The sequence below is a fragment of the Streptomyces sp. NPDC002018 genome (genome assembly GCF_042890865.1).
Lineage (GTDB): Bacteria > Actinomycetota > Actinomycetes > Streptomycetales > Streptomycetaceae > Streptomyces.
Genome location: NZ_JBIASO010000017.1, coordinates 1 through 48,156, shown reverse-complemented (window position 1 = coordinate 48,156; position 48,156 = coordinate 1). Strand labels below are relative to the sequence as shown.

Annotated in this window: 33 protein-coding genes, 1 other RNA gene, 6 pseudogenes and 1 riboswitch; of the genes and pseudogenes, 18 read left to right on the top strand and 22 right to left on the bottom strand. The window is 71.8% G+C overall.

The features are described from left to right. Window positions 1–240 precede the first annotated feature (240 nt). The gene (locus tag ACFYYH_RS25295) at window positions 241–2,343 is read left to right on the top strand and encodes a bifunctional glycosyltransferase 87/phosphatase PAP2 family protein (RefSeq protein ID WP_388555210.1); all 2,103 of its coding nucleotides are present in this window, start codon (window positions 241–243) and stop codon (window positions 2,341–2,343) included. A 180-nt stretch (window positions 2,344–2,523) separates the two neighbouring features. Here the strand turns inward: ACFYYH_RS25295 and ACFYYH_RS25290 are convergent, their stop codons facing one another. From ACFYYH_RS25290 to ACFYYH_RS25270, 5 genes and pseudogenes are all read right to left on the bottom strand, one after another. Then, on the bottom strand, window positions 2,524–3,444 hold the full coding sequence (locus ACFYYH_RS25290; RefSeq protein ID WP_388555208.1) for an ECF transporter S component: 921 nt from the start codon (window positions 3,442–3,444) through the stop codon (window positions 2,524–2,526). 170 nt (window positions 3,445–3,614) lie between these two features. Next, window positions 3,615–5,462: pseudogene (locus tag ACFYYH_RS25285) on the bottom strand (ABC transporter ATP-binding protein); the annotation flags it as partial. Continuing rightward, complete coding sequence (locus tag ACFYYH_RS25280; RefSeq protein ID WP_388555206.1) at window positions 5,459–6,820, bottom strand: energy-coupling factor transporter transmembrane component T; 1,362 nt, start codon at window positions 6,818–6,820, stop codon at window positions 5,459–5,461. The gene ACFYYH_RS25280 and the pseudogene ACFYYH_RS25285, both read right to left, overlap by 4 nt. A 10-nt stretch (window positions 6,821–6,830) precedes the next feature. Further along, window positions 6,831–7,634, bottom strand: coding sequence for an SCO2322 family protein (locus ACFYYH_RS25275; RefSeq protein WP_388555449.1), 804 nt, complete (start codon window positions 7,632–7,634; stop codon window positions 6,831–6,833). A 269-nt stretch (window positions 7,635–7,903) separates the two neighbouring features. Further along, entirely contained in the window at window positions 7,904–9,346 is a 1,443-nt protein-coding gene (locus ACFYYH_RS25270) for a prenyltransferase/squalene oxidase repeat-containing protein (RefSeq protein WP_388555204.1), read from the bottom strand. 188 nt (window positions 9,347–9,534) lie between these two features. Beyond that, a riboswitch (cobalamin riboswitch) is annotated at window positions 9,535–9,608 on the bottom strand. 437 nt (window positions 9,609–10,045) lie between these two features. Between ACFYYH_RS25270 and ACFYYH_RS25265 the strand changes: the two genes are divergently transcribed. Together ACFYYH_RS25265 and ACFYYH_RS25260 are read left to right on the top strand one after the other, a co-directional pair. Continuing rightward, window positions 10,046–12,511: a lamin tail domain-containing protein gene (locus tag ACFYYH_RS25265; RefSeq protein WP_388555201.1), complete on the top strand. Its 2,466-nt coding sequence runs from the start codon at window positions 10,046–10,048 to the stop codon at window positions 12,509–12,511. Window positions 12,512–12,792: 281 nt separating this feature from the next. Next, window positions 12,793–13,770, top strand: coding sequence for a transcriptional regulator (locus ACFYYH_RS25260; RefSeq protein ID WP_388555199.1), 978 nt, complete (start codon window positions 12,793–12,795; stop codon window positions 13,768–13,770). A gap of 99 nt (window positions 13,771–13,869) precedes the next feature. Here the strand turns inward: ACFYYH_RS25260 and ACFYYH_RS25255 are convergent, their stop codons facing one another. Continuing rightward, entirely contained in the window at window positions 13,870–14,568 is a 699-nt protein-coding gene (locus tag ACFYYH_RS25255) for a 1,4-alpha-glucan branching protein (RefSeq protein WP_388555196.1), read from the bottom strand. Between the two features lie 78 nt (window positions 14,569–14,646). Beyond that, entirely contained in the window at window positions 14,647–15,267 is a 621-nt protein-coding gene (locus ACFYYH_RS25250) for a TetR family transcriptional regulator (protein WP_388555194.1), read from the bottom strand. 222 nt (window positions 15,268–15,489) lie between these two features. On the opposite strand from ACFYYH_RS25250, the gene ACFYYH_RS25245 reads away from it, so the two are divergent. From ACFYYH_RS25245 to ACFYYH_RS25235, 3 genes are all read left to right on the top strand, one after another. Next, window positions 15,490–17,082, top strand: coding sequence for a glycosyltransferase family 4 protein (locus ACFYYH_RS25245; protein WP_388555191.1), 1,593 nt, complete (start codon window positions 15,490–15,492; stop codon window positions 17,080–17,082). Between the two features lie 170 nt (window positions 17,083–17,252). Further along, on the top strand, window positions 17,253–18,113 hold the full coding sequence (locus ACFYYH_RS25240; RefSeq protein ID WP_388555188.1) for a class I SAM-dependent methyltransferase: 861 nt from the start codon (window positions 17,253–17,255) through the stop codon (window positions 18,111–18,113). Window positions 18,114–18,115: 2 nt separating this feature from the next. After that, window positions 18,116–19,231 carry a prenyltransferase gene (locus ACFYYH_RS25235; RefSeq protein WP_388555446.1) on the top strand — a complete coding sequence of 372 codons (1,116 nt, stop codon included), beginning with the start codon at window positions 18,116–18,118 and terminating at the stop codon, window positions 19,229–19,231. A gap of 94 nt (window positions 19,232–19,325) precedes the next feature. On the opposite strand, the gene ACFYYH_RS25230 is transcribed toward ACFYYH_RS25235, so the two are convergent. Further along, window positions 19,326–19,619 carry a hypothetical protein gene (locus tag ACFYYH_RS25230; RefSeq protein WP_388555185.1) on the bottom strand — a complete coding sequence of 98 codons (294 nt, stop codon included), beginning with the start codon at window positions 19,617–19,619 and terminating at the stop codon, window positions 19,326–19,328. 196 nt (window positions 19,620–19,815) lie between these two features. Between ACFYYH_RS25230 and ACFYYH_RS25225 the strand changes: the two genes are divergently transcribed. Then, complete coding sequence (locus tag ACFYYH_RS25225; RefSeq protein WP_388555444.1) at window positions 19,816–20,406, top strand: hypothetical protein; 591 nt, start codon at window positions 19,816–19,818, stop codon at window positions 20,404–20,406. A 106-nt stretch (window positions 20,407–20,512) separates the two neighbouring features. Next, complete coding sequence (locus ACFYYH_RS25220) at window positions 20,513–21,310, top strand: maleylpyruvate isomerase family mycothiol-dependent enzyme (RefSeq protein ID WP_388555183.1); 798 nt, start codon at window positions 20,513–20,515, stop codon at window positions 21,308–21,310. A gap of 256 nt (window positions 21,311–21,566) precedes the next feature. Here the strand turns inward: ACFYYH_RS25220 and ACFYYH_RS25215 are convergent, their stop codons facing one another. The 4 genes from ACFYYH_RS25215 to ACFYYH_RS25200 form a co-directional block, all read right to left on the bottom strand. Continuing rightward, window positions 21,567–22,409: a DUF5336 domain-containing protein gene (locus tag ACFYYH_RS25215; RefSeq protein ID WP_388555180.1), complete on the bottom strand. Its 843-nt coding sequence runs from the start codon at window positions 22,407–22,409 to the stop codon at window positions 21,567–21,569. Between the two features lie 273 nt (window positions 22,410–22,682). Beyond that, window positions 22,683–23,732 carry an N-acetylmuramoyl-L-alanine amidase gene (locus ACFYYH_RS25210; RefSeq protein WP_388555177.1) on the bottom strand — a complete coding sequence of 350 codons (1,050 nt, stop codon included), beginning with the start codon at window positions 23,730–23,732 and terminating at the stop codon, window positions 22,683–22,685. A gap of 22 nt (window positions 23,733–23,754) precedes the next feature. Further along, window positions 23,755–24,405 (bottom strand): class I SAM-dependent methyltransferase, encoded by a 651-nt coding sequence (locus ACFYYH_RS25205; RefSeq protein WP_388555174.1) that lies wholly within the window; start codon window positions 24,403–24,405, stop codon window positions 23,755–23,757. Window positions 24,406–24,724: 319 nt separating this feature from the next. Then, the gene (locus ACFYYH_RS25200; protein ID WP_388555172.1) at window positions 24,725–26,638 is read right to left on the bottom strand and encodes an MFS transporter; all 1,914 of its coding nucleotides are present in this window, start codon (window positions 26,636–26,638) and stop codon (window positions 24,725–24,727) included. 423 nt (window positions 26,639–27,061) lie between these two features. Between ACFYYH_RS25200 and ACFYYH_RS25195 the strand changes: the two genes are divergently transcribed. Continuing rightward, on the top strand, window positions 27,062–28,513 hold the full coding sequence (locus tag ACFYYH_RS25195; protein WP_388555170.1) for an MFS transporter: 1,452 nt from the start codon (window positions 27,062–27,064) through the stop codon (window positions 28,511–28,513). Window positions 28,514–28,685: 172 nt separating this feature from the next. Here the strand turns inward: ACFYYH_RS25195 and ACFYYH_RS25190 are convergent, their stop codons facing one another. Then, window positions 28,686–28,865: a hypothetical protein gene (locus tag ACFYYH_RS25190; RefSeq protein WP_388555167.1), complete on the bottom strand. Its 180-nt coding sequence runs from the start codon at window positions 28,863–28,865 to the stop codon at window positions 28,686–28,688. Window positions 28,866–29,015: 150 nt separating this feature from the next. Further along, complete coding sequence (locus ACFYYH_RS25185; RefSeq protein ID WP_388555164.1) at window positions 29,016–30,566, bottom strand: hypothetical protein; 1,551 nt, start codon at window positions 30,564–30,566, stop codon at window positions 29,016–29,018. Window positions 30,567–30,775: 209 nt separating this feature from the next. Between ACFYYH_RS25185 and ACFYYH_RS25180 the strand changes: the two genes are divergently transcribed. From ACFYYH_RS25180 to ACFYYH_RS25165, 4 genes are all read left to right on the top strand, one after another. Beyond that, window positions 30,776–31,813, top strand: coding sequence for an ABC transporter substrate-binding protein (locus tag ACFYYH_RS25180; RefSeq protein WP_388555161.1), 1,038 nt, complete (start codon window positions 30,776–30,778; stop codon window positions 31,811–31,813). A gap of 447 nt (window positions 31,814–32,260) precedes the next feature. Further along, on the top strand, window positions 32,261–33,100 hold the full coding sequence (locus ACFYYH_RS25175) for a Nif3-like dinuclear metal center hexameric protein (protein WP_388555441.1): 840 nt from the start codon (window positions 32,261–32,263) through the stop codon (window positions 33,098–33,100). Continuing rightward, window positions 33,097–33,840 (top strand): zinc ribbon domain-containing protein, encoded by a 744-nt coding sequence (locus ACFYYH_RS25170; protein ID WP_388555437.1) that lies wholly within the window; start codon window positions 33,097–33,099, stop codon window positions 33,838–33,840. Before ACFYYH_RS25175 ends, ACFYYH_RS25170 begins: the two co-directional genes overlap by 4 nt. Further along, complete coding sequence (locus tag ACFYYH_RS25165; RefSeq protein ID WP_388555158.1) at window positions 33,840–35,300, top strand: bifunctional RNase H/acid phosphatase; 1,461 nt, start codon at window positions 33,840–33,842, stop codon at window positions 35,298–35,300. Before ACFYYH_RS25170 ends, ACFYYH_RS25165 begins: the two co-directional genes overlap by 1 nt. A 150-nt stretch (window positions 35,301–35,450) precedes the next feature. Here the strand turns inward: ACFYYH_RS25165 and eda are convergent, their stop codons facing one another. The 4 genes and pseudogenes from eda to ACFYYH_RS25145 all read right to left on the bottom strand — a co-directional run. Further along, on the bottom strand, window positions 35,451–36,074 hold the full coding sequence (gene eda / locus ACFYYH_RS25160; protein WP_388555156.1) for a bifunctional 4-hydroxy-2-oxoglutarate aldolase/2-dehydro-3-deoxy-phosphogluconate aldolase: 624 nt from the start codon (window positions 36,072–36,074) through the stop codon (window positions 35,451–35,453). Between the two features lie 128 nt (window positions 36,075–36,202). Next, on the bottom strand, window positions 36,203–37,009 hold the full coding sequence (gene yaaA, locus ACFYYH_RS25155; protein ID WP_388555152.1) for a peroxide stress protein YaaA: 807 nt from the start codon (window positions 37,007–37,009) through the stop codon (window positions 36,203–36,205). 263 nt (window positions 37,010–37,272) lie between these two features. Further along, window positions 37,273–38,148, bottom strand: a complete 876-nt coding sequence (locus tag ACFYYH_RS25150; protein WP_388555149.1) for a hypothetical protein — start codon at window positions 38,146–38,148, stop codon at window positions 37,273–37,275. A 173-nt stretch (window positions 38,149–38,321) separates the two neighbouring features. Then, window positions 38,322–39,053: pseudogene (locus ACFYYH_RS25145) on the bottom strand (MerR family transcriptional regulator); the annotation flags it as partial. 107 nt (window positions 39,054–39,160) lie between these two features. Between ACFYYH_RS25145 and rnpB the strand changes: the two are divergent. After that, window positions 39,161–39,561: RNase P RNA component class A (gene rnpB, locus ACFYYH_RS25140), an RNA gene on the top strand. Window positions 39,562–39,637: 76 nt separating this feature from the next. On the opposite strand, the pseudogene ACFYYH_RS25135 reads toward rnpB, so the two are convergent. Then, a pseudogene (locus tag ACFYYH_RS25135) lies at window positions 39,638–41,287 on the bottom strand (hypothetical protein); the annotation flags it as partial. A 296-nt stretch (window positions 41,288–41,583) separates the two neighbouring features. On the opposite strand from ACFYYH_RS25135, the gene ACFYYH_RS25130 reads away from it, so the two are divergent. The 4 genes from ACFYYH_RS25130 (at window position 41,584) to ACFYYH_RS25115 (ending at window position 45,880) form a co-directional block, all read left to right on the top strand. Further along, a complete protein-coding gene (locus ACFYYH_RS25130) occupies window positions 41,584–43,572 on the top strand; it encodes a polymorphic toxin-type HINT domain-containing protein (protein ID WP_388555146.1) in 1,989 nt (662 codons plus the stop codon). A gap of 27 nt (window positions 43,573–43,599) precedes the next feature. Continuing rightward, window positions 43,600–44,055 carry a hypothetical protein gene (locus ACFYYH_RS25125; protein ID WP_388555144.1) on the top strand — a complete coding sequence of 152 codons (456 nt, stop codon included), beginning with the start codon at window positions 43,600–43,602 and terminating at the stop codon, window positions 44,053–44,055. A gap of 988 nt (window positions 44,056–45,043) precedes the next feature. Then, a complete protein-coding gene (locus ACFYYH_RS25120) occupies window positions 45,044–45,397 on the top strand; it encodes a hypothetical protein (RefSeq protein ID WP_388555434.1) in 354 nt (117 codons plus the stop codon). Between the two features lie 75 nt (window positions 45,398–45,472). Beyond that, window positions 45,473–45,880: an Imm10 family immunity protein gene (locus ACFYYH_RS25115; RefSeq protein ID WP_388555142.1), complete on the top strand. Its 408-nt coding sequence runs from the start codon at window positions 45,473–45,475 to the stop codon at window positions 45,878–45,880. Window positions 45,881–46,028: 148 nt separating this feature from the next. Here ACFYYH_RS25115 and xerC read toward each other — a convergent pair. From xerC to ACFYYH_RS25100, 3 pseudogenes are all read right to left on the bottom strand, one after another. Further along, window positions 46,029–47,192: pseudogene (gene xerC, locus ACFYYH_RS25110) on the bottom strand (tyrosine recombinase XerC). Between the two features lie 2 nt (window positions 47,193–47,194). Then, a pseudogene (locus ACFYYH_RS25105) lies at window positions 47,195–47,344 on the bottom strand (helix-turn-helix domain-containing protein); the annotation flags it as partial. Between the two features lie 156 nt (window positions 47,345–47,500). Further along, window positions 47,501–47,659 (bottom strand): annotated as a pseudogene (locus tag ACFYYH_RS25100) (replication initiator); the annotation flags it as partial. Window positions 47,660–48,156: the final 497 nt, after the last annotated feature.

Genomic DNA, 48,156 nt, shown 5'->3' with positions numbered 1-48,156 from the left:
GGGTCCTGCCCGGCTCGCCGCCCGCATCCCGCCCGTCCTCCGGCTCGTTTGCCGTCCCGTACGCCGGACACGCCTCGGCCGTGCATCGACGCGTGTCCGGCGGAAACCCGGAAGACAGGGGCATTGAGCCAAAACAGGGATGACAGACAGGCGAAGAGGGGGTTGCCTGAGTCTTCCCGGCGGGGCAGTGCGAGGCTCTTGCCCCAGAGACGGCGGTTTCGGACGGAGGGTCGGCGCGGCGTGGTGAATGCGGAGCACAGCGTGCACGGCGGTGCGGCGGCAGCGGGGGCGGCGGGGGCGGCGAGACCGGGGTTCGGGGCGGCGCGCGCCGTGCTGTGGCTGGTCGCCGCCGTGCTGGCGGTCAGACAGGCGACGGCGGTGCTGAGACAGCCGCCCGGTGAACGGCTCACCGATCTGGAGACCTGGATCGGTGACAACGGCGTCCTGCATGTGTCGGGCTCGCTGTACGACACCGGCAGATTCACCGGAACACCGTTCGCCGGGCTGGTGCTCAAACCGCTGGCGCGCTCGGCCGAACAGAGCCTCGGCATCGCCTGGACCCTCGGCACACTGCTGCTGGTCGTGGCGCTCGGTCTCGTGGCCGCCCGCGCCCTCCCCGGCCGTGTCTCACGCCGTACCGGACTGCTCGCCGCACCGGTCACGATCAGTCTGCTCATGCTGTCCCTGCCGGTACGCAACAGCTTCCATCTCGGCCAGACCAGCATCATTCCCGTTCTGCTGGTGCTGCTCGGCTGCTTCGCCGTACGCGGGGAACGCGGCTCCGGTCTGCTGGTGGGCATCGGCGCGGCCCTTCAGCCCGCCGTCCTGCTCTTCGCGCCCCTGCTGTGGCTGACGGGCCGTAAGAAGGCGGCCGTGACCTCGGCGGGGACCTTCGCCGCCTGCACCGCGCTGGCCTGGGCGGCGATGCCCGGGGACTCCTGGGCGTACTGGATCCACCATGTGGCGGGCGCGGGCCTCGGTGAACGTCCCGACAGCCTCGCCAACCAGTCCCTGCACGGCGCGCTGCTGCGGCTGGGGCTGGCGGGGCCCCTGGAGATCGTGCTCTTCCTCGTCCTGGCGGCGGCCGTCGTCACGGCCGGGCTGCGCCGCGCCGTCCGCTACGCGCGGGACGGGCAGTTGCTGCTCGCCGTGGCGCTGACCGGCTGCGCCGCGATCGCGGTCTCGCCGACCGCCTGGCAGCACCAGCTCCTGTGGGTGCTGCTGGCGCTCGTCGGCCGCGTCGGTACGCGCGCCAGGGACCGGCTGGTGTGGCCGGCCGTGGTGGTGCTGGTGATGACGCTGCCGGGGAAGATGCTGCTGCCGAACATCGCGCCGCTCCACCCGGTGCGGGACAACATCCTGCTGATCGCAGCGCTGGCGGCGGCCTGCGCGGTGCCGTTCCTGGCACGCGCCTCGCCCTACTTCGAACGGCCCGTCCCGACCGAGTACGCACGGCCCGTCCCCGCGCGCTGGAGCCGGGTGCCGCTGCTGCCGTTCTGGCGCCGGCTGCTCGGCCGCCCCAATCTGCTGCTGGAACTGCTCGCCATCCGCGTCGGCTACTCCGTCTACTCCCATATCCGGCTCGCCGCCACGGGGGGCCGGGAGGCCGCCGAGGAACACGGCCGCCAGGTCATCTCCGTCGAGCGGGCACTCGGGATCGACATCGAGCACTGGATCAACCACGCGGTCGTGAAAGCGCGGTGGGCCGAGAGCTTCTTCAACTTCTACTACACGTCGTTCCACTTCCTGGTGCCGCTCACGATTCTCGGCGTCCTGTACGTCCGCAGGCCCGCCGACTACCGCTGGGCCCGCTCCTCGCTCGGCTTCGCCACGGTCCTCGCGCTGATCGGGTTCTGGTTCTATCCGCTGGCACCGCCGCGGCTGATGCCGGGCATGGGCTTCATCGACACGGTGCACGGACCGCAGGACCTGACGAACCCGGACTACGGGGCGCTGACCGCGCTCACCAACCAGTACGCGGCGATGCCCTCGCTGCACTTCGGGTGGTCGCTGTGGTGCGGTCTGGTGATCGTCGTCCTGGCACCGAGGCTCTGGATGAAACTGCTCGGTCTGCTCCATCCGCTGTTCACGGTCTGCGCGATCGTGGCCACGGCCAACCACTGGGTCCTGGACGCGGCGGGCGGCGCGGCGGTGGTGGGCGCGGGCTTCGGGCTGACGTATCTGCTGGCGGGGCCGAGGAGGCTGCTGCCACGGGCGGTGACGAGGGCGGACCCGTTCCCGAGGGGGCGGAGCGCGCCGCCCGAGGACCGGGCCGTGGAAACGGCCCGGCAGGTACCGGCGGGGCCGTCGGGGCCGACGGGGCCGCCGGGGCCGTCGGGCTGAATCCGCCCGGATCGGTTGGCTGATCCGCCGGGACCGGCAGGTGGTGATCCGCCGGGGGCCGCCGGGGGCCGGCGGGGGCCGACGGGGGGCGGCGGGGGGCGGCGGGTGCTGATTCGCCGGGACCGGTTGAGGGGTCCGGCTGGTCGGGGTGGCTGGTCGGGGGGCCGGTTGGGGTGGCTCTCAGCGCTGTTCGGTCGGCTTCACGGTGGGCGGGGCGGGCGCCTCGGAGGCCGCCTCCCCGACGACTGCCTCCCCGACGACTGCCTCCCCGACGGCCGTCTCCCCGAAGACCGCCTCCGCGTCGAACGCCGCCCTGCGGGTCGCCCGGCGCAGCGCCTTGAGCACCGTCGCGCCGATGGTCAGCGTCAGGACGACCGTCAGGACGGCCCGGCCCAGGTCCCAGCCGAGCGAGGTCGCCGCGCAGTAGGCGAGGAACCGGACCAGATTCTCCTGGAGCGGATCGCCGGGGTGGAAGGAGACACCGGAGGAGAGTCCGCCGAGCCCGCCGATGGTGGTCCACCCCTGAAGGTTCATGACCGTGCCGTACGCGAACGCCGCGCACGCCCCGTACAGCGCGAGCATCAGCAGCTCACCGCGCCCCCGCAGCCGGTCGGGGCCCGGCAGCAGTCCCGCGCCCATCGTGAACCAGCCCATCGCCAGCATCTGGAACGGCATCCACGGCCCCACCCCGCCCGTCAGCAGCGCGGACGCGAACATGGTGACCGACCCGAGGACGAAGCCGAACCCCGGCCCCAGGACCCGTCCGCTCAGCACCATCAGGAAGAACATGGGCTCCAGCCCCGCCGTGCCCGCGCCCAGCGGACGCAGGGCCGCGCCCACCGCCGCCAGCACTCCCAGCATCGCCACGGCCTTGGCGTCCAGACCGGCGTCCGCGATCGTCGCGACCACGACGGCCACGAGGAGCGGGAGCAGCGCGGCGAAGAGCCAGGGCGCGTCCTGGGAGTGCGCGAGCCCGGACGACGAGTCGGCGAGCAGCGGCCAGCCGAAGGCGGCCACCCCGATCGCGCTGATGAGGGCGAGAGCGCAGACGGCGCGCGGGCCGAGCCGTACGGCGCGCGCCTGCGGGGCCGGTGGTGTCACTCCGCCCCCTCGGCCGTCGGCGACGCCTGGGGACCGCGCGGCTTCTCCGCCCTGAGCGACTTCTCCGTCCTGTGCGGCCTCTCCGTCCTGTGCGGCCTCTCCGGCTCGTCCGGCGATTCCGGTTCCTTCGGCGTCTTCTGCTCGTTCAGCGCCTCCAGCGCCTCCAGCGCCTCCAGCGCCGTACGGACCTGCGTCACCGTCAGCCACTCCTGGGGTGCCATCACCTTCGCGACCTGCGGTGCGAACGCCGGGGACGAGACCACCACCCGGGCCGTCGGGCCGTCCGCCACGATCTCGCCGTCGGCCAGGATCACCACCCGGTGGGCCAGTTCCGCCGCCAGTTCGACATCGTGGGTCGCCAGGACGATCGCGTGCCCCTCGGCCGCGAGCGCCCGCAGCACCCGGACCAGCCGGGCCTTCGCCGCGTAGTCCAGACCGCGTGTCGGCTCGTCCAGCAGCACCAGCGGCGGGCGCCCGGTCAGGACGACGGCGAGGGCGAGCGCCAGCCGCTGCCCCTCGGACAGATCGCGCGGATGCGTACCGTCCGCCACATCCGGCAGCAGTGCGCGCACCAGCGCACGGCAACTGCCGGGAGCCGCCCCCGCGTCACCGTCCGCCGCCGCGCACTCGGCGGCGACCGTGTCGGCGTAGAGCAGATCGCGTGGCTCCTGCGGCACCAGACCGACCTCACGGATCAGCTCGCGCGGCGGGGTCCGGTGCGGGGTGCGGCCGCCGACGAGCACCGTGCCGGAAGCAGGCGCGACCATGCCGACCAGGGTGGCCAGCAGCGTCGACTTGCCCGCGCCGTTCCGGCCCATCAGCGCGACCGTCTCGCCGGGCGCGACGGTCAGCGACACCTGGCGCAGCGCCTCGGTCCGCCCGTGCCGTACCGCGAGGTCCGTGACGACGGCGAAGGGTCCGCCGTCACCGGGCGCCGCACCGGGCGCCGCACCGGACGCGGCGGCGTGGCGCGTGGCCGTGTGCTTCGTGGCCGCGTTCTTCGTGGCCGCGCGGCGGCGCGGCAGCAGCCTGGCGAGCGCGCTACGGGCGGCGGGCCGCGCCCCCGCGAGCGCCCCGGCCCTCGCCGTGTCCGCCGGTTCCCCGCCCGGTGCCCCGGCGGTGGTCTCCCCGCCCGGTGCCGCGGCGGCCGTCTCCCCGGCCGCCGCCGTCACCACCGCCCCGTTCGACGGCCCCGGTTCGCGTCCCGCCAGCCGGTCCCGCAGCCCGGCCGCCCTGCGCCTGGCGTCCCGTACGGAGAGCGGCAGCGGGTCCCAGCCGTTCAGCCGACCCAGCGCCACCACCGGCGGATACACCGGTGAGACGGCCATGATCCGCTCGGGTTCCCCGACGACCGGGGCCAGCCCGGGGCCCGGCAGCAGGACGACCCGGTCCGCGTACTGCACCACACGCTCCAGCCGGTGTTCGGCCAGCAGCACCGTCGTACCGAGGTCGTGCACCAGCCGTTGCAGCACCGCGAGCACCTCCTCGGCCGCCGCGGGGTCCAGCGCCGATGTCGGCTCGTCGAGCACCAGCACCCTGGGGTGCGGAGTCAGTACGGAGCCGATCGCGACCCGCTGCCGCTGACCCCCGGAGAGCGTGGCGATCGGCCGGTCGCGCAGCTCCGCCAAACCCAGCAGATCGAGCGTCTCCTCGACCCTGCGCCGCATCACATCGGGCGCCAGACCCAGCGACTCCATGCCGTAGGCGAGTTCGTCCTCCACCGTGTCGGTCACGAAGTGGGCGAGCGGGTCCTGCCCCACCGTCCCGACGAGATCGGCGAGTTCACGCGGCCGGTGGGTACGGGTGTCACGGCCGCCGACGGTCACCCGGCCGCGCAGGATGCCGCCGGTGAAGTGCGGGACGAGACCGGAGACCGTACCGAGCAGCGTCGACTTGCCGACCCCGGAGGGGCCGACGAGCAGGGCCAGTTCGCCCTCGGGCACGGCGAAGTCGACGCCGCTGATCGCGGGCGCGGAGGCATCCCCGTAGGTCACCGACACCCGCTCGAATCGGATCACGGGGCGGTCTCCTTCGGTGCGGGCGGTGCGGGCGGTGCGGGCGGTGCGGGCGGTGCGGGCGGTGCGGGCGGTGCGGTTGTCGCCGGTAGGACGGACGGTGGAGGTGGCGGCGGTGGTACGGGGGGTGTTGACGGTGGTACGGGGGCGATGAACGCCGGCAGCAGTCCGAGCAGCACCCCCGCCGCAGGCCACAGCGGCAGCGTCGGTGCCACCAGCGGCACCACCCCGGGGTGCAGCGCCTCCGGATCGACCGCGCCCGCGCGGATCATCAGCGCGGCGACGGCCGCGCCCGACCCGGCGACCAGCCAGGCGCGTACCCCCCAGCGGTCGGGGCGGTAGCGGGTACGGACGGAGCGCCGGCCGCCGAGCCGGAGCCCGGCCACCGCCGCGACGAGCCCCGCGACCAGCAGCGGCAGCCCGTACTCCGCGCCCGCCGCGGCGAGCAGTCCGTACGAGCCCGCGCAGACCCCCAGCAGCCCGCCGAGGGTGAGGGCGGTGGTGGTGTGCCGTACGGCGGGCGGTACATGGGCCGTACGTCCGTATCCCCGGGCGTCCATCGAGGCCGCGACGGCGACCGACCGTTCCAGCGCCCCTTCCAGCACGGGCAGTCCGATCTGGAGGAGCGCCCCGATCCCGCCGGTCGGCCGCCCGCGCAGTCTGCGTGCGGTGCGCAGTCGTACGACATCGGCGACCATGGTGGGTGCGAAGGTCATGGCCACGACCACGGCGACCCCGGCCTCGTACAGCGCGCCCGGCAGCGACTTGAGCAGCCTCGCCGGGTTGGCCAGCGCGTTCGCGGCGCCGACACAGATCAGCAGGGTGGCCAGCTTGGCACCGTCGTACAGCGCGAAGACAAGCTGCTCGGCCGTCACCCGGCCGCCGATCCGTACCCCCACCGCCCAGTCGGGCAGGGGCAGTTCGGGCAGCGTGAACAGAGTGAGCGAGCCGGGGACCGGGGAGCCGAGGACGACCGAGAACAGCAGCCGGATCACGATCACGGCCAGGCCGAGCTTGAGGAACGCGCCGTACGAACGGGCCCAGGGCGCGTCCGTGCGGCGGGCCGCCACCACATAGCCCGCGACGCCGGTGAGCAGCGCGAGGAGCAGGGGGTTGGCCGTACGGGACGCGGCGGTGGCCAGCCCGAGGGCCCACAGCCACCAGGCCCCGGCGGGCAGGGCGTTGGAACGGTTCGCCTCGGGCGCGCGCAGCGCGGCGGAACGCTTTCCGGGCCCCTCCCCGAACCCCTTCCCGAACCCCTTCCCGAACCCCTTCCCGGAAGGGCTCTGGGCGCGCCTCCCGGAACCGTGTGCGGTGCGGTATGCGGTGCGAGGTGCGGTGCGGTGTGCCGCGCGGGTCATCGGGTGCGGCTCATCCGCGTCGGCGGCGGGCCTGCCGGAGACCGGCGGCGGCCAGCACGAGCACGGCGGCGGCTCCGCCGAGAAGACCGACGGCCGGGCCTCCGCCGTCGTCCGAGCCGTCTTCTGCGGTGTCGCGAGCCGCCGTTCCGGCGTCGGCCCCGGCATTGGTCCCGGCCCCGGTCCCGGCCTTCGGGTCGCCGGAGCCTTCGCCGGGAGCCGGGGCGGTCGTGTCGTTCGTGTCGTTCGTGGGCGCCGGAGTGGTCGTGGGCGCCGAGGTGGCGTCCGTGTCACGCTCCGCCACCTGTTCGCCGCATCCCGACGCCGGATAGCCGGATATCGCGCAGAGCAGGGCCTCACCGCTGTAGCGCAGCGGCTTGGCCACCGCCGCGAGCGCCTCGGCGGCGGTCGCGTCCTCGCCGAGCCGGGCGCACCCGGCCCGGAGCGCGGGCGGCCGTTCACCGGCCGGGGCATCGGCCGCCGTACCGGGGTCGACGACCACGGCGATCCGCTTGTGGCCGTCGCGCTCGGGGGTGGCACCGCAGATCGCGGTGAAGTCCGCTGCGCGGCGCGGCCGGGAGGCGTCCGCGCTGTCCGCGCTCACCGAGAAACGGAAGCCCGTGACGGTGCCGTCGGCGGGCCGGGCCGTGGCCGGGCCCTCGGTGGCATAGGTCCAGGTGCCGCCGTCGCTCTCCCAGAACGACCAGTAACGGTAGCCCGCCGCCTGGGCGTTCTCCGCGGCCTGGGCGTTCCCCGTCCCCTGGGTGTTCCCCGTCCCCTGGGCGTTCCCTGCCGCCTGGGAGTTCTCCGTACCCAGGGCGTTCCCCGTACCGAGGACACCGGCGGCGAGGCAGACGGTCAGAACGGCGAGCGCCGAGAGCCGCGAACGGATACCGGGGCGCGCGGCCGAGGTGTCCGCGCGCGCCGTACGGCACGGCCCGGCCGGGCGTCCGGACCAGGGGCCCGTGTTCCCGGTGGCGGGGCGTCCGGACCGGGTGTCCGTATTCCCCGTGGACGGGCGTCCGGGCGGCCGGGGGTCCGTGCGCCGCCCGGCAGGGCGTCCGGGCCGTCGGGCGCGGATCACGATCACGGCTGCCGGGTCTTCCTGCGGCCGTTGAGCAGGAACCCCATACCGGCGCAGGCGATCGCTCCGGCCCCGAGGATCCACAGGAGTCCCTGGTCACGGCCGCTGTTCCCGCTGCTGACGGTGGCGGCGGCCGGAGCGGTGGTGGAGGGCATGGGCTTCGGCGTGGGCCCCGTCGCGTTCAGCTGCCCCACCAGGTCGATCCCGCCGAAGTCGCGCGGGTCCGTGCCCGTCGCATGGGCGGCGAAGATGAGCTGTGCGTAGGCCGCGGGCCCGTTCTCCCGTGCCCAGGCAGCGGCGTTCCGCTTCAGCCACTCCAGGGCGCCCGACGCCTGGTCCCCGTATCCGGCGGCCGTCAGCGCGACGACGGCGTCCGCCGTGTTGCCGGTGTCCGGCAGCGGGTCGGTGTCGTCGGCGCCGGGCAGCGGGGGCTGGTCGAGATGCCCGGTCGCGGCGAGCGCGGAGGCCAGATAGGCGGCGCCGTTGCGTGCGGCCCGCTCGGGGCCGGGGTCCTTCGCCGGCACGCACGACGGCGCGGGGCCGGCCTCCACCGGCCAGGCCATCATCCGCTTGCCGAGCCCGCCGAGCACGGCCGCCGCGGTGGCGTCGTCATTGGCGGTCAGCTTCCCCGCCTTGTCCGGCTGGTACGCGAACGCCCCGGCGTCCGCGCCCGATCCGGCGTCGCACGGGATCGCGAGGGCGACCAGCGCGTCATAGGCGTTCCTGCCCTCGGACGACCGCATCGAGCTGGGCCGTACCCCGAAGGTGGTCAGCGCGCCGATCACCAGGGAGGTGGAGTTCGCGTCCGTCGGGGTGCCGGGGAGATATCCCCAGCCGCCGTCCTTGTTCTGTACGGACCTGAGCCACTCCATGCTCTTCTGTATGGCGGGCCGTTGGCCGCCGAGCGTGGCGAGCGCCTGCATCGCGGCGGCGGTGGAGTTGGAGTCGACCGCCGTCTTCGCGTCGCAGGGCGCGGCGGGGTCGGGACGGTACGCGGGGAAGGCGCCGTCGGCGCACTGCTGGCCCTTCAGCCAGGTGACGGCCTGGTCCGCCGGGCGGACACCCGCCGCGAACTGCCCCAGCATCGCCAGGGACTGGCGCCACACCCCGTCGTAGGTGGGGTCCTTCTCGCCGTACAGCCCCGGCGGGAGGGTGACGGGCGCGGGGGACGGCACGGGCGCGGCGGGGGAGGGATCCGTGGACGGCGAGGCGCCGGGGGAGGCGCCGGAGGGGGAGTTGGAGGGGGAGTTGGAAGGGGAGCCGGAGGCGGAGCCGCCGTCGGGGTCCGGGGAAGCCGGGGAGCCGGGGGAGACCGGGGAGCCGGGGGAAGCCGGGGAGCCGGGGGCGGCCGGTACATCGCCTCCCGCCACGGCGGCGGGAGCGGTGGCCACACAGAGCACGGCGGTTGCGGCGAGCGCCGCTGCGCAGCGGCGGACGGTGGTCATGGCGGGCTGGGCCTCTCCTGCGGGAGCCGGCGTGGGCACACCACCACCCCTCCCGGCGAGCCCCGCCCCCTCGCGGCGGGCCGGCCCTGCCGGTCACGGCACTGGGCACCTGACTCCGGCCCCGTAATCCTCGACGTTGCCGGCCACCGGCGGTTTCCGGTGGCACGAGCCGGTCACGAGCGCGTACGGGGCGTTCCGGCTGCGCCGTCGGGAACGGCGGCTCACGGTTGCGGGTCAGCGCCGGTTTCGCACCGGCTTTCCCCCGTACGGGCATGATGACGACCCGCCTACTCTATCGGCCGCGTACCCCACTCCACCGTCGGGCGTATCTCTCCTCCCGTTCCCCGGTCCGTACCCCCGCCGCTCCGAGGGCCGCGCCCCCGCGAATCCGACATCTCCCCAAGCGGCACGCCATGTCGTCCGACAGTCGGGTCAAGTACGGCGAACAGTAGGGAAACACTTGTCCGTTGCGGTGCGCGCCCTCTTGTTGGCACCCTGTCTACGCGCGTATCTTGAGCCGACTTTCAGGCTTCTCGTACCACTCCCGCATGCCCTGTCCGCACCGTCACGCGCGTATCCGTACCCGTCCCCGTACCTGTACCTGTACCTGTACCCGTACCGAGAGCACGCAGGCGAGCACGCGGCCACGTGAGCACGCGAGAAAGCACCCGAGAGAACACGTAGAAGAAAGAGCCCATCGTGCCCCCTTCCATACCTCCGGCCCTGCGCGGTCGGCGTGCCAGGCGTATCGCCCTGGCGCTCCCCGTCGGCCTGGTCGGAACGCTCATCGCGCTTCCGTTCACCGCGCAGGCGGCCCCGTCGTCCGACGCCGTGATCGCCGAGGTCTACGGCGGCGGCGGGAACTCCGGCGCCACTCTCACCAACGACTTCATCGAACTGGGCAACGCCGGCAGCGGTTCCTTCGACCTCACCGGCTGGTCCGTGCAGTATCTGCCCGGTGCTCCGACCGCCAGCAGCAAGTGGCAGGTCACCGAGCTGACCGGCGCGATCCCGGCGGGCGGCAGCTACCTCGTCGCCGAGAGCAAGGGCACCGGCGGCACCACCGCGCTGCCCACCCCGGACGCCTCCGGCGCCATCGCCCTGTCGGGGACCAGCGGCACGGTGGCTCTCGTCCACTCCACCACCGCGCTGGCGTGCGTCACCGCCGCCGACTGCGCGGCCGACGGCACCATCAAGGACCTGGTGGGCTTCGGTACCGCCACGGTCCGTGAGACCTCGCCGGTCCCGGGCGCGAGCAACACCGCCTCGGTCTCCCGGGGCGCCGCCCTCACCGACACCGACAACAACGCGGCCGACCTGGCCGCGTCCACGCCGAGCCCCCGTAACACCACGGGTGGCGGCGGGGAGCCGGGCCCGGACCCGACACCCACGCCCACGCCTACGGGCCCCACGGACCCCACGGACCCGCCCACGCCCGACCCCACCCCGGGTCCGCTGCGGATCCACGACATCCAGGGCAACACCCGGCTCTCCCCGCACGCGGACAAGGCCGTCACCAACGTTCCCGGTGTGGTCACCGGCGTTCGCTCCACGGGCTCCTCGCGCGGTTTCTGGATCCAGGACCCGCGGCCCGACAACGACCCGGTCACCAGCGAGGGCGTCTTCGTCTTCACCGGTTCGACCACCCCGCAGGTCAAGGCCGGTGACTCGGTCCTGGTCTCCGCCAGGGTCGTCGAGTACTACCCGGGCGGCACCTCGTCCGGCGCGCAGTCCCTCACCGAGCTGAGCGGCCCGACCACCGTCGTGCTGTCCTCCGGCCACGCGGTGCCCTCGGTCGAACTGGTCGACGCCAAGACCCTGCCCAAGGACTACGCCCCGAGCGCGGCGGGCGCGAGCATTGAGCCGCTGACGCTCCAGCCCACCGTGTACGCGCTGGACTGGCTGGAGTCCCGCGAGGGCATGGTCGTCCAGGTCGGCGACAGCCGGGTGGTCGGTGCCTCCAACTCGTACGGCGAGACCTGGATCACCACCAAGCCCACCAAGAACCCGACCCCGCGCGGTGGTGTGATCTACACCGACTACGACGACCCGAACCCGGGCCGGCTGCTGGTCACCGCGCTGACCGCCGACCGGCCGACGGCCGATGTGGGCGACACCCTCAAGGGCGCGACCGGTCCGGTCGACTACGGCACCTACGGCGGCTACAGCATCCAGGCGACCGCCCTCGGCGCGGTCACCAAGGGCGGCATCGAGCCGGAGGTGGCGGAGAAGGGCAGCGCCGACGAGCTGTCCGTCGCCACGTACAACGTCGAGAACCTCGACCCCACGGACCCGCGGGACAAGTTCGACCGGCTGGCCCAGGGCATCGTCAAGCACCTCGCGTCGCCGGACATCGTGAGCCTGGAGGAGATCCAGGACAACAACGGCGCGAAGGACGACGGCACGGTCGCGGCCGACCAGACCCTCGCCACGTTCATCGAGGCCATCAAGGCGGCGGGCGGCCCGGCGTACGAGTGGCGCTCGGTCGACCCGCAGGACAAGACCGACGGCGGTGAGCCGGGCGGCAACATCCGTACGTCCTTCCTCTACAACCCGCTGCGGGTCACCTTCGTGGACCGTCCGGGCGGCGACGCCACCACCGGTGTGGAGGTCGTCACCTCCGGCGAGAAGGACGCGGACATCTCCCTGTCCGTCTCCCCGGGCCGGATCAACCCCACCTCGGGCGCCTGGGCGAGCAGCCGCAAGCCGCTCGTCGGCGAGTTCTGGTTCCGTGGCTCGCAGGTCTTCGTCGTGGGCAACCACTTCAACTCCAAGGGCGGTGACCACCCCGTCCACGGGCGGTTCCAGCCGCCGACACTGAGCTCGGAGACACAGCGCCTGGCCCAGGCCAAGGAGGTCAACACCTTCGTCGCCGATCTGCTCGACAAGGACAAGAACGCCAAGGTCGTCGTCCTCGGTGACATCAACGACTACCAGTTCTCCGCGCCGCTCGACGTGCTGACGAAGAAGGTCCTCAAGGACCTGATCAACACGCTGCCGAAGAACGAGCGCTACAGCTACGTGTACGACGGCAACTCCCAGACGCTGGACCACATCCTGGTCAGCAAGGGCATCAAGAACCCCGTGTACGACGTGGTCCACATCAACGCGGAGTTCGCCGACCAGGCGAGCGACCACGACCCCCAGGTCGTCCGCTTCAAGTAACCCGGCCCGCCCGGCACCCGCCGGCCCCGCCGACCCGTGGCGTGTACGGAGGCCTCTCCCCAGGCCCCGTACACGCCACACCCACGCCCGGCCGCCACACGGCCCGGTCGCACGGGCGCGCCCGGAACCGTCAGGAGGCGACCGGTGGAGCGAGTCGATCACCAAATCCGGGCAGAATGGGACCAGATGGGGTCGGTTTCTGCGAGCTGTCCGGGAGTCGGCCGGCCGCACTCGCGAGGACCAGGCGCTGGGTTCGCGAGGGGGGAGAGGAGGGTGCGGGCGTGGACCGACGGCGGTTTATCGGCGTGGCGGCACTGGCGACGGGGGTGAGGGGGCTGCCCGGTATCACGGAGACGCGGCAGGGCATCGACGCGGCGCTGTCCGGCTCCGATGCCGGTGATCTCGCCTACCTCGACGGGGCGTTCGAGCGGCACCGGGGCGGCTACCGCGGCCGTCCCCCGGCTGTCGTCCTGGCGCGGATGAGGGGCGACCTCGAACTGCTGCGGGAGGTTCTGAGCCGCCCTCATGCCTCCGCGACGCGGGCGGATCTGGCCCGAACGGCGGCCGGGATCACCGGTCTGGTGGCGATCATCCAGCACGACCGCAGTGACCAGCGTGACTCCCATGGCTGGTTCGCCACTGCCGAGCGGGCGGCGCGGGAGTCCGGTGACCGGCGGATGCTCGCCTGGGCCCTGGCACGGCATGCGATGGTCCCGCTCAACTACGGCGCTCCGAAGGCCGCGGCAGAGCTTGCTGTCCGGGCCCGTGCGGAGGCCGGACAGGCACCGTCCGCCGCCGCCGCGTTGGCCGCCGCCGTCACGGCTCGGGCTCTTGCCTCGGTCGGCGACCGGCGGAGCGCTCTGCGTTCGGTCGCGGATGCCCGCCGCATCGCCGAGCGGCTGGACGGCGGCCAGGCCGCCGACACGTGGTTCGGATATCCCCTCCAGAAGCACCACGTTCATCTCTCGCAGGCATTCACCCTCATGGGCCGTACCCGCGAGGCGTACGCCGAACAGGAAGCGGCCCTCGCCCTCACCCGCTCCCCGTCCGTGATGACACGGGCCCTGCTGGAGATGGACGCCGCGACCTGCCTGCACGCGGACGGAGATCCGGCAGCGGCGGCCGACAGGGCGGTCTCCGTCTGGGAACGTCTGCCGGACGCGTACCGCGACGGCCTGGTCCGGTCCCGGGCCGAGGCTCTGCGTCTGGTACTTCCGGGTACGGCCCGCACGCGATTGGGCGAGGCCCTCGCGAGTTGACGGCTCGGTGTGCGGGGCGCCTTCGTGCGGGCGAAGGCGCCCGTGTGCCGGTCGCGTCGCTCGGCCCGCTGCGGGACTGCGGGTCTGGGGGCCCGGGGGTCAGGGGGTTGGGGGGTGGAGGGTGGCGAAGAGGGCTCGGGTTTCGGTGCCGTCGGGGAGGCGCCAGGGGGCGGTGAGGTGGCCGTGGGGCTCGGCCGGGGCCTGGGCGGGGGGCCGGTGGTCCGCGGCGAGGACGCGGGTCAGGCGGAGGGTCGGCAGGACCGGTGGCGTGGTGTCCGGGTCGGCGCCGGGTTCGGGGGCCAGGACGAGGTGGGTGCCGTCGGGTCCGTTGACGACGGCCGTCGGCCCGGCCTCCGTCGGGAAGGCGGTGCCGGTGAAGTGCGCGGTCACGGAGGCGTCGCGGGTGTCGGTGGCGTTCTGGGCCTGCGGCTCGGCGCGGCCCTGGAACAGGGCGAGCAGTTGGGCGACGACCACCGGGTCGTGGGTCCCGTCGTACACCCATCGCCGTCCCAGGACCTCGTGCTCCGACGTGCCGATGAGGCCCTCGTCGGCCCCGTCGAGCGGTGCCCCGCGGTAGCTGAGCGGCACATGGTAGGAGACAGGCCGGTCGCCGGACCGGTCCGTGACCACCATGAACTCGATGCCCACCTCGCCCTGCGGGTCGTCGAGCCGGAAGCCGCCGGCCCTGGACAGGTCCGGCTCGCGCCCTGTGCCGACGTACCACGGCTGGGAGGGGAGCCAGGACGCGAGAAGCTCCAGCTTGCCGGGTGTCATGGTGGTGTTGTGGACGACAGCCATACCGTGTGAACGCCTTCCGTCGGTGTGCGTTTCCCCTGTTCCCGTTCCCGTTCCCGTTCCCGTTGCCGCGACGGCCCCTCAAGGCCGGGGCGGTGGCGGGAGGTCGATGAGGCGGCAGGCCGTTTCGATGTCGGCCTCGACCTGGGCGATGGAGGCCCGGCCGGAGAGCCAGGTGATCAGGGTCGCGTGCCAGGTGTGTTCGATGACGCGGACCGCGGCGAGCTGGGCCGGGGTGGGGGATGTCCCGGCCGGGGCCGGGGCCATGGCGTCGAGGATGATCGCGGTCGTACGGCGGGAGACCTCGTCCACCTCACGGCTCACGCTGCGGTCCGCGAAGGTCAGGGCGCGGATCATGGCGTCCGCGAGGTGGGGGTCGCGCTGGAGGGCGCGGAAGGCGCGCATCAGGGTCTCGGCGACCCGGGCGGCGGGGTCGGCGGTGCTGGGCGGGCGTTCGCGGAGGGTGGCGTGGAGATGGTCCAGCCGGTCCTGCATCGTGGCGACCAACAGATGGATCTTGGACGGGAAGTAGCGGTAGAGCGTGCCGAGCGCGACGCCTGCCTCCTCGGCGACCTCACGCATCTGTACGGCGTCGAAGCCGCCCCCGCAGGCCAGTTGGTGGGTGGCGGCCAGGATGCGGCGGCGGCGGGCCGCCTGACGCTGTGTCAGCGAGGCCGGTGCCGGTCCGGCTTCCACTGTCATCTGTCGCCCGTCCCACTCCATCGCGCCTCCCCGCCTCCCGGACCGCACAGCATGGCAGGGCGCGCGTGGTGGCGCGAATCACCCGATCCGGCCGGTACTAGCGACGCTACTTGCCGGTAAATTCGGAACCTGTGAGCGAACAAGTCTGAAACTTGTTCTAGATTGGCGCCAGCGGTTACGCTCCGGCGAAACGCGGCGAGCGCAGTGAGAAGGGGGCCGAGAGTGACCGCTGAGGCCATGGAGGCGGGCACCGGAGCACGGTCCCGACGGCCCCCGAGGTCCCTCGGCGTCCGGCCCGCCCCGACGGACAGCTCGGTCGTGGCGGACAGCGCGGCCTCGGTGGACGGCGCGGCCGGCGCGGCCCTCGCGGACACCGTAGCCCCGGCGAACAGTGCGCCCCCGACGAACCCGGCAGACCCGACGGACCCGACGGACCCCGCAGCGTCGGTGCGGCGGGCGGTCCCGGCGGGCCCGGCGGGCGGCGGCGCGGACGATGACCGGCCCCTGCGCATCGCACTCCTCAGCTACAAGGGCAACCCGTTCTCCGGTGGACAGGGCGTCTACGTCCGCCATCTCTCCCGTGAACTCGCCCGCCTCGGACACCGCGTCGAGGTGATCGGCGCCCAGCCCTACCCCGTACTCGACGAGGGCATACCGCTCACCGAGCTGCCCAGCCTCGATCTCTACCGGCAGCCCGACCCCTTCCGCACCCCGAAGCGCGACGAGTTCCGCGACTGGATCGACACCCTTGAGGTCGCCACCATGTGGACCGGCGGTTTTCCCGAGCCGCTGACCTTCTCGCTGCGCGCCCGGCGCCATCTCGCCGCCCGCGCCGGGCAGTTCGACATCGTCCACGACAACCAGACGCTCGGTTACGGACTCCTCGGCGACCTGGGCGCACCACTGGTCACCACCATCCACCACCCCATCACCGTCGACCGGCGGCTGGACCTCGACGCCGCCGAGGACTGGCGCAGACGGGCCTCCGTACGCCGCTGGTACGGCTTCACCCGGATGCAGGGGCGCGTCGCGCGGCGGCTGCCCTCCGTCCTCACCGTCTCCGGCTCCTCGAAGCAGGAGATCACCGACCAGCTCGGGGTACGGGCGGACCGTATCGCCGTCGTCCACATCGGCGCCGACACCGAGCTGTTCTCGCCCGACCCGGCCGTGCCCGTGATACCCGGCCGCATCGTCACGACCTCCAGCGCCGACGCCCCGCTCAAGGGCCTCGTCCATCTGGTCGAGGCCCTCGCCAAGCTCCGCACCGAGCGCCCCGACGCGCATCTCGTCGTCGTCGGCAAGCGCCCGGAGTCGGGACCGGTCGCGCAGGCCGTCGAACGCTACGGACTCGACGGCGCCGTCGAGTTCGTCAAGGGCGTCTCCGACACCGAGCTGGTGGCGCTGGTGCGCGGCGCGCAGATCGCCTGTGTGCCGTCCCTGTACGAAGGGTTCTCGCTGCCCGCCGCCGAGGCGATGGCCACCGGCACGCCCCTCGTCGCCACCACCGGCGGGGCCATCCCCGAGGTCGCGGGCGCGGACGGGGAGACCTGTCTGGCCGTACCGCCGGGCGACGCGGGCGCGTTGGCCGCCGCGCTGGGACGGCTGCTCGGCGACGCGGAGTTGCGTGCCCGGCTGGGCGCGGCGGGGCGGGAGCGGGTGCTGTCCCGGTTCACCTGGGCCCAGGCCGCCCGGGGCACCGCCGAGCTGTACCGCGCCGAGATCGCCCGGCAGGCCAGCGCCGGACCGGACCGGCGGCCCCGGTCCCGGCCCCGCCCCCGGCGCCGGGGCGCCCGCGCCGCGGCCCCGACGCCGTAGGCCCGAATGCCGTGAGCCCGATGCCGTAACCGAATGCCGTAAGCCCGAATGCCGTGAGCCCGAATGCCGTAAGCCGACGCCGTAGCCCTGTGCCGTGCCCACGACGCCGTGACCCCCGCCGTACCCGTACGCCGTACGCCGTACCCCGACCGCGAAAGCAGGACGACCCAGTGCTGACCGTGGACTTCACCCGCTTCCCGCTCGCCGCGGGCGACCGTGTGCTCGATCTGGGGTGCGGCGCGGGCCGGCACGCCTTCGAGTGTTACCGGCGGGGCGCCCAGGTCGTGGCGCTCGACCGGAACGGCGAGGAGATCCGCGAGGTGGCCAGGTGGTTCGCCGCCATGAAGGAGGCAGGGGAGGCCCCGCGGGGCGCCACCGCCACCGCGATGGAGGGCGACGCGCACCATCTCCCCTTCCCCGACGGGTCGTTCGACGTCGTCATCGTCTCCGAGGTGATGGAGCACATCCCGGACGACAAGGGAGTGCTCGCCGAGGTGGTCCGGGTGCTGCGGCCCGGCGGGCGCATCGCGGTCACCGTGCCGAGATACGGCCCGGAGAAGGTGTGCTGGGCGCTGTCCGACGCGTACCACGAGGTCGAGGGCGGCCATATCCGCATCTACAAGGCGGACGAACTGCTCGGCAGGATCCGGGAGGCCGGGCTCAAGCCGTACGGCACCCACCACGCGCACGCGCTGCACGCGCCGTACTGGTGGCTCAAGTGCGCGTTCGGGGTGGACAACGACAAGGCGCTGCCCGTCCGCGCGTACCACAAGCTGCTGGTCTGGGACATCATGAAGAAGCCCGCCGCCACCCGCGTCACCGAGCGGCTGCTCAACCCGGTGGTCGGCAAGAGCTTCGTGGTCTACGCGACCAAGCCGCGTCTTCCCGCGGCGGCCCCGCCCCTTCCGGCGGCGGACACCCGCCTTCCCGTGGGGGACGAACCTCTTCCGGTGGCGGACGCCCGTCTTCCCGTGGGGGACGAACCTCTTCCGGTGGCGGACACCCGTCTTCCCCTGGCGGACGCCCAGTGACCTTGCCCAGCCGTGGGCCCGACGCCACGGAACATCTCGTCCTGCCCGGTGTGCTCACCGCGGCCCAGGCCGCCGAGACCGTCGCCGGCATTCTCGCCGTACAGCACCGGGACGGGGCGATCCCGTGGTTCCGCGGCCACCATCTCGACCCCTGGGACCATGTCGAGGCGGCCATGGCGCTGGACGCGGCGGGTGAACACGGCGCGGCGACACGGGCGTACGAGTGGCTCGCCCGGCACCAGAACGAGGACGGCTCCTGGTACGCGGCCTACCGGGACCCCGCGGGGACCGACGGCGCGGGTCCCGGTCACACCGTCGCCGTGCCCGGCGACCTGGGCCGCGAGACCAACTTCGTCGCGTACGCCGCCGTCGGCATCTGGCACCACTATCTGGCCACCGGCGACGACGCGTTCCTCGACCGGATGTGGCCCGTGGTGCACGCGGCGGTCGAGTTCGTCCTCGCGCTCCAGCAGCCCGGCGGGCAGATCGGCTGGAAGCGGGAGGCGGACGGCACGCCCGTCGACGACGCGTTGCTGACCGGGAGTTCGTCCGTGCACCAGGCGCTGCGCTGCGCGCTCGCGATCGCGGAGGAACGTGAGGAGCCGCAGCCCGACTGGGAGTTGGCGGCGGGAGCGCTCGGACACGCGATCCGCAGCCATCCCGAGCGGTTTCTCGACAAGAGCCGCTACTCCATGGACTGGTACTACCCCGTGCTCGGCGGCGCGGTGACGGGGGCGCAGGCCACGGCGCGGATCGAGGCCGGCTGGGACCGCTTCGTCGTGCCGGGGCTCGGGGTGCGCTGTGTCGCGCCCAATCCCTGGGTGACCGGCGGCGAGAGCTGTGAACTCGCGCTGGCGCTGTGGGTGATGGGCGAGTCCGACCGGGCGCTGGAGGTACTCCAGTCCATCCAGCATCTGCGCGCCGAGGGCGGGATGTACTGGACGGGCTATGTCTTCGAGGGCGACCGCACCGTCTGGCCGGAGGAACTGACCACCTGGACGGCGGGTTCACTGCTGCTGGCGGTGGCCGCGCTCGGGGGGGACGAGGCGACCACCGCCGTGTTCGGCGGCGAGAGGCTGCCGCGCGGGCTGGAGCCCGGCTGCCCCGACTGCCGCTGAGACGGGTCACCGGCCACCGGGGAAGGGGGCCGGGCGGCCGCCACCGGAGTGGTGGGCCGGGCGGCCACCGAGGAGGCGGGCCGGAGCCCGTCGGTCACAGGCGCCGCACCCGGCCGGCGATCCCGTGGCCTATCAGCAGATAGACGACGGCGGCGAGACCGTAACCGCAGACGACACGCGCCCATGCCTCGTCGAAGGTGAACAGGTCGTAGGACCAGCCGGCCAGCCAGCGTGCCGCGTCCTGGACGAACTCGACCAGGTCGTTGGCGCGGTTGGCGTCCAGCAGGTACATCAGGATCCACAGGCCCAGGATGAAGGCCATGATGTCCGCGACGAGCATGATGACCGTCGCCGCGGAGCCACTTCCACTGCGATGACGTGAGGACATGTCCACCGTGTTGCCGGTCGTGCGCGAGTGAAACCCGGACGGCCCCCTCCGGGTGGCGGGGGTACGGCGGCGGCGTGACGCTTCAGGCAGTCCGCCAGGGAGGTCCGCCGTGTCCCTCAAGGCCCACTCCACCACCAGCGGTCCGATACGCCGCGCCGTCCTGGCGCTGCTGGTGAGCTGCGCGCTGGTACTGCCCATGGCCGCGTGCGGCGGTGACGACCACGACGGTGCGGGAGGGCGGGCCGCATCGGCGGCGGAGGCGTCGCGTTCCGCGTCTGTCGCCGCGTCCGCTTCGGCACGGGCGCAGGCGCAGGAACAGGCACAGGCACAGGATCGGACGCGAGCTCAGGAGGCTCAGGAGGCTCAGGAGGCTCAGGCGCGGACGTTCGCCAGGAGCCGATTCGCCGCCCACGCCGGTCTCGCGGCGGGCGCCGCCTACCGGTGGATCGTCGAGCCGTACCGCGCCGGCCTGTTCGAGGAGGGCGCGACCAACCGGACGTACGCCCTGATCAAGGCCGGTCTCGCGGGCACCTTCGCGTACAACCGGCTCACGGCGGCGTCCGAGAGCGCCCAGGGGGATCCGCTGCTCGCCAAGGCGGTGGCACCGCTCGCCGCCGGGATAGCGTCCCTCAGGGGGCTCGGCGCCAAGTTCGGCAAGGGCGAGGCGGGGAGCGCGGAGGTCGGCATGGTCGAGACGGTCATCAACGACGTGAAGGGCGCGGGCAGCAGCGCGGGCGCCGTCGTGAAGGACAAGGTCCCCCCGGTGTCGCAGCTCGGCCGAGGCTGAGCCGCGGCCGAGCCGGGGCTGAGCGGGGGCCGAGCCGGGGCCGAGCGCGGCCGTCGGCCGCTATAACCGCTGGCCGCGGGGCGCCCGGGTACCTAGGGTGCGGCCTATGACGCTTCTGGGACACGACCGCTACTGCGACGAGATCGTGGAGCAGACCGACCGGCTGAGGGCCACCCTCGCCGGCGCCGATCTCTCCGTGACCGTACCGAGCTGCCCCGACTGGACCCTGGGGCAGCTCGCCCGGCATGTGGGCCAGGCGCACCGCTGGGCCGGGACGATGGTACGGACACGGGCGGAGGAAGAGGTCCCCGACGACCAGGTGCCGGACTTCGAGGGTCCCGGGGACTCCGATCCGGCCGCGTTGGACGCCTGGCTGGCGCGGGGGGCGGAGGAGACCGCCGCCACCTTCCGGGCGGTCGCTCCGGAGACCGCCGTGTGGAGCTGGGGCTGGGAGCGGAACGCCGGTTTCTGGGCACGCCGGATGACCCACGAGACGGTGATCCACCGGGCCGACGCGGCACTCGCCGCGGGGGTGGCGTACGACGTCGATCCCGTGGTCGCGGCCGACGCGATCGACGAGTGGCTCCAGTGCGTCGCCTTCGCCCAGGCGGCCGGTGACCCGGAGGCGGCCGAGCTGCGCGGCGCGGGACGCAGTATCCATCTGCACGCGACGGACACCGCCACCACGGCGGGCGCGGCGGGCGCCGAGTGGCTGATCGAGTTCGGTGAGGACGGCTTCACCTGGCGGCGCGGGCACGAGAAGGCGACGGTCGCGCTCCGTGGCCCGCTGACGGAGGTGCTGCGGGTCTTCTACCGGCGGCTGCCCGCCGACAGCGAACTGGTCGAGGTGCTGGGCGACGCGAAGCTGCTCGACTTCTGGCTGGAACGGGCGTCCTTCGGCTGACGGGCACGGTCCCCGCGTCCTGCACGTGCCTGGCTCGCTCGTACGGCGGCCTCCCGACGGCCGCTCCCCACCGCTCCCCGTCGCGTCCCGTCGCACCATCGCGCGGCCATGGCAACGGCCCCCCGCCGGAGGCGAGAGGCCGTTGTCGTGGATGCCAGATGCCGGATGCCGGATGCCGGATTCCCAGCGACGGGCGACGGGCGACGACGCGCCCGCGCGCGGTGCGACCGCGTGGTCAGCCGGCTGTCGGTGTGTGTCAGCCGCGCTGGATGCCCGAGGTGTCCTGGAGGACGCCTCGACGGCCGTCCTGCGTCTGGGCCACCAGACCGGAGCCGCGCTGCTCGACCGCGAGATACCAGGTACCCGGCGCCAGTTCGGCGATGGGCGACTGCGAGCCGTCCTCACCGAACAGCGGACGGGCCACCGGCACCGCGAACCAGAACGGGGCGAAGTCCCCGGCCGGAGCGGCGCCGCCCGGCGCCGGCTGACCGGTCTGGCCCGACTGCGGCTGACCGCCGCCGAACGCGCCGGACTGTCCCGGCTGCCCGCCCTGGGCCCCGTACGGCTGGGACTGGCCCTGCGTACCGTACGGCTGCTGGCCGCCCGGGTAGCCGTAGCCCTGTCCGGCGGCGTTGCCCGGCTGCCCGCCGTACGGCTGCGGGGTCCGCGGCCTGGGCGCGCCCAGGAGGGGCGCCTTCAGCGGCGGTACGAGCGGAGTGGCGATGGCCGCGGCGGCCAGGATCAGCGCCGCGATGAAGCCGAGGATCAGACCGCTGCCCGCGTCGATACCGTCCAGACCGATCAGCGACCAGAGCGCCGTCCACGCCGCGAAGACCGCCAGCGCGACACCGAACTGCCCCAGGTCGAGCCCCACGATCCTGCGCGGCTGCGGCAGCGCGCGGGCGGTGACGATCAGTGCCGCGGCGATGACCCCGGCCAGGTGGATGCTCATCACGGTGCCCAGTGAGTCCCAGGCGTTGGGGGCGTTGGCCGACCCGAACGCGCTGGACTCGTACAGATTGAGGAACGAGGCGATGAACAGCAACACCGCTGCTCCGATCACCACGCCGTCGCCTCGAGTGAGGGAGCGGATGTTCACGTGAAAAGTCCTTCGTTGTCGTCTCGTCGGGGCGGTCGACGCGACCGCCGCTGTCCGGCGGTGCGCGGTGCGAAGCTCGGGGGCGGCTCCCTATCGTACGGATGAATGTATCGTCTGCCCGATCGGGTCGTCTGCCCGGTATCGGACGCGGTATCAGCCCTGTTACCCGGCGCGCGTTCCGGTCGGCCGGTGATTGGCCGGTGATTGGCCGGTGATCGCCGGTGATCGGTTGCCGACCGGGGTGGCGGTCGAATGGTGATCGGGCATTCAGGGTCACTTCACAAGGAATCCCCTGATTCCATCCGCCATCCCCTTGGCTGCTTTCTGGCGCCACTTCGGGTCGGTGAGCAGGGCCGCGTCGTGCGCATCGCGCATATTGCCGCATTCGACGAAGACTTTGGGGACCTTCGACAGATTCAGTCCGCCGAGGTCCTTGCGTACGTCCAACCCCGTACCGCCACCGAGGTAGTTGGCGGGGGCGGTGCCGGTCTCCCGCAGGAAATTGCCGACGACGCGTTCGCCGAGTTCGCGTGACGGGGCGACGATGGCGCGGGTGTCCGCCTGTCCGCCCTTCACCGAAGCGGGAAGAATGACATGGAATCCACGGTTTCCGGGCGCGGAACCGTCGGCGTGCACGGAGATCACGGCATCGGCCTTCGCCTTGTTGCCGATACGGGCGCGTTCATCGACGCACGGGCCGAACGGGCGGTTGTTGTCATGGGTGAGGACGACCGTCGCGCCGAGTTTCCGGAGCAGGGCGCGCAGCCGGTGGGAGACGTCCAGGGTGAATGCGGCCTCGGCATAACCGTCGTCGGTGGAGGTGCCGGTGGTGTCGCATTCCTTGCTCGTCGTTCCGATATTCACCTGGGCGTTGATCTCGGTGGCGTGCTCGCGATTGCGGGGATTGTGCCCGGGGTCGATCACGACGACCTTTCCCGCGAGCGGTCCGTGCGCCGCGGGACCGTCCGGTTCCGCGCTCCCCGGGACGTCGTCGTGCACGCCGCCCGCCGCGCCGGACGGCTTCGGAGAGCTGGAGCGCGCACCGGCCGGCGGGGACGGGGCGGTGGACGCGCCGGAGGAGGACGCGCCGGACGAGGCGCCCGAGGAGGTACCCGAGGACGCGCCCGAGGAGGCACCGGCCACCGTGTCGGCGGGTGGCTCCCCGCCGTCCGGTCCGCTCATGACCTGCCAGACCAGCCACCCCGCCAGCGCGCCCGGCACCAGCGCGGCGACCGCGACGGTGAGTGTTCTCCGGCCGGAACGGCGGTGGGGCCGCCGGTCCCCGTGGATCTCGTCGGGCTGGTGGCTCTCGTGGTACGACACGTCGCGATGCTAGTGCGAACGGTCAGAGTCCCGGTGCCGTACGTCGGAGGACGCGCAGGGAGCCGGTCCCCGGCAGCTCGGTGAAGGCGCCTGACGCCAGCGCCCGCAGATAGACGTGGTACGGCGGCCGGCCCCCGTCCGCCGGGTCGGGGAAGACATCGTGGATCACGAGCAGCCCGCCCTCGGCGAGATGCGGTGCCCAGCCCTCGTAGTCCCCGTTCGCGTGCTCCTCGGTGTGGCCGCCGTCGATGAAGACGAGTCCGAGCGGGCCGCCCCAGACCTTCGCGACCTGCGGCGAACGGCCGACGACGGCGATCACCCGGTCTTCGAGACCGGCCCGGTGGAGGGTGCGGCGGAAGGTGGGGAGTGTGTCCATCAGCCCGAGGTCGGGATCGACCACGGCCGGGTCGTGGTACTCCCAGCCGGGCTGCTGCTCCTCGCTGCCGCGGTGGTGGTCGACGGTGACGACGACCGTCCCGGCCTCCCTCGCGGCGGCGGCCAGCAGCAGGGTGGAGCGTCCGCAGTACGTACCGATCTCCAGGAGCGGCAGCCCGAGCGCCCCGGCGTCGGCCGCCGCCGCGTGGAGGGCGAGCCCCTCGTCCAGGGGCATGAACCCCTTGGCGGCTTCGAAGGCGGCGAGGACGTCGGCTGCGGGTTCGGTCCCGGCGGACATGGGCGGCTCTCCTGGGGCTGATGCACTCATGTGCTGACGTTTGCGGGTGCGGGTGCGGGTGCGGGTGCGGGTGCGGGTGCGGGTGCGGCGCGGGCACAGGGCACGTGTACGGGCGTGGGCGCCCATGCTGCCGCACACCCCCGGCCGTGCGGGAGCCGGGGGTGTGCGGGGAGCGGGCGGCGGCGGGGCGGACCGTGACCAGGTGACCAGGTGACCAGGTGACCAGGTGACCAGGCGAACGGGTGACCAGGTGCCCGGCTGACCGGTTACTCCGGCGACCAGGCGCCCGGGTGCCCGGTGCTCAGGAGGTGCCCCGTGTTCAGGAGGGAACAGCGGTGGCGCGCTCCGGCGCGTTCTGCGTGAGGACCAGATCGACCTCCACCGGCAGTCCGTCGCCTGCGTACACCGCGGGGCGCGCGTGCGGTGTGTATCCCGTCGCCGTCCCCGCCAGTACGTAGTGCCCGCCCGCCGGCGGCAGCAGCGTGTACCGGCCGCCCTCGTCGGCGGTGGTGAGGCCCGCCTGCCGGCCGCCGCTGTCGATGAGTGTGACATTCGCCCGTGACACCGGCGTACCGTCCGGGTCCAGCACACGGCCCCGGAAACCGCCGGAACCGGCGATCAGTGTGTGCGGGCGGCTCCGCTCGTCGTCACCCGTCACCGCCGTGTCACCCGCTGCCGTCTCAGCCGTCACGGCCGCGACGGCGGCCACGGCCGCCAGGGATTCCGGCGACGCCGTCGGCTTCGGCCCTCTCGCCGACCCCGACCGCCGCTGCGACGGCAGGAACGCCGCCAGCACCAGACCGGCGATTACCGCGCCCGTGGCGATGAGGAACGAGATGCGGAAGCCGTGCAGCGTGGGCACCGCCACCCCGCCGGAGACGACGGAGGTGTGGGCCAGCACCATGCCGATCACCGCGCTCGACACCGACGTACCGATGGAGCGCATCAGCGTGTTCAGACCGTTGGCCGCACCGGTCTCGGAGGGATCCACGGCGCCGATGATCAGTGCGGGGAGCGAGGAGTACGCGAGTCCGATGCCCGCGCCCACGACCACCGAGATGACGATGGTCTGCCATGCCGCGCTCATCAGGCCGAGGCCCGCTCCGTATCCGATACCGATGATCAGCATGCCGAGCATCAGCGAGACCTTGGGTCCGCGCCGTGCGGAGATCCGGGCGTAGATCGGGGCCGTGAACATCATCGTCAGCCCGAGCGGCGCCACGCACAGCCCGGCCACCACCATCGACTGGCCGAGGCCGTATCCGGTGGATGTAGGCAACTGGAGAAGCTGGGGCAGGACGAGCGAGATCGCGTAGAAGGCGACACCGATCATGATCGAGGCGAGATTGGTGAGCAGCACCTCACGGCGCGCGGTGGTACGGAGGTCGACCAGCGGCGCGGAACTCCTCAGCTCCATGACGCCCCACAGCAGGAGGATGGCGACCGCGAGGCCGAACAGCCCGAGCGTGGTGGCCGAGCCCCAGCCCCAGTCGCCGCCCTTGGTGATCGGCAGCAGCAGGGCGACGAGTCCGGCGGAGAGCCCGATCGCGCCGAGCCAGTCGAACCGGCCGACGGCCCGCACCGACGACTCGGGCACATAGCGGATGGTCAGCAGGATCGACAGGGTGCCGAGCCCGGCGGCGCAGAAGAACAGCGCGTGCCAGTCGGCGTTCTGGGCGACCAGCGCCGCCCCGGGCAGGGCGAGTCCGCCGCCCACCCCGATCGAGGAACTCATCAGCGCCATCGCGGAGCCGAGGCGCTCGCGCGGCAGCTCGTCACGCATGATGCCGATGCCGAGGGGTATCGCGCCCATGGCGAAGCCCTGGAGCGCCCTGCCGACGATCATGATGACCAGGTCATCGGTGAATCCGCAGATCAGTGAGCCGATCACCATGACGGCGAGGCTCGCGAGCAGCATCCGGCGCTTGCCGAAGAGATCCCCGAGCCGTCCCATGATCGGGGTGGAGATGGCGCCGGCCAGCAGGGTCGCCGTCATGACCCAGGTGGCGTCGGAGGGTGAGGTGTGGAGAAGGGCGGGCAGATCCTTGATGACGGGTACGAGCAGGGTCTGCATCACCGCCACCGTGATGCCCGCGAAGGCGAGGACGGGGACGATGGCCCCGCCCGCGCGGGTCCGCGCGTCCGTTCGCCGCTCTGTTCCTGGTTCCGTCGACGGACCCTTGCGCGGATCCGGGAAAGCCTCCGGGTGCTGATCGGTTGTCGGCTGTGGCATACGTGCGTCCTCCGGGCGGGAAGAGAGAAAGTCAGGGCAGAGGCAGAGGCAGAGGCAGAGGCAGAGACAGAGACAGAGACAGAGACAGCGGCAGAGACAGGGGCAGGGGCGTGGCGTGGCGGCGGCGGACGGCGGGGTCCGCCAAGTGCATGCAGTGTGAAACCTTCCCGGCCGCCGCGATATTCCGGCGAACGCGGGACGAACGCGGTCCGACGCCGGAGCGCATTTCTCTGACGGCCCGTCAGGCCCGGTTTGGTGGGTTGATTTAGTGGCTTTTGTACCTTTGGTCCACTTGGTGGTATTGGCCGTGCCAGTGTGTTCTTGTCCGTCAGGTGCCGTCCCCGTGCGCCGGGAACGCGTGGCGAGTGCCGGGCGTAACGTGTGCTGACCGCCGGATGTACGGGCCGTTCCTGGGCTGCGACCATGACGCGTATGGCCCGAGCCGCAGCGGAATCCGACACCGCCCCCATATCCCCGCCCGCCGGCCCTGCCCCTGCCCGCGCCCGGACCTGGGAGGTGATCCTCGCCGCCTGTGCCGGGCAGTTCCTCGTCGTCCTCGATGTGTCCGTGGTGAATGTCGCGCTGCCCTCGATGCGCGCGGACCTCGGACTCTCCGCGAGCGGGCTGCAATGGGTGCTCAATTCCTATTCGATATCCTTTGCCGGTTTTATGCTGCTCGGCGGGCGGGCGGCGGATCTCTTCGGCCGCAAGCTGATGTTCCTGACCGGACTCGGGGTGTTCACCCTCGCGTCCGTCGTGGGCGGACTCGCGCAGGTGGGCTGGCAGTTGCTCGCGGCCCGCGCCGTACAGGGCCTCGGCGCGGCCGTGCTGGCGCCCGCGACGCTCACCATCCTGACCTCGGCCGTACCGCCCGGAGCCGCCAGGACGCGGGCCATAGGCACCTGGACGGCGGTCGGCGCGGGCGGCGGGGCGGCCGGCGGGCTCGTCGGCGGAGCGCTCACGGATCTGCTCTCCTGGCGGTGGGTGCTGCTGATCAATGTGCCGGTCGGGGTGCTGGTACTGGCCGGGGCCGCGGTGTGGCTGACCGAGTCCCGTACACGTACGGGACGGCGTCTGGACCTGCCCGGCGCGGTGCTGGTCACGGCGGGTCTGGCGGCGGTGGCGTACGGCATCGTGCAGACCGAGGCGCGGGGCTGGGGCGCGGCGGCCACCCTGCTCCCGCTGACCGGGGGAGTGCTGCTGCTGGCACTGTTCGTGGTGGTGGAGGCGCGGACGAAGGTGCCGCTGATGCGGCTGGGGCTGTTCCGGGTACGGGCCGTGTCGGCGGCCAACGCGGCCATGTTCGTCTGCGGTTCCGCGTCCTTCGCCGTCTGGTTCTTTATGACGGTGTACGCCCAGAACGTCCTGGGGTACGAGCCGCTGGAGGCCGGTCTCGCGCTCGTCCCCAGCTCGCTGAGCATCGTGTTCGGGTCGAAGCTGGCGCCCCGGCTGATGCCCTTGGCCGGTGCCAGGAACGTGGCGGTCGCGGGGGCGCTGGTGGCGGCGGCCGGGTTCGGCTGGCAGTCCGCGCTGACCCCCGACGGACCGTATCTCTCGTCGGTCCTCGGCCCCGGCCTGCTGATCATGACCGGTCTGGGAGTGACGGGCACCACGCTGGCCGCGCTGGCGACGGCGGGCGCGGAACCCGGCGACGCGGGGCTGGTCTCGGGCCTGATCAACACCTCCCGGACGATGGGCGGGGCGCTGGGCCTGGCGGTCCTGTCCACGGTGGCCGCGTCCCGTACGGCGGGCGGCACGAGCGCGCGGGCGCTGACGGAGGGATACGCGCTGGCGTTCAGGACGGGCGGCGTGGTGGTACTGGCGGGGGCGCTGCTGATGGTGCTGTGGCTGCCGCGCCACTCCTCGGACGGATGACTCGGGGCGATGACCCGCGGCGATGCTCGGGGCCGGCCCTCACGGACTCGCCCAGTACGCGTGCCCGGCCAGGGGAACGCGCACGGGAACGGCAAGAGGCCGCCGCGTCTGAGCCGCGACGGCCTCTTCGTGGTGCGTGCGTGCGTTCTCGTGCGTGCACCGGCCCCGGAATTCAGGCCGCGTTGCTGTGTTCCCCCTCCGCGGGGCGGCGGTGGCGGCCGTGGGCAGGAGACATCGAGTCCTCCGTCGACGCCGCGCCGCCCCGGTGCTTTCCGAGGTGGTCGATGTCACCCCGGTCCGCGGCCGTCCCCTGCGGGCGCTGCTGGTTTATCTCGATTCGGGCTTCAGACATGTGGGAAGTCACCCCGTCGTGATCGCTTCTTGTTGTGGCGCGGGGGCCCCGGCTTTTCCCCGTACCGCCCCGACAAGATGACGGTCACCGTCCACATCACAGTCCCCGACAATGCCCGGTCGGTACGGCTGCGCAGCCCCGGCAGGAAGTCTATCCAGGTACCCCTCGCCCGGTGAGAGGCGCCTGCTGCAAGGGAACCGGCCTGCACAACAGAGGAGTCGGCGGGGGCGTGAACGGTTCCCCGCCCGGGGATTCCGCTTGTGTGAATTCTGTGGCTGATGTGGCTGATGTGGCTGATGCGGCTGCCGTGGCTGTGACCGCTGTGAGTCCTGCCCCCATGGGTGCCGGGGATCCCGGCGGTGTGGCCGCTCCCGCCGGTGGCGTGCGCCTCAGTCGTGGGGCGGACGCCGTCGGGGCGGCGGACTCCCACCGGACGGCGGCCCCGGCCGGTTCCGCCGGGGCCGCGAGCCGGGCCACCCCGCACGGCACCTCTCGTGTCGCGTACGGCAGCCGCAGCACACCCTCCCGGGTCCAGAGTCCGGCACCCGCCAACCACCCCTGGGGCGGTGCGAGCCGGTGGAGCTGACGGCCCGTCGGACGCCAGATCCCCAGCCCGCTGCCCGCCGCGCCCTCGATCCGCAGCGCCACCGCGCAGCTCTCCGGCATCAGCACCTGTCCGGGCTGTACGGCGAACGGCGTCACCATGCTGTCCGCGAGCCGCAGACACTCGGGGAAGCGCACCGGACGCAGGCTGCCCACCACGCCCCAGCCCAGCCGGTCGTGGCCCGGCGCGTCGGAGCGGATCAGCAGCAGTCCGCTGTCGGGATCTGCCAGCAGCAGCCGGTCGTTGCTCTCCTCGGTGATCTGGAGCAGGGGCGTCACCTCGCCACCGCGCCCCAGATCGACGGCGACGGCCTTCACCACGCCGTCCCGCTCCCGGTCCAGGGCCAGTATCCGCCCCGTACGGTCGAGCCAGACGCCGCCCGAGCAGCGGCCCGCGACCTCGGCCACCCGCTCGGGTCCGAACGCGCCGCCCGCCACCAGCCAGACCGTGGTGGAGTGCTCGCCGACCGCCAGGGCCAGTACGCTCCGGCCGTCCGGCGAGGGCGGCAGCAGGGCCAGCCGGTCGCATCCGACCGCGCCCAGCGGCAGTTGACCCGTACCCGGCCCGGTCGGATAGAGCAGCGAGAAGTCGTGCCGGTCCGCCACCCGGCGGCGGATGAGCACCCGTCCGTCGGTCAGGGGCAGGACATCGGAGTCGGGTTCCTCGGGCTGGTCGAGGGGGAGGGGCACGGCGTAGGGCTCGGGGCCGTCGAGCGTCCACCGCTCCGGGAACCAGGCGTCCCCGTGGCCGTAACCGCCTCCGCCTCCGTCCCCGCCTCCGCCTCCGACCCCGTCCCCGTTCCCCTGCTGGGTCCCGCTCCCGCTCCCGCTCCCGGTTCCGTTCTCCTGCTGGGTGCCGCTTCCGCTCCCGCCTCCGCCCCCGTTCCCCTGTCGGGTCCCGCTTCCGCCCCCGGTCCCGTGCTCCCTCCTGCCTCCGTTCCCGTCCCCGCCTCCGCGCTCACTCCTGCCCCCGCTTGCGCCCCTGCTCCCGCTGCCGAGCGTCAGTCGCGCCGCGTAGGTTCCGTCCGCCGTGATCGCGAACCCCGTACGCCGCAGCGCTCCGTCCTCCGCAGCCGTCTCGATGGCACAGGCTGTCATCGGTTCGTCACCTCCGGCGACGAAGCTAGTTTTCGCACTTCCTGCCGAACAACACGACGTCGACCACTTCACACATATGGGTGTCCATGGGGGGATTTTCCGGAGAGTGCGGGGGTGGGTGTGCTGACCGGGAGGCGGGTGCTTAAGGTTAGGCAGACCTAAGTAGGCGCCCGATCGGCGCCTCGACCAGCACTTCCAGGAGCATCCAGATGTCCATACGACGCCGTGGCTCAGCCGCCGTGGTCGCTCTCGCCGCCGCGCTCACCCTCGCGGCCTGCGGCGGCGGCGACTCCTCCGACAGCGGTTCCGCCGCCGCCGACGACGGAGGGAAGAAGGCGGCCGTCGCCACGGGCGGCAAGGACTTCGCCGCCGCGGCCGAGAAGACGGCCACGTACGGGACCGACGCCGAGCCGGGGCAGTTCCCGCGCACGATCACCCACGCGATGGGGAAGACGGAGCTGAAGGCCCGCCCCGAGCGGGTGGTGGTCCTGGACGTCGGTGAGTTCGACAACGTGGTGTCGCTGGGAGTCGAGCCGGTCGGCTACGCCCCCACCGAGGGCGACGAGGCCATTCCGAGCTATCTGAAGCAGGGCGCGGGCAGTCCGGAGAACGTCGGCACGATCAACAACCTCAACCTTGAGGCGATCGCCGGGCTCAAGCCGGACCTCATCCTCGGCAGCCAGTTGCGCGCGGCCGACAAGTACAAGGAGCTGTCACAGATCGCTCCGACGGTCTTCTCCATCCGGCCCGGCTTCACCTGGAAGGAGAACTACCTCCTCAACGCCCAGGCGCTGGACCGCACCGCCGAGGCGAAGAAGGCGCTCGCGGCGTACGAGGAGAAGGCGGCGGCCCTCGGCACCGACCTCGGTCAGGACAAGCCGACCATCTCGATGGTGCGCTACATGCCGGACAAGCTGCGGCTGTACGCGAAGGCGTCCTTCATCGGCACGATCCTCGACGACATCGGCCTGCCGCGCCCCGAGAACCAGCAGATCAACGATCTCGCCGTGGAGATCAGCCCGGAGAAGATCGACGACGCCGACGCGGACTGGATCTTCACCGGGGTGTACGGCGACCCGAAGAAGACCCAGCGGGACACCGCGCGCTCCAACCCCCTCTGGAAGAACCTGAAGGCGGTCAAGGCCGGCCAGGCCAAGGACGTCAAGGACGAGACCTGGTACCTGGGACTGGGTGTGACGGCGGCGAACCTGGTCCTCGACGATCTCCGTGGCTACCTCGTCAAGTAGCCCGAGCCCGAGCGGGCGTGAGCAGCCCCGGCGTGAGCGACCCTGGCGTGGGCGGCCCGGCGTGAGCGGCTCGGCGTGAGCGGCCGGTGCGGGCCGGCCCGGTGCGGGCAGCCCGCGTGAGCAGCCCGGCGTGGGCGGCCCGGTGTCCGCGAGGGCACCGGGCGGCGGGGACGCAGCAGGGCCCATGGGACGCCGCTGGGCCCACGGGAACTCCGGTACGGGACCCGCGCGGACGCCGCTGGGCCCGCGCCGACTCCGGTACGGGACCCGCAGGGAGACCGCTGGGCCCCGCGGCTCCGGCACCGGACCTGCGGGGACGTCGGTACGGTGCCCCCGGCGGCACCGGGAGCGGGGATGCGGCAGGGCCCCGTGGGGCCGGCTCCATGAGCTGTCCCTGCCATGGCCGGCGGGGCACCCGGGACAGGTAGCCTTTCCTCCGTGCCCTCTGTGCCCCGTCTCTCCGAAGTGATCGCCGCGCTCGACGCCCTCTGGCCCCCCGAGCGGGCCGAACAGTGGGACGCCGTCGGTACGGTCTGCGGCGATCCCGACGCGACCGTGACCCGGGTCCTCTTCGCGGTCGACCCCGTCCACGAGATCGCCGAAGAGGCGCTGGAGCTCGGCGCCGAACTGATCGTCACCCACCATCCGCTCTATCTGCGCGGTACGACGACGGTCGCGGCCTCCACCTTCAAGGGCCGGGTGGTGCACACCCTCATCAAGCACGACATCGCGCTGCACGTGGCCCACACGAACGCCGACACCGCCGACCCCGGTGTCTCCGACGCCCTCGCGGGCGCGCTGGACCTGCGGATCCTCGGGCCCCTCGTACCGGACCCCACCGATCCGGCGGGACGGCGCGGGCTCGGCCGGATCTGCGAACTCGACCGCCCCGCCACCCTCCGCGACTTCGCGGCGCGCGTGGCGCACCGGCTGCCCGCCACCGCGCAGGGCGTACGGCTGGCGGGCGACCCGGACGCCCCCGTCCGTACCGTCGCCGTCAGCGGCGGTTCGGGCGACGGTCTCTTCGACCGGGTCAGGGCGGCGGGCGTGGACGCGTTCCTCACCGCGGACCTGCGCCACCACCCCGCCTCCGAGGCCACACAGCAGTCCCCGCTGGGACTGGTCGACGCCGCGCACTGGGCCACCGAGTGGCCCTGGTGCGAGCAGGCCGCCGCCCAGCTCGACGAGATCTCCGACCGCCACGGCTGGGACCTGCGGGTCCATGTCTCGAAGACGGTCACCGACCCCTGGTCCGCCCACCACCATTCTTCAGGAGCCCCCAACTGAACGCCGCGCCCGCCGACCAGATCCGACTTCTCGACGTCCAGGCCCTGGACGTACGACTGTCGCAGCTCGCCCACAAGCGCAGCTCGCTGCCCGAGCACGCCGAGATCGAGTCGCTCACCAAGGACCTCGCCCAGCTTCGCGACCTGCTGGTCGCCGCCACGACCGAGGAGAGCGACACCGCCCGCGAGCAGACCAAGGCGGAGCAGGACGTCGACCAGGTGCGCCAGCGCGCCGTCCGCGACCAGCAGCGGCTGGACTCCGGCACGGTCACCTCGCCCAAGGACCTGGAGAACCTCCAGCGCGAGATCGTCTCGCTCGCCAAGCGCCAGGGCGATCTGGAGGACGTCGTCCTCGAAGTGATGGAGCGCCGCGAGTCCGCGCAGGAGCGGGTCGCCGAGCTGACGGAACGTGTCTCCTCCGTCCAGGCGAAGGCCGACGACGCCGCCGCGCGCCGCGATGCCGCGCTGGAGGAGTTCGACGGCCAGGTCGCGTCCGTGACCAAGGAGCGCGAGGTCATCGCCGCGTCGGTGCCGGCCGATCTGCTCAAGCTGTACGAGAAGCTCCGCGTCCAGCAGGGCGGGGTGGGCGCGGCCCGGCTCTTCCGGCGGCGCTGCGAGGGCTGCCAGCTCGAACTGAACATCACCGAGGTCAACGACGTCAGGGCGGCGGCGCCGGACGCCGTGCTGCGCTGCGAGAACTGCCGCCGGATCCTGGTCCGTACGTCCGAATCGGGTCTGTGATGGCGCGGTTCGTCGTGGAGGCCGACGGAGGTTCCCGGGGCAACCCGGGGCCCGCCGGCTACGGCGCGGTCGTCCTGGACCCGGTGACGGGCGAGACGCTCATGGAGGCGGCCGAGTACATCGGGGTCGCGACGAACAATGTCGCCGAGTACAAGGGGCTGATCGCAGGCCTGAAGGCGGCGAAGGCGCTGGACCCGGCCGCGTCCGTCCGGGTCCGTATGGACTCCAAGCTCGTCGTCGAGCAGATGTCGGGCCGCTGGAAGATCAAGCACCCGGACATGAAGCCGCTGGCGGCGGAGGCCGGGCGCGTCTTCCCGACGGGCCAGGTCACCTACGAGTGGATCCCGCGCGAGAAGAACAAGCACGCGGACCGGCTGGCCAACGAGGCGATGGACGCGGGCAAGAAGGGCAAGCGGTGGGAGCCGTCGGCGTCCCGGGCGGCCCTGGACACGGGGGCGGCACGCAACGCGTCGCGCGGCGCCGCCGGTGCCTCCGCCCGCACGGCCGCCGGTGCGTCCGGTGGTGCCTCCGCCCGTGCGTCCGCGCCCTCGGGGCCTGCGGGTGACGCGGCGGCCGGCGCGGCGAAGGCGAGGGCGGCGCTCGCGGGCGGCCGCGCGCCGGGGGCAGGGGCGGGGGCCGGGGCCGGGGGCACCTCGCGCGAGCGGCATCTCGGCGCGCCGGCACCCGAGGAGCCCGCCGACGAACCGCTCACGACGGAGAACCTGCTGACGTCCGGGGTGCGGAAGCCGACTTCGGCCGCGTCGGACGCAGACGGTACGGGCGGCGGGGCGACGCTCCGTTCACCGCAGGTCGGCTGGGGTGCCTCCGCCGATCTCGGTGCTCCCGCGACCTTCGTGCTGCTGCGGCACGGCGAGACCGCCCTCACCCCCGAGAAGCGTTTCTCGGGCAGCGGCGGCAGCGACCCCGAACTCTCCGCGATCGGCCGCCGCCAGGCCGAGGCCGTCGCCGTGGCGCTGGCCGCGCGCGGCACGGTCCAGGACATCGTCTCCTCGCCCCTCAGACGCTGCCGTGAGACGGCCGCGGCCGTCGCCTCCCGGCTCGGACTGGACGTCACGGTCGAGGACGGCCTGCGCGAGACGGACTTCGGCGCATGGGAGGGGCTGACCTTCGCGGAGGTGCGGGAGCGCTACCCCGACGACCTCAGCGCCTGGCTCGCCTCACCCGCCGTCGCGCCCACGGGCGGTGGCGAGAGCTTCACGACGGTCGGCCGCCGGGTCAGGGCGGCGCGCGACCGGCTGCTCGACCGGTACCAGGGTCGTACGGTCCTGGTCGTCACCCATGTCACCCCGGTGAAGACGCTGATCCGACTGGCGCTCGGCGCACCGCCCGAGTCGCTGTTCCGGATGGAGCTGTCGGCGGCCTCGCTGTCGGCGGTGGCGTACTACACGGACGGCAACGCGTCGGTGCGGCTGCTGAACGACACGTCCCATCTGCGCTGACGCGCGGACCGGCCCCGGCCGGACCGAACCCGGCCGGACCGGGATGACGGACCCGGACCGCGATGACGGACCGGACACCGGACCGCGACGCCGGACCGGACCGCGACGCCGGACCGGACCCGCGATCGGGGTGGGCCGGGGCCGCCCGGTTCAGGCCGCCGTGCCCAGCGCCGCAGCCTCGCGCGCCAGCGACTCGACCCGCTGCCAGTCCTTCGACGCGAGCGCGTCCGCGGGGAGCATCCACGTACCGCCGACACAGCCCACGTTCGGCAGGGCGAGGTACGACGGCGCCTTGGCGGCCGTGATCCCGCCCGTCGGGCAGAAACGGGCCCGGGGGAGCGGGCCGGCGAGTGAGGTGAGATAGGCCGTGCCGCCCGCGGCCTCCGCCGGGAAGAACTTCATCTCGCTCACCCCGCGCTCCAGCAGGGCCACCACCTCCGAGACCGTCGAGACCCCGGGCAGGAAGGGCACCCCCGAGTTCAGCAGCGCGTCGAGCAGTGTGTCCGTCCACCCCGGGCTGACGAGAAAACGCGCGCCCGCCGTCACCGAGTCGGTCACGGCGTCGGCCGTCAGGACCGTACCGGCGCCGATCACCGCGTCCGGCACCTCGGCGGCTATCGCCCGGATCGCCGCCGTCGCGGCGGGAGTCCGCAGGGTCACCTCGATCGCCGGCAGCCCGCCCGCGACCAGGGCGCGGGCGAGAGGGACGGCGTCGGCGGCATCGTCGATGACGACGACGGGGATCACGGGGGCGAGGTCGAGCACGGAGGTCATGGCGTCATCCTGCCGTGCGCCGCCCATCCTCCGCAACGAGCGTTGCGCAGAGCGCAATCAGTGGAGTGCGTCGAGCGAGGGCATGGCCCGTCCCAGCCACCTCGGCCGTCCCAGCCACCTCGGCCGCCTCAGTGAATCTCCCTGACGACCACATCCAGGGCCCAGGGCCGGTCGGCCCGCTCCGGAGCCGTCGCCTCCACCACATGGCCGAGGTCGCGGAGGGCCTCCACCAGCGCCGCCGGGTTCTTCGGCAGGGCGCCCGCCGCGAGCAGGTCCCGTACCAGCCGGCCCTTTGTCGCCTTGTTGAAGTGGCTCACCACCGACCGCTTCTCCACCCCGGTCACCGGATCGGTCTGCGCGTGCAGCACCCGTACCCGTGCCGTGCGGCCGGCCAGTTCGCCCTTCGGCTGCCAGGCCGCCGCGTACGCCGACGACCGCAGATCCAGTACGGCCCCGCCGTCGGCCGCCTCCGGCAGTACGGACTCCATCGGCCCGCGCCAGTACGCGCCCAGCGCGCCGAGCCCCGGCAGTCTGACCCCCATCGAGCAGCGGTACGGGGGGATCCGGTCGCCCACCCGTACCGCGCCCCAGAGCCCCGAGAAGACCAGCAGCGACTTCGTGGCCCTGCGGCGCGCGGCGGTGTCGAGGGTGGCCAGGTCCAGCGCGTCGTACAGCACACCGGTGTAGATCTCCCCGGCGGGACGGGTGCCCGCCGTGCGCAGCACCGCGTTCTTGGCGATCTCGCCCCGTAGCCCCTCGCTCAGACCGAGCACCTCGCGTGCCTTCTCTTCGTCGCCCGCGCACAGTTCGACGAGCCCTTCCAGCACGGCGCTCCTGGCCTCGGCGAGCCCCGGCAGGGACAGGGACTCCAGTTTCAGCGGAGCCCCGCGCCCGGAAGCGGACTTGCCTTCCGACGGCGGCAACAGGACGAGCACGGGACTACTCCTCGGCGGTGCGGGACTCAGGGGCGTGGGAGCGCGGGGGTGAAACGGCGTACGGGAAGGGGGCGCGGCCCCCCCGCGCCAGGGTAGTCGCGGGGGCCGCGCCCGAAGCCCGGAGGGCCGTGCGCGACCGGCGGCCAGGGGCCGGGACGGCCGGGAGCCTGGACGATCAAGGGGCGGCCGGGCGCGCACCACGGGGCAGGGACGGTCAGCGGCCCGGGACGGTGAGCGGCCCGGTGGTCAGCGGCCCGGAACGGTCAGGGGGCGGCCGGGCGTGCCGGTGTCAGGGCGCTCGTGACCGTCTCCGGCCGGTCGGCGTGGAAGCGGATCACCCGGGCCCGCCCCTCCCGGCCCAGCGGCCGTACGAAGGTGACGGGCGCGGTCAGCTCCACCCGTACCGTCGTCTGACTGCCCACCACCAGCTCCAGGATCCCGTCGTCGGCGGGGTCGTACCGGATGAGCCCGCTGTCCGGGTAGCGCCGTTCGACCCGTACGGAGGCGATCCGGTCCGCGTCGATCCGCAGATCGAAGAGCGCGCCGTAACGGATCCTCAACGAGCCGTCCGCGCCCACCACATGGGGCCGGGTCACACAGCTCGCGTGGAGCGCCAGCACCATCAGTACGGTGTAGACGTCGAGCGCGAGCACGATCCGGTGCACCAGCGGCCAGGGGATCAGCAGCGCCAGCGCGACCGTCTCCACGACGGCCACGAAGAGCAGTCCGTACATCATGGCCGTCTGCGGGCCGGTGTACGGGACGGGGTGATCGCCTTCCCGTACCCCGTGCGTGCGGCGTACGGCCCACCGCCCGAGGCCGCCCATGGCCCGGATCTCGTGGGCGAGCAGTCTGCGCACGGGAGCGGGCACCGTCGTACGGAACGCCTCCGCGAGCGCGTCCCGGCGGGCGGCGCCGGAGCGCCGGGCGGCCGCGTAGCGCCGGCCCAGTACCACCGCCTCCAGGGCGAGCGCCGAGCCCACGACGGCCTCGGCGCCGAGCAGCACGGCGGCCGGGACGGGTACGCCCGCCACCAGGCACAGGACGAGGGCGATCTCGCCGCCGACGATCAGCCAGGCGATCGCCGCCGGGGGGCCCTTCACGGTCCTTTTCCCGCCGCTGTCCGTGTTCTGCTTCATGCCGGTTCCCCGTTCCGCTCCTGGCCGTGGCCGTGGCCCTCGTCCTGCTCCTGCTCCTGGCCCTCGGCCTGTTCCTGGTCCTGTTCCTGGCCCTCGGCCTGGCCCTCGGCCTGTTCCTCTTCCTGTTCCTGTTCCTGCTCTTGGTCCCCCTCCTGGCGCCGCTCCTCGGCGATCCGCGCCTGTGTCAGGAGGGTGTCGATCAGCCGGTGGACGACACGGCTCTGGGCCGGGGCGAAGTCGGCGAGCAGGGCTTCCCTGAACCCCGTGGCGACCGGCTCCCCTTTCTTCGCCGCGGTGCCCGCCAGCGCCTCGGCGGGTACGGCGGCGGCGATATCGGCGGCGAGCGGCTCGATCCGGGGATCGTCGGGCGGGGCGTCGGCGAGTTCGTCGAGCCGCCGGTAGAGGGCGAGGACATCGGTGTTCCCGGCCAGCAGACGTACACCGTCGTAGAAGCGTTCGCTGCCCTCCACCGTGTCGAGGAGCGTCAGCAGCTCACGGTCCTTGGCCGCCATCGGGGAGTCGGCGGCGGGCAGGGAGCCCAGCAGCCGGGCCAGGGCCGGGGACACCGGCGCCTCGGCCGACGGCGGGCTGCTCATCAGCTCGGCCAGCCGCTCGCGCCGGGCCCGGATCGCGGCTTCCTGCCGGGCCAGATCGTCGTCCAGCTCCCCCAGCACCTCGATCAGCTCGCGCCCCTGGTCGTCGGCGAGGACGTCCCGTACCTCGTCGAGACCGAGCCCCACCTCGGTCAGCCGCCGGATCCGGGCGAGCAGCACGGCGTCCCGTACCGAGTAGTCGCGGTAGCCGTTGGCCCGCCGCGCGGGCTCGGGCAGCAGGCCGAGGTGGTGGTAGTGCCGTACCGCCCGTGGGGTCACCCCGACGAGGTCGGCGATCTCTCCGATCCGCATGCACTCCAGTAGAGACCTTGACGCTACGGCAAGGTCAAGCAGCCGGGCCCCTGTCGCCGGGTGCGGTCCGGCCCGCGCCCGGCGGGTAGGATGGCCGGTACGGCAGACGAGCCGGGCGGACGGCCGCGTGGGGGTCTCATGGATCTCCCCGAGGAACGTCCGGGCTCCACACGGCAGGGTGGTGGGTAACGCCCACCCGGGGTGACCCGCGGGACAGTGCCACAGAAAACAGACCGCCGGGGACCTCGGTCCCCGGTAAGGGTGAAACGGTGGTGTAAGAGACCACCAGCGTCCGAGGTGACTCGGACGGCTAGGTAAACCCCACCCGGAGCAAGGTCAAGAGGGAGCACCCCGGTGCTCCTGCGCGGACGTTCGAGGGCTGCCCGCCCGAGTCCGCGGGTAGACCGCACGAGACCGGCGGCAACGCCGGTCCTAGATGGATGGCCGTCTCCCCGGCCGCCGCGAGGCGACCGGGCGACAGAACCCGGCGTACAGCCCGACTCGTCTGCCGCCCCCGCGGCTTTTCCCAAGAAAGAGCCTCCGCCTCGCGCCGATGGTCCGGCGCGGGGCGCGGCGGGTCACGGTCAGCCGATCGTCTGGCGGGTCTTCCAGTAACTGGCAGCTCCGATGATTTCGGTTCCGGTGCCGGTGAGGGCGGTTCTGGTGCCGGGGTGGAAGCGTACGGATCCGTCGGAGCGTACGGTCCAGATGTCGGGGATGCTGTCACCGTTGGCGTCGGGGGTGCCCAGGATGTGGGGGACCGTGGTGCTGGACCAGCCGGAGGCGCCGTACTGGGTGTCGGCTCCGCCGGCTGAATTTGCGGCCTGGGCAAGAGAGTTGAGGTCGACACCGCCGGATGTCGCTTTGATTCCGGTGCGGAGCAGCAGTCGTCCGGTTTCGTCGGTGCGGAAGATCATGTCGGTGACGCCGTCGCCGGTGATGTCCAGGACGGTGGCGATGTCCCGGTTGGTCCAGGAGGCGCCGGCGAGTCTGGTGGCCTGTTCCACGGTGGCGCCGTGGTAACCGGTGAGGACCCAGAACGTGTCTCCGACGGTGACGAAGAAGTCGGCTCTGCCGTCGTCGGTGGCGTCGCCCGCGGAGACGATCTGGGTGAAGGTGCTGGGGTCGGGGGCTCCGGCGGGGAGGAGGATCTCGCGGCGTTTGTCGATGTTGACGGCGCCGTAGCCGTCGCCGGGGTAGACCCAGAGCTTGCCGTCGACGCGGGCGACGAGGTCCTGGAGGCCATCGCCGCCGTAGATGTCTCCGTTGTGGGTGATGAGTGCGCCGTCGAAGTGGCCGGAGGGGGCACCGGTGTAGTAGGGGAGGTCGTCGCCGTTGGGGTCTTTGGCTGGGTTGTCGCGGTAGGCGCCGGGCATCGCGTAGTCCAGGTCGCCGCTGGCCTTGGTGAGGTCGCTGGTGGCCTGTGAGGGATACAGGTTGAGATTGCCGGCCTCGGTGACGGCCATCAGGTCGGGCATTTTGTCACCGGTGAAGTCGCCGAGGGTGTCAGCCTGGTCCCTGGGGCTGACGTAGAAGAAGTATTTGGTCGGTGCGGAGATGTTGCCGGCGCCGTCGACGGTGCGTACGTACAGGACATTGGGGCCCGCGGCAGGCGGTTTGGTGTTGGAGAGTGTCGCGCTGACGGTGGTCGCGGTGCCGGCGGTGCGGGACAGGGAGAACGGGTAGCTGGCGGAGTTGAAGCCGTACTCGTACCAGACTACGTCCGTGCTCAGGGCGCGGACGGTGAAGGATCCTGGGGTGCCGAACTTCTTCTCGCTCCAGATGCTGTCCTCGGGCAGGTTGCCGAAGCCGTTCTCGCTGTCGTCGGCGTTGGGGAAGTCGGTGGAGGAGACCTTGGGCGGTTTGGGCGCGGCGGTGTCCAGGATGAAGCGGCAGGGAGTGTTCTTGGGGGAGTAGTCGGAGCTCGCCCCCGTGTCGTCGAAGGCCCTCGCGCGCCAGGAATACAGCGTGTTGTTGGTCAGCTTGCTGGTGGGGAAGGCGGAGGTGGTGACGCGGGCGGTGCCGGTGGCCGAGCCCACGGACTTCTTGCCGGTGGTCTTGAGCAGGTCGCCGACGGTGTCCCACTTGCCCACCGGCCACAGGTCGAAGTCCAGGTAGTCGAGGTTCTTGTCCTTGTCGGTGGCCGAGGCGGTGAAGGTGATCTCACCAGCGCCCATCCGGGCGTACGGCTCCGTGGTGGTGCACTTGGCGTCCGGCCCGAGGTCGACTGACCGCCTCGCTGGCCGCCGCGGCACCCGCCACCGGCACCGTCTCCACCGGTACCACCGCCTACCGCCAGTCCTTCACCTTCGACTGGCTCGGCAGTCGCGCCACCCTCACCGAGCACGACACCGCCGACGCCACCAAGAACGTCACGTACAGGTACGGCTACGGCCGTGCGGAGCCTCCCGGCGCCCAGCCGCACACCCTGTCCTGGATCAGCTCCACGCCCACGGGCAAGGGCAGCAGCTACACCAATGACGCCGTCGGCAATACGAAGGTCCGCGATCTCGCCGCCACCACACAGCAGTTGGAGTGGACGGCGGAGAACAAGCTCGCCACGATCACGGACGACGGCGTCAAGACGACGTACGTCTACGACGCCGACGGCAATCGCGTCCTGGAGAACTCGGCCACCGGTTCGACCCTGTATCTGGGCGAGACCGAGCTGACGACGGACAGTACCGGCAAGATCATCCGGTCCTCCCGGGCCTACGCCCACCCGGGTGCCCCCACGGTCGTCCGTACCACCGTCAACGGGGCGACCACGGGCCATAAACTCAATGTCCTCATCGCTGACCACCTCGGCACCGCCAACACCACCGTCGAACTGGGCGGCACCCAGCCGGTCACCCGGCGGGCCTTCAAGCCGTACGGAGAGGCTCGCGGCCCCAAGCCCTCCACCTGGCCGAACAAACGCAGCTACCTCGGCGTCGGCATCGACGACGCCGCGACGGGCCTGACCCATATCGGCGCGCGTGAGTACGACCAGGCCGCGGGCCGCTTCCTCTCCGCCGACCCGGTCATCGACATCGCCGACCCGCTCCAGATGAACGGGTACGCGTACAGCAACAACAGTCCCGTCAGCAGCAGCGACCCCACCGGGCTGATGGCGATGGCCAACCGCAGTGGGGGCCCGAGTACCAACACCCCGGCGCCTCCGCCTCCGCCGGCCTCCTCGGGCAGCTCGACCACGGTCACCTACACCACCACCAAGACCGTCACGGTGACCAAGCCCGCCCCTTGCGACTGGCTGTGCAGGGTCAAGGGCTTCGCACGGGAACACGTCACCGTCATCACCGTCGTCACCGAGGTCGTCGTCGGTGTCGGGTGCGGCATCGGGGCCGCCGCCGCAGGCGCGGCTACCGCGGGAGTCGGCACCGTCGTCGTGGGAACGGCCTGCGGAGCCGCCGCGGGCTTCGCGGCCGGAGTCGTGGGCAACGCCATCGACCCCAAGGCCGACCACAGCCTCGGCGGCTACATGTCCGCCGCGGGCAAGGGCGCCGGGGTCGGAGCGGTCAGCGGGGTCGTCGGCGCGGGCGTGGGCAAGCTCGCCGGCATGGCGGCCGGCAAGATCGCCCAAACCGCCGTCGGCCAGGCGATCGGCAAGGGCCTCAAAGCAGCGGGCTCCAAACTCATGGGCAAGGGCGGCGCGTCAGCCCGAGCCGGTGCGGGCACGGCCAAGTGCTTCCTCGCGGGCACTCCGGTCCTCCTCGCGGACGGCACCTCGAAGAACATCGAGGACATCGAGGTCGGCGACAAGGTCCTCGCCACCAACCCGGCAACAGGCGAGACCAGCGCCCAGCCCGTCACCGAACTCCTCCCCTCCGAGGGCGAGAAGAAGCTCAACGAACTCACGATCACGACGGCCAGTGGCAACAAGAAGATCACCGCCACGGCCGAACACCCCTTCTGGGTGCCCCAGGAAAACGCCTGGGTCAACGCCGCCGACCTCAAACCCGGCACAACCCTCAGCACCCCCGACGGCACCACCGCCAAGATCGCGGCCAACCACGCGTACACGGACCACGTCCGCACCTACAACTTCAGCGTCGCCAAACTCCACACGTACTATGTACTCGCCGGGCAGACTCCGGTTCTTGTCCATAACGCCTGCGGAAGTAATACCGGGGGAACCTACGGGAGCCTGAAGCCAGCGAACCAGTCGGGCCTGCCTCCTCAAGAGATCAACCACATGCCTCAGAATGCGTCGACTCCTCTTGGGTACGACCGGGGGCCGGCAATTCGGATGGACAAGGTCGACCATCGGCAGGTTTGGTCGACGGGGCAGGGAAGTCGCGCAGAGCCCAAGGCGTGGCTTATGATGCAGCGTGAGCTCGTAGGCTCTGGTCGAATAGATGAAGCCATGCAGAATGACATCAATGACGTCACAACGCGTTTCCCGGGAAAATACAACAATGCGATTGGCGATATGATCGGCGCCCTGTCCGGTAATACTCAGTATCAGGCGCTGCGTACCGTCCCGCAACAAGTTCATGTGCAGTTGACCCTGTGGTGAGGGTACGAGGCGCTCCGGAGGTGGAGAATGGTGATTGATCTTGATCCCCCTCGAGGGGCAGGAGATCTGGCGATTGGCATGCCCATCGATGAGGCGGAGCGAGTCCTGCGGGAGATCCCGGGATTCATGCCGCCAGTCGCAGGGGAAGTTAGAAATAAGGGTTTTGCGCACTACGATTCGGAGTTGTCAATCTCCCTCGACTTCGATTCTCGCGGAATGGTGCGCGCGATCGAATTGTTCCGCCCCGAAGGTGATGTTCAGGTTACTTTCCGTGGCCTTTCTTTGTTCGAGGAGCCTGCAGATTTCTTGATTGCGCGGCTCTCTGAAATGTCCCGGATTGAAATTGGGGATGAAGGGCTGAATATCACGGCTCCTGATATCTTCATCGGACTCTGGAGGAGTGTGACTCCCGAAGATTCCGGTGGAGAAGAGGGGCGTTATTTTGAGTCGGTTCTGATCGCCGCTCCTGGCTACGGAACATAAAAAATTCGGCCCTGCCCTTCGATTTCTTTGGGTGGGTTGGAGTGAATGTTTTGGCCAGCAGCATTGAGATCCTCTTTGATCACTCTCGGGCCGCTGATTTGGAAGGCTGCTCGAAGGCGACTTCGCGCTCGGGTTAAATAATTGCAGGGCCTCACCGGAACAGTGTTCCGGTGAGGCCCCCGGGGCGGTTGACGGCAGTAGTTGACGGCAACGTCGGCGGATGGGTGCTATACGAAGTACTGGTTCGGTTGCGTCGTCGGGCTCGTCTGCGGTGAGCAGGTCGCGGGCCTCCTCCACGGTCGGGGGATCGAAGCGGCGTGGCCTGGGGGGTGGTTCGAAGTTCCGTCGGGCGCGGTGGTGGTGGGGTTGCGTCCAAAGTTTCTCTACGAGATCAAGGCGGGCCCCGCCGCCGGAGGTGGCCGAGCGTCGCCGAGCGACCCGCCGTCAGGCAGGCCGCCGACGCCTGCGACGGGTGCCGGCGGAGACCGGGCCCGCGCCGAGGGGGTGGGCCCGACCGATGCCCTCCGGCAGCAAGTTGTGGCGTAAGGACTCCTTGCTCCTGGCGGAGCAAGTTGTCGCCTGCGACCGTCCTACGGCCGGATCGCAGACACAGGGTCAGCCAGGGGGCCGACCCTCACGTCCGTTGCCGCACTCACCGAGGACGGTGGCTGAGGCTGCCTCCGGCGGGGAGCGAAGCTCCCCGACAGCCCGCCGTCGCCCGACCCCTCCGCCCCGGGTTGCCAGACCGTCGGGGCGCGAGGCAAGCCGTACGCCTAACGGGGGCCTCGACGGCCGACCGCCGATGCCCCCGGACCACGTGACTGGTCTATACCACCGACGGCAGTAGTGACGGCAACAACCACGGACAACCCCGGCCGTACCCGCACCCCAGCGGAACCGCCGAACACCGTTTGACCTGCGAAAACGCTGGTAGAGAGGGGCCGCTTAGCACACGTACTATGTACTCGCGGGCCAGACGCCGGTATTGGTGCACAATAAGTGCCCGAATCACATCGCAGAGGTTTCTGTCCTTGACTCGAATGGGAACGTGCGTGGTGCCGGGTCGGGTGAAGAAGGATCGGCGAGCTATTGGAGCGGCAGAACATCTGATGCCGAGAAAGCCCAAGGTAAGTTCAAGGGCGGCATGATGTCTCACACCGAGGCCCGGGCGACACGAGTTGCAGGATCGCCGCATCCGTACTGGAAGGCGGGAGATGATCCACTCCTCGGTCGCGCCCCTGCTGTAGCGGGAGATACGTACTATGTAGAGGCGCAACTGCCGCCATGTTCCTGGTGCGCACCCGTCATGGAGGAAGCTGCCACGAACACGGAGACCAATTGAGTCTATACATGGATGGATAGTGCGGGTACGCGTCAGTTCTGGTGGCGTGGCCCTAACAGTTAGGAGCTGGTCCGAGTGGTTGTGCTGGAGATCCGTGAAGTTGGCGTGGAGGATGAATCTCCGCTGCTGATGGTGGGGCTAGCCGAGTCCGCAGACGACGAAGGACGAGACTTCGTCTTCCAGTGCGATCTTCGCAGGAATGAATATCGCTCGGACAGTAACTGGCCTGAAGGTGATTCTTACTGCGTCACCAATCAAGCCGGAATGACGAATTATGGCGCCGTTCGTGAAATCGAACTTCGAGGCGACGTGTTGCGTGTCTTTTTCACGGCGGGTGCTGTCCGGGATCTACATCTTGAAGATTCCGAGTTTGAATTTCGGATTGATTCAGATGAATTCGATCGAGAAGAGTTCCGGCGTTGTTTGCGTAGCATTCTGACGTGCGGCCGACCTGAATATCATCCGACCCTGGTTGGGTTGTAGGTGGGTTCACGCAGCTCTCGATCTCGTCTATTGGCAAGTAGGCGTGAGTTGTTTAGAAGGTCTACTGTCTCCGGACGGTAGAAGTGCCTCGGGGCCCGCTGATATCAGCGGGCCCCGAGGAATTTGACGGCAGTAGTTGACGGCAACGTCAGCGGACCGGGGTTGCGCAGAGCGGTGGTTCGTCGCCGTCGTCGGGCTCGCTGGCGGTCTCGGTGGGGTTGCGGAGGGCGTGGCCGAGGAGATCATGGAACCGGATGCGGCGGAGTCTGGCCTGGCGGAGCAGGATGTTGAAGTGCCGTGTGAGGGTGGACCCTTCGATCGGGGCGCCGTTGAGGCGGGTGAAGACGTAGCCGCTCGCCTTCCAGCCCGTCCCTGCCGCTTCGCGTTCCTGGCGCTGCCGTTCGCGGTGCCGTTCGAGGGAGCGCAGGCACGGCGTCGGCAGGGCGATACGGCGTTCGGAGCTCTGGGTCTTGGTTGGCAGGGCGGTCAGGCCGCCGGAGTTGCTGCGCTGGAGGGTGCGGCGGATGCTGGCGGTTCAGCCGGCCAGGTCGAGGTCTTCCCAGCGCAGGCCGAGGAGTTCGCCCTTGCGGAGTCCGGTGCGCAGGGCGAGTTCGAATAGCGCCGCCAGCCGATGCCCATTCGTGGCGGTGAGGAGCTGGCGGGCTTCGTCGACGGTGAGAGGTTCGAAGCGTCGGGGGCGGGGTGTGCCGGTGCGGACATTGCGGGCGGCGTTGCGCGGGATCTCCTCTTCTCGGACGGCGTGCTCCAGGGCGGACTTGAGCACGGAGTGGATGTAGGTGAGCGTCAGTGGGGACAACAGCTTGCGGCAGCACTGGCCGGTGGCACAGCAGTGCGGCTGATCGCGCCGGGCGTCGATGCCGTGCGTGCAGCACTGGCAGGTGGTGCGGAGCTGGTTGAGCCAGGTGCGGATGTCCTTGGCGGTGAGCTTGGTGAGCTTCTTCTTGCCAAGGCCGGGGGCGAGGTACCGGTTGACGCAGGCGGTGTAGCGGGTGTGCGTGGTCTTGCGGAGCTGGTGGACGGCGACGTTCTCCAGCCAGTACGTCAGGTAGGCGGCCAGGCTGTCTTGCGCGGACGGGACGGGGAGGCCGCAGTTGCTGGTGGCGATCTTCTCGGTGAGCTTGGCGAGAGCTTCCTTGCGGGTGGTGCCGTAGACGCGGATGCGCTTGCGGGTGTTGCCGGGGGCGAGGACGTATCCGGCGGCTTCCCAGCGGCCATCCTTGCGCTGGTAGACGGTGCCGTCGCCGTTGGCGCGCACGCGGCGGGAGGCGGGGGTGTCTCGGGGGGTGGCCATCGGGCGGCGGCTTCCTGTTCCAGGCGGGTGCGGATGAAGTCGGTGAGCGCGTGGGTGGGGATGCGGCGGGAGCGGCCAAGGGTGATCGAGGCGAGTTGGCCGGAGCGGAGGAGGTCGTAGACGGTGGAGCGGCCGAGCTGGAGGCGGGCCATGACCTGGGGCACGGTCAGTAGTTCCTCCGGAGCCCCTCGGAGGCCGTGGCCATCAGCAGCCCCCTTCTGCCGCGAACTGCTGTTCCAGTTCTGGTGCCGGACGTGGGCGGCGAGGAGGGCGGCGCCGGGGCTGTAACCGGAGCCGAGATAGTCCCTGTGGCCGACGACGAGGGTGGTGTCCGGGGTACGCTCGGGCAGGCCGGTGTGGGCGTGGGCCTTTTTGGCGCGCCAGGCATGGCGGGCGTCGCGCAGCGCGCCCAGGGTGGTGGAGCAGGAGCGGGACTTGGTGGAGAAGTGACCCCGGAAGCCGAGCATGTGCGCCCACTTCCAGAGCTTGAGGTCGGCGAACTCGGGCAGCCTGCCCAGCTCCTAGCAGGTGCGGATCATCTGCCGCACGTGCCGGGTGACGGCGAGACGGGGCAGGGGTCGGGCCTGCCCGGTTCCGTCGCAGGCGGTGCACGGGAGTGGCGTCCCGTGGGGCAGGAGGGTTGCGCCGTGTCCCTGGCTGTGACGGGAGAACAGGGCACGGTCGAGGGCGCCGGAGGCGTCGGCGGACTTGGTGGCGCCTGCCAGGCTCTGACCAGCTTGATTCGCTGGGAATCGTCACTGGATGTCCTGATTGGCGCCGCCAACCGATGTGATCGATACGGAGGGCCGTCCGTACGCCTGGATCGTGATGCCGTAAGAGAGGTTCTACAGCGGTGTACCTCCGCAGAACTAGGACTTGTCCGGCCGATCATGTTCGGAGCCAGATGGTGAGGGCTGCCGCTGTTGCGGTGCCGAGGAAGATGTAGCCGCGCTTGTCGTATCGG

Coding starts and splice junctions, on each gene's coding strand:
- ACFYYH_RS25280 (WP_388555206.1), bottom strand. CDS start 6,820: ATGACCCGCGCGGCACACCGCACCGCACCTCGCACCGCATACCGCACC.
- ACFYYH_RS25270 (WP_388555204.1), bottom strand. CDS start 9,346: ATGACCACCGTCCGCCGCTGCGCAGCGGCGCTCGCCGCAACCGCCGTG.
- ACFYYH_RS25255 (WP_388555196.1), bottom strand. CDS start 14,568: ATGGCTGTCGTCCACAACACCACCATGACACCCGGCAAGCTGGAGCTT.
- ACFYYH_RS25250 (WP_388555194.1), bottom strand. CDS start 15,267: ATGACAGTGGAAGCCGGACCGGCACCGGCCTCGCTGACACAGCGTCAG.
- ACFYYH_RS25230 (WP_388555185.1), bottom strand. CDS start 19,619: ATGTCCTCACGTCATCGCAGTGGAAGTGGCTCCGCGGCGACGGTCATC.
- ACFYYH_RS25225 (WP_388555444.1), top strand. CDS start 19,816: ATGGCCGCGTGCGGCGGTGACGACCACGACGGTGCGGGAGGGCGGGCC.
- ACFYYH_RS25220 (WP_388555183.1), top strand. CDS start 20,513: ATGACGCTTCTGGGACACGACCGCTACTGCGACGAGATCGTGGAGCAG.
- ACFYYH_RS25205 (WP_388555174.1), bottom strand. CDS start 24,405: ATGTCCGCCGGGACCGAACCCGCAGCCGACGTCCTCGCCGCCTTCGAA.
- ACFYYH_RS25200 (WP_388555172.1), bottom strand. CDS start 26,638: ATGCCACAGCCGACAACCGATCAGCACCCGGAGGCTTTCCCGGATCCG.
- ACFYYH_RS25195 (WP_388555170.1), top strand. CDS start 27,062: ATGACGCGTATGGCCCGAGCCGCAGCGGAATCCGACACCGCCCCCATA.
- ACFYYH_RS25190 (WP_388555167.1), bottom strand. CDS start 28,865: ATGTCTGAAGCCCGAATCGAGATAAACCAGCAGCGCCCGCAGGGGACG.
- ACFYYH_RS25185 (WP_388555164.1), bottom strand. CDS start 30,566: ATGACAGCCTGTGCCATCGAGACGGCTGCGGAGGACGGAGCGCTGCGG.
- ACFYYH_RS25180 (WP_388555161.1), top strand. CDS start 30,776: ATGTCCATACGACGCCGTGGCTCAGCCGCCGTGGTCGCTCTCGCCGCC.
- ACFYYH_RS25165 (WP_388555158.1), top strand. CDS start 33,840: ATGGCGCGGTTCGTCGTGGAGGCCGACGGAGGTTCCCGGGGCAACCCG.
- eda (WP_388555156.1), bottom strand. CDS start 36,074: ATGACCTCCGTGCTCGACCTCGCCCCCGTGATCCCCGTCGTCGTCATC.
- ACFYYH_RS25150 (WP_388555149.1), bottom strand. CDS start 38,148: ATGAAGCAGAACACGGACAGCGGCGGGAAAAGGACCGTGAAGGGCCCC.
- ACFYYH_RS25125 (WP_388555144.1), top strand. CDS start 43,600: ATGGTGATTGATCTTGATCCCCCTCGAGGGGCAGGAGATCTGGCGATT.